We start from the raw sequence: 57,275 nt of genomic DNA on the forward strand, positions 1-57,275 counted from the left end.
GGGTCTTCATGCTTGCCGACTTTCCCTTTCTGAAGGGTTTTGCCGGTTTCAGACCTGCCTGGCTGCGCAGCGACATCACCGCCGGCCTTGCCATAGCCACCGTCGCCATTCCGAGCGCGATCGCTTATCCGGCGCTGGCCGGGCTTCCGCCGGAGGTCGGCATCTATTCGAGCCTGTTCCCGCTGATCGCCTACGCCCTGTTCGGTCCTTCGCGACAGCTCATCGTCGGCCCGGACGCCGCGACGATGACGGTGCTGGCGGCGGTGCTGACCAGCATGTCCGCCGCGACCACGGCGGATCGCGTCGTTGCCGCCTCGCTGTTGGCGCTCGCGGTGGGCGCGCTGTGCCTCATTGCCGGCAGGCTTCGCTTCGGCGTGGTCGCGACCTTCCTCTCGAAGCCGATCCTGATCGGGTTCATCAGCGGCATTTCGCTGTCCATCCTGATCGGCCAGATCGGTCGCTTCACCGGTCTGCGGATCGAAGCGGAGGGGTTTCTGGCGCCCATTCTGGAGCTTGCCCGGAGGGCGGACCAGATCCACTGGCCCTCGGTCACGCTTGGCGGCGGGCTGCTTGTCCTGCAACTGCTGCTTGGACGGTGGAAATTTCCCGTTCCCGGTCCGCTCGTCGTCATCGTTGTCGCCGGCGCGGCATCCGTGCTGTTCGACTTTCAGGCCATGGGCATCAAGGTCGTGGGGGCGGTGCCGGAGAGTTTTCCGCGTCTTTCCCTGCCGCTCGACCCGCACTTCTCCATCCGCGAGACGCTGCTCGGCGCGGCCGCCGTCTGGCTCGTCAGCTTCAGTTCCGGCATCGTCGCCGCGCGCAGCTTCGGCGCGCGCGGCAAGTTCGAGGTCGACGCCAATGCCGAACTCGGAGGGCTGGGCGCGGCCAATATCGCGTCGGGGCTATTCAGCGGCTTTCCGGTCACGGTTTCGGACTCGCGCACGGCGGTCAACCTGTCGGTCGGCGGGCGCTCGCAGCTCGCGGGTCTGGTGGCGGCGCTGACGCTGGCCCTGATGCTGCTCTATCTCAACGACGCGCTTCGCATTCTCCCGGTGCCGGCGCTCGGGGCGATCCTCGCAGCCGCGGCGCTGAGCCTCATCGATCCGAAGAGCTTTCGCGAGCTCTGGCGCATCAGCAAGATGGAGTTCGGCTTCGCGCTGATCAGCCTGTGGGGGGCGCTGTCGCTTGGTGTGCTGAACGGCGTGATGGTCGCGGTCGCCGCCACGCTGGCCTACATCCTGCTCAAGGAGATGCGCCCGCGCGATGCCTTGCTCGGCCGCATCCCCGGCCGGCCGGGCTTCTACAAGCTGCATCGCACGCCGGCGGCGCGGCCCGTGCCCGGGCTCGCCGTCTGCATGATCCAGGGCAGCCTGCTGTTCTTCAACGTCGACTATGTGCGTGAGCGGCTCACAAGCCTGGCGGGGGAGCAGCCTGAGGGGACCCGTTGGTTCGTGCTCGATGCCAGTGCCGTCGCTCAGGTCGATTCCACCGCAGCGGCGATGCTGGACGAGGTGCGGGCCGATCTTGCCGAGCGTGGCATGACCCTGGGCATTGCCGAACTGCACAAGGAGCCCATGACCATATTGGAGCGGGCCGGCGTGCTGCAGAAGATCGGTCCCTCCATGGTGTTCGATGATCTCGAGGACATGGCATCGGCCTTTGCCCGCGGCGAAAGGCGGGTCTGACGGCGCATCCGTCGGCCATCCCCCGCCATTCCTTCCCGGTGGTGTGATCGGGCCTTTCGGAGAGCCGGGCGTCGGCGGTAGCATCGGCCATCTCAAATCACTGCGTCGCGGGCGGTGCGTCGAACTGCGACGCCCGCATCCCGACAGCCGGAGCCTGACATGGCCAATTACGAGAAGATCAGCGGTTTTCTGGGCGCCTGCATCACCGGAACGGTGCATCTGCTCACCGATCTACGCAAGGCGCCCGCGCTCAATGAGGAAGCCGGATACGGCACGCTGCCGAAGCTGCCCAAGCCGAAGCCCACGCTCATCCCGATCATGAAGATCGCCCCGGCGGTCGGTTGGGGGCCGGGGCAGAAGCCGAGGCCGGCCGCGGGCTTCACTGTCGGGGCATTCGCCGAGAATCTCGACCATCCGCGCTGGGTCTACGAGCTGCCGAATGGCGACATCCTGGTCGCCGAGACGGCCGGGCCGCCCTGGCCGGCGGGTATCTTCAGTCTGCGGTGGTGGGCCATGGGCTTCGTGATGGTGCGCGCCGGCTCCGGGGTGAAGAGCGCCAACCGCATCACGCTGCTGCGCGACGCCGATGGCGACGGCATTGCCGAGATCAAGGTGCCCTTCCTGGAGAACCTGTACTCGCCGTTCGGCATGGCGCTGGTCGGCGACCAGCTCTATGTCGCCAACGCGGATGCTCTGGTCCGCTTCCCCTATGTGCCGGGTGCGACCCGCATTGACGCGGCGCCGGTGAAGGTCTGCGACCTGCCGGCCGGGCGCAACCACCACTGGACCAAGAGCCTGGTCGCCAACAAGGCCGGCACCAAGCTCTATGTCGGCGTCGGCTCCAACTCCAACGTCGCCGAGTACGGCATGGAGGAGGAGGTCAACCGCGCGAATATCCTCGAAGTGGACATTGCGACCGGCGCGGTGCGGGTGTTCGCCGGGGGGCTGCGCAACCCGGTCGGCATGGACTGGAACCCGGTTACGGGCGAACTCTGGACCAGCGTCAATGAGCGCGACGAGATCGGCGACGACCTCGTTCCCGACTACATGACCTCGGTGAAGGACGGCGCCTTCTATGGCTGGCCCTACTGCTATTACGACAAGATCGTCGATGATCGGGTGAAGCCGCAGCGGCCGGATCTGGTGGCCGCCTCGCTGAAGCCGGACTATGCGCTGGGCTCGCATACGGCGTCACTGGGGCTCACCTTCGTCGACGACGAGCGCTTCGGCGCGCGCTTCAAGGACGGCGTCTTCATCGGCCAACACGGCTCGTGGAACCGCAACCCGCCCTCGGGTTACCGGGTGATCTTCATTCCCTTCACCGACGGCAAGCCCTCCGGCCAACCCGAGGAAATCCTTGGCAGTTTCCGTGTGAACGGCAAGGCGCTCGGCCGGCCGGTCGGTGTGCTGGTGGACCAGCGCGGCGGGCTGCTGGTGGTCGACGATGTCGGCGACTGCATCTGGCGCGTCACGCCTTCGGCGTAGGGACTTCGATGGGGACATCGACGGGGGCGTGCGGTGGCGTCGGGCTGGCCCGCTCGTCGAGCGCCGCCGGCGCTCCCTGCGGCCAGCGCGCCAGCGCCTCGTGTCCCGCCGGGGTGAGCGCATAGACCCCGCGCTCGGCGCGGGCGAACCAGCCATAGACATTGGCTAGTAGGATCTTGCCCGCATCCGGCGCCACGGGGCGCAGGTCGCGCGGGCGCATCGATCCCGCCGCCATGGCGGCGGCGCAGGCGAGGGCCTGCTGGCGATAGGCGGTCATGATCGGCGCGCGCGAGCCCCCGCCCACGGCGGGATCGCCGACCCGGCGCCGATGTTCCTCTACCAGCCTTGAGCGGCGGCGCGGGTCCTTGCGCGGCATCGGCGAGACCGGGCTGACGAGGATCGTCACCTCGCCGGCCGGCGAGACCGAGAGCATGCCGAAGCCGAGCCGGCGGCAGAGATTGCGGAAGCGCGAGTCGCTCTCCCTGCCATTGCCGCGCAGCGAGGCGCGCGCCGCCAGCCAGACCTCGTCGCAGGCGCCGGCGCGATCGACCGCCTGTAGCACCAGCTCCAGATTGAAGCTGAGCTTCAGTTCGCCGATCACGACGAGGGGCGTGTCGTCCGCCGAGATGGCCAGCAGGTCGCAGCCGCCGACTTCCCCCTTCACGGAGAAGCCGAGCCCTTCGAGGAAGCGTTTGACCGGCAGGTAAAGCGAGGTCTCCATCGGCTCTCCGCGAGGTGAGGGCAGGGGGCGTCAGTTCTTCGCGCGTGCCCGCGTCGGCCGGGCGGCGCCGGCCTTGGCGGCGAGCCAGATGACGTGGCGCGCGCCGCTCTTGCCATGGGCGCGCACGCGCACCTCGTCGACGGTGAAGCCGGTCCGGCGCAGGCGCTGGGTGAAGTCCCGGTCCGGCGCGGAGGACCACACGGCCAGAATGCCGCCGGGCCGCAGCGCCTTGTGGGCGGCGGCGAGGCCGGTGGCGGTGTAGAGCCCGTCATTGGCGGCGCGGGTCAGCCCGCCCGGCCCGTTGTCGACATCGAGCAGGATCGCGTCATAGGCCGCAGGCGCGGAGCGGATCAGCGGGCCGACATCGCCCTCGAACAGGCTGACGCGCGGATCGGAAAGGCTGGTGCCGAAGATTTCCGCCATCGGCCCGCGCGCCCAGGCAATGACAGCCGGCACCAGTTCGGCGACCACGATCTCCGCCTCGGGCCCCAGTTCGGCCAGCGCCGCGCGCAGGGTGAAGCCCATGCCGAGGCCGCCGATGAGCAGGCACGGCCGCGCACGCGGGCCGAGCCGCTCGCAGACCAGCGTCGCCAGCGCCTTCTCGGAGCCGCTGAGACGGCTGTTCATCAGCTCGGTGGAGCCGGACATGATGGAGAATTCGGTGCCCCGCTGCATCAGGCGCAGGTCTCCGAAACCGTCGGGCACCTTGGCAGTATCGAGCAGGGTCCAGGGAATCATGCGGCAACTCGTCGGGCGATGTGATCCCCTGCGTATCGCCCTTCATGGCGGCGAGAACAAGGGCCGCCCTCCACGCGCTCATGAACGCGGAGGGCGGCATCGCTCATTCGGCCGGCGCGGCGGCCGCGATGTCCGACACGTCTTCCGGCAGGCGGCCGCCAAGCGCCGCCTTCAGCTGCGCCGTGTCGAGTTCGCCTTCCCAGCGGGCGACGACAATGGTGGCGACGGCATTGCCGATGAAGTTCGTCACCGCCCGGCATTCCGACATGAAGCGGTCGATGCCGAGGATCAGCGCCATGCCGGCGACCGGCACGGCGGGCACCACGGACAGCGTCGCCGCCAGCGTGATGAACCCGGCGCCGGTGATGCCGGCGGCGCCCTTGGAGGAGAGCATGGCGACGAGGAGCAGGAGGATCTGGTCGGTCAGCGGCAGGTCGATATCCATCGCCTGGGCGATGAACAGCGCGGCCAGCGTCATATAGATGTTGGTGCCGTCGAGATTGAAGGAATAGCCGGTGGGCACCACCAGTCCGACCACCGAGCGCTTGCAGCCGGCGACCTCCAGCTTCTCCATCAGGCTCGGCAGTGCCGCCTCGGAGGACGAGGTGCCGACGACCAGCAGGATCTCTTCCTTGATGTAGCGGATGAGCGCGAGGATGGAGAAGCCGTTATAGCGGCAGACCGCGCCGAGCACGCCGAGGATGAACACCGCCGCCGTGAGGTAGAAGGTGGCGATCAGCATGGCAAGATTGGCCACAGAGCCGATGCCGTATTTGCCGATGGTGAAGGCCATCGCGCCGAAGGCGCCGATGGGCGCCGCCTTCATCAGCACCGCGACCAGCTTGAAGATCGGCGCGGACAGTGCCTGCATGAAGTCCAGCACCGGCTTGCCGCGCTCGCCCACCATGGAGAGCGAGAGGCCGAACAGCACGGAGAAGAACAGCACCTGCAGGATGTCGCCGGAGGCGAAGGCGCCGACGATGGTATCGGGGATGATGTTTTGCAGGAAGCCGACGACGCTCGCATCATGCGCCTTGGCGGCATAGGTCTGCACTGCCTTGGCGTCGAGGCTCGCCGGGTCGATGTGCAGGCCGGCGCCAGGCTGCACCACATTGCCGATGATCAGGCCGACGATGAGGGCAAGCGTGGAGAAGGCGAGGAAATAGATCATCGCCTTGCCGGCGACACGGCCGACCTTCTGCATGTCGCTCATGCCGGCGATGCCGGTGGCGACGGTGAGGAAGATGACCGGAGCGATGATCATCTTCACCAGCTTGATGAAGGCATCGCCGAGCGGCTTCAACTGCGCGCCGGTCTCCGGCCAGAAATGGCCGATCAGGATGCCGGCAAGGATCGCCGCCAGAACCTGGACGTAGAGCTGCTGGTAGAGCTTCTTCGGGCGAGCGGGCGTGGCCAGCGTGGGCTGGAGAGTGGTGGCCATGGGTTCCTCCGAGGGACGGATCGGCTTGTTGGTCTTGGCGGAAATGCGCCCGCCTCACCGCAAGCCATGTGCCAGCCCGCTTTCGGACAAATAAATCGTTTTCAGGCAACGACTTGAATGGCAGCTATGCCGTTGCCTGCTCGCCAATTTGTGCGAAAAATCGCACGGATGTCCGTTGTCTTGTGTGAGATTTCGCGCAATATGCAGCATGGCTCTTTCGAACCTTTCAGCCAAAGATGACGCGCCCGACGTGTCCGGGCGTCGGCTCTGGCTCACCTTTGTGCTGGTCGCGGTGCTGGCGAGCGTGGCCGCCTTCGCGGTGGCGGCTGATCTCGGGCGCAGCCGGGCGGTCGCCACGGTGCGCGCGGCGGCGGCCAATGCCTCGACGCTCGCCATCGCCGTGCTGCGCGGGGAGTTGGAGAAGCAGCGCGCCCTGCCGCTGATCCTGGTGCGCGATCCCGATGTGCGCAGCGTGCTCGCCGGCGCCGATCCGCAGGGCCTCGATATCAAGCTGGAGGACATCGCGCGCGAGACCCGCACGGCGGTGATCTACCTGCTCGACCGGTCCGGCGTGACGATCGCCGCCAGCAACTGGCGCGAGCCGACCAGCTTCGTCGGCAGCGGCTACGCCTTCCGCGACTACTTCACACAGGCCATGGCGCAGGGCGGCGCCGAGCAGTTCGCACTCGGCACGGTGAGCAATCGGCCGGGCCTCTACATCACGCGGCGCGTCGACGGGGCGGACGGGCCGGTGGGGGTCGTCGTGGTCAAGGTCGAGTTCGACCGGGTGGAGGCGGACTGGCGCGCGCTCGGCGGTGAAACCTATGTCACGGATGCGCGCGGCGTGGTGCTGCTCTCCACCGTCGTCGACTGGCGTTTCCATGTCGAGGCGCCGCTCGCGCCCGACGCCGCGCAGGAGATCCGCCGCACGCTGCAATTCGGCGCCGCGCCGCTGGAACCGCTGCCCTTCACGGCGGAGGGCGACATGGTCGCCGTCACCGGCGCGGCGGCCGGGCGCTACCTCGCCACCCGCACGCCGGTGCCGACCACGCAGTGGCAGCTCGAACTGCTGCTGCCGGTCGAGCACGCCGTCCGCAGCGCGCGCGGCCAGTTTCAGGCCATCGCGGCACTGCTGCTGATGCCGGGCCTCGCGCTCGCCGCGCTGCTGCTGCGGCGCCGCCAGCGGGCCTTTGCGCGCCACCGCCGCGAGGCGCGGATCAAGGCGGAGCTGGAGACGCGGGTGCAGGAGCGCACCGCCGCGCTGGCCGGCGCCAATGCCCGGCTGACGCAGGAGATTACCGAGCGAGCCCGCGCGCAGGAGCGCTTGTCCGATGCGCGGGAGGAACTGGCCAAGGCCAACCGGCTGGCGACGCTCGGCCAGGTGACGGCCGGCGTGGCGCACGAGATCAACCAGCCGCTGGCGGCGATCCGCACCTATGCCGAGAATGCCCGCGCCTTGCTGAAGCGCCGGGACGGCGAGGCGGCGGCGGGGGCGCTCGACAAGGTGGTCGCGCTGACCGAGCGGATCGGCGCCATCACCGAGACGCTGCGCGGCTTCGCCCGGCGCGGCAATGGCGCACTGGAGCCGGTGCCGCTCGCCGAGGCCATCGCCGGCGCGCTGATGATCCTCGATGTGCCCCTGCGGCAGGCGGGGATCGCGCCGTTGGTCGAGGCGGTGCCGCCGGATCTGAGGGTGATGGGGCGCCGGGTCGAATTGGAGCAGGTGCTGGTCAACCTGATGCGCAACGCCATCGAGGCGCTCGGCACCCTGCCGCAGCCGGCGCAGGAGCCGCCGCTGGCGCTCGGCATCGGCGTGGCGGGGGAAAGCGTCACCCTCACCGTGGCCGACCGCGGGCCGGGGATGACGGGCGAGGAGGTGGCGGCGCTGTTCATCCCGTTCCGCTCGTCGAAATCGAAGGGGCTCGGGCTCGGCCTCGTCATCTGCCACGACATCGTCGCCCGCTTCGGCGGCACGCTCACCGCCGCCTGCCGGCCGGGCGAGGGCTGCGTCTTCACCATTGTGCTCAAGAGGGCCGTATGAGCCGCACCGGGAATGACCTCGCCGCGCTCGACGTCGCCTTCGTCGATGACGATGCGGATCTGCGCGACGCCAATGTGCAGGCGCTGCAACTCGCCGGCTTCCGCGCCGTGCCCTTCGCCTCGGCGGCCGCCGTGCTGGAGCGGATCGGCCCGGATTTCCCCGGCATCGTCGTCAGCGATGTCCGCATGCCCGGCATGGACGGCATCGAGCTGTTCCGCCGGTTGAAGGCGATCGACCCCGACATTCCCGTGGTGCTGATCTCCGGCCATGCCGATATCGCCATGGCGGTGGAGGCGATGAGCGAGGGGGCCTACGATTTCATCGCCAAGCCCTATGCCGGCGAGCGGCTGGTGGAGACCCTGCGGCGTGCCAGCGAGAAGCGGGCGCTGGTGCTGGAGAACCGTAGGTTGCGGGCGCTGGCGACCGCTTCGGACGCGGAGAGCGCGCTGATCGGCGAGACGCCGGCCATGGTGCGGCTGCGCCAGACCATCCGCGACCTCGCCGACATCGACGTCGACGTGCTCGTGCTGGGCGAGACCGGGACCGGCAAGGAGGTGGTCGCCAGCCTGCTGCACCGGCTCGGGCGGCGGCGGGCCAGGCCCTTCGTCGCGCTCAATTGCGGCGCGCTGCCGGACAGCGTGATCGAGAGCGAGCTGTTCGGTTACGAGCCGGGCGCCTTCACTGGCGCCCAGAAGAAGCGCGTGGGGCAGGTCGAACATTCGAGCGGGGGGACGCTGTTCCTCGACGAGCTGGAGAGTATGCCGCTGAGCGCGCAGGTGAAGCTCCTGCGAGTGCTGGAGACCCGCGAGGTCACGCCGCTGGGCTCCAACGACCGGCGGCGGGTCGATCTGCGGGTCGTCGCCGCGACCAAGGTCGATCTCGGCGATCCCGCCCGGCGCCGCGACTTCCGCGAGGACCTGTATTACCGGCTGAACGTCGTGACGCTGCGCATACCCCCGCTCCGGGAGCGGCGGCGCGACATTCCTCTGCTGTTCGCGCAATTCCTCGCCCGTGCGGCACAAAAGCACGGGCGCCCGAGCCCCAGGCTCGGACGCGCCGTCGAGCGCCATCTGGTCGAGAACGACTGGGCGGGAAATGTGCGCGAGCTGCTGCATTTCGCCGAGCGGGTCGCCCTCGGCCTGCCGGAGCCGACGCCGGTGCATGCCTCGGTTTCCGGGCGCGCACCCGCCAACCTGCCGGAGCGGCTGGGCGCCATCGAGGCCAATCTCATCCGCGAGGCATTGGAAATGCACGGCGGCGATGTCCGTGCGACGCTGCTGGCGCTGGGCATTCCCCGCAAGACATTCTACGACAAGCTCGCGCGCTATGGCATCGAGCGCGCTGCTTATGAGCGTGACAAATAGCCGGGGAAAGGTCGAACACGGGCGGGTCGCCTGAGCAAGTTGTTCACACTGAACGGTGAAAGCTCACCTTTCTACGTCGCTATCCGTGTTACCCTATCTCCGAGAGCTTTCTGTGTGTCCGGTGGCGCAAGCGCTGATGTCTACAATACTGATCATCGATGACAGCTCGACCAATCGGCGCATCTACTCGAAGTTGTCCCGGCAGCTGGAGACGAATGTCAACGTCCGCACTTTCGAGAACCCGCGGAAGGCGCTCGACTGGATGGCCGAGAACACGGCCGACCTGATCATCACCGACTACAAGATGCCGATGATGTCCGGTGCCGAACTGACGGCGGCGGTGCGCGCCGACGGGCGTGATCGCGATGTGCCGATCATTGTGATCACGGCCTATAACGACCACCAGTACCGGCTCGCCTCGCTTCTCGCGGGGGCGACGGATTTCCTGCTCAGCCCGGTGGACCATGTCGAGTTCCTGGCGCGGGCGCGAAACCTGCTGAAGCTCAGGAGCCAGCAACTCGTCATCGCCCGGCGGGCCGACCTGCTGGAGATGAGCCTCAACGCCAACGAGCAGTTGCTGCGCGAAAGCCGCGTGGCCCTCGCGCAGGTCATCGACACCGTGCCCGCCATGATCAACGCGACCGACCCCGATGGCCGGTGCGTCTTCGTCAATGCCCAGCAGGCCGCCTTCGTCGGCAAGGCGCCGGGAGATCTTGTCGGCCAACCCATCGAGGCGCTTCTGGGCGAGGAGAGGGGACATATCAGCCGGCGGCTCGACCAGCTGGTGCTGAAGACCGGCCGCGCGCTTCCCTCCCGCGAGGAGGAGGTGGCGGGACCCGATGGCGAGAACCGCATCTATCTCACCAGCAAGGCGCCGCTCAATGACGGGGCGGGTGAGATCGTCAGCATCCTCACCACCTCGATCGATATCACCGAGCGGCGCCATGCCGAGCGACGCCTGCAGCACATCGCCAACCACGATTCGCTTACCGGCCTGCCAAACCGCATGATGCTGCGCGACCATTTGCGGCGCGAGCTGGCGCGCGGCCGGCGTGGCGACCAGCATTTCGCGCTGCATTTCATCGACCTGGACCGCTTCAAGGCCATCAACGATGCGCAGGGCCATCACCGCGGCGACGAACTGCTTCAGCGCGTCGCCGAAGCCCTGTCGGGGCTGGTCGATTCCAACCACACGGTGGCGCGCCTCGGCGGCGATGAATTTGCCATTCTGCAACCCGACATCGACGGGCCCGAGGATGCCGGCCGCCTGGCCCAGTCGATTCTCGCCCTGCTGAACAGCGAGGACCAGCCGGACTCGCTCAAGATCGGCGCCAGCATCGGCGTCACCCTCGCGCCGCTGGACGGCACCGACCCGGACGAACTGCTGAAGAACTCGGACCAGGCGATGTATCTGGCCAAGTCGCTGGGCGGAAGCACCTGGCGGTTCTTTGCCGCCGACATGCGCCCGCGCGCGAGCGAGACCGCCCAGCTGGAAGCCGAGCTGCGCGGCGCGCTGACGCGCCGGGAATTCGTGCTGTATTACCAGCCGCAGGTCGACCTGCGCAGCGGCAAGGTGGTCGGCGCCGAGGCGCTGCTGCGCTGGCGGCATCCCCAGCACGGCCTGCTGGCCCCCGATGCCTTCCTCGGGCTGGCCGAGGAGACCGGCCTGATCGTGCCGATCAACGAATGGGTGCTGAAGGAGGCGTGCCAGCAGGGCGCGGCGTGGCAGGCCGCCGGCCTCGGCGACCTGCGTATCGCCGTCAATCTCTCGCCCATCCAGTTCCGGCGACTGGGGGTGGAGCACCTGATCGCCGACGCGTTGCGCACCAGCGGCATGCGGCCGAAATCGCTGGAGCTGGAACTGACGGAAGGCATCCTGCTGGGTTTCGACGAGCAGATCGTCGCGCAGATGCAGGCGCTGCGCTCGCTCGGGGTGACGCTGTCGCTGGACGATTTCGGCACCGGCTATTCCTCGCTGAGCTACATTCGCAGCTTTCCGCTGGACCGGCTGAAGATCGATCGCTCCTTCGTGCAGGATCTGGGCAGCGACCCCAGCGCGCTGGCCATCGTGCGCACCATCATCGACCTCGGCCACATCCTGCATCTCCAGGTCCTGGCCGAGGGCGTGGAGGAGGAGCCGCAGCTCGCGCTGCTGCGCGCGGAGGGGTGTGACGAGGTGCAGGGGTATTATTTCAGCCGCCCGATCCCCGCCGACGCCTTCGTCGCCTGGCTGGAAGAAAAGGACCGGGCAAGTCTCGGCTCCCCGGCGGGCGGCGGAGAATGACCATGCGGGCTCCGGCTGGGGTGTTCCGCGCTCTGGCTGCGCCGTTCCGCTGGATGGCGGGACGGTTGCGCAACCGTCCCGACAGCGAGCACGAGATGAGCTTCAACCGGCTCGTCTTCTCCCTCATCATCGTCATCGTGCTGCTGGTGAACCGCAGCAGCAGCGACCTCGGCAGCGCGCTCGACGTGATGGCGCTCTACATTCCGCTCGCGCTCGGGGTGCTCGGCCACATCCTGCTGTTTCCCGGCGTTTCGCGCGGCCGGCGCCTCTTTGCCCTGCTGCTGGACTGCGGCTTCCTCTCCTGGCAGCTGCATCTGGGTGGCGAGGTGGCGGCGCTGTTCTTTCCGATCTATCTCTGGGTCATCTTCGGCAACGGCTTCCGCTTCGGCCTGACCTCGCTGGCGATCGCCATCCCCGTCGCCACCATCTGCTTCGGCATCGTCGTGCTGACGACGCCGTTCTGGTATGAGCGCTGGCATCTCTCTGTGGGGCTGCTGATCGGCCTCGTCATCCTGCCCGCCTATGCCGGCACGCTGATCCGCAAGCTGTCCCAGGCCACGCAGGCCGCCGAGGAGGCCAGCCAGGCCAAGAGCCTGTTCCTCGCCAGCGTCAGCCACGAGCTGCGCACGCCGCTCACCGCCATTGTCGGCATGACCGGCCTGCTGCGCGCCTCGCCGCTCGTCGCCGAGCAGCGCGAAATGGTCGAGACGGTGGACCTCGCCACCCGCTCGCTGCAATCGCTGATCAACAGCCTGCTCGATCTCTCGCGCATCGAGGCCGGGCGCATGCCGGTGTCGAACGAGGCGTTCGACCTGATGGCCCTGTTGATCGATGCGCGGCGGCTGGTCGAGAGCCAGGTGCGCCAGCGCGGGCTTTCCTTCGACATTCACGTCACCCCGCGCACGCCGCTGCGGCTTTCCGGCAGCCGGCAGCATCTGCACGAGATCCTGGTCAATCTGGTCGGCAATGCGGTGAAGTTCACCCGCGAGGGCAGCGTGACTATCGCCGTGGATGGCCAGCCGGAGGAGGACGGCACCCTGCGGCTGGCCGTGGAGGTCACCGATACCGGCATCGGCATCGCGCCGGGTGACCAGGAACGCATCTTCGAGGATTTCACCCAGGCCGATTCCAGCATCCTGAACCGTTTCGGTGGCACCGGCCTGGGCCTTGCCATCGCGCGGCGGCTGGTGGAGCTGCTGGGCGGCGCGATCTCGGTGACGAGCGCACCGGGGGAAGGCAGCACTTTCCGCTTTCACGTCAGCGTTGCGGGGCTCGCCGATGAAGGGCTGGAGGACGAGCCCTGGCGCGAGGGCGGCGTCGTGCTTGTGTGCCGCGATACCGCGCCGCTGGCGGGGCTGCTGAGCACGCTTTCCTCGCTGCGCGTCATCGCGATGATCGCCGATCCGCGCCAGGGGCCGGCGCGCATGTTCCCACCGGCGGCGGCCGGCGCGGTGCGCCTGCTGTTCGAGCCGGACAGCCGCAATCTGGCGCTGCTGTCGGCGGAGGCGGCGGGGCCGGCGCGCAAGGTCGTGCTGGTCGAGCCGCAGGCCGCGCCGGGCCTGCCGGACATCGAGACGCGGCAGCGCTGCTCCAGCGTGCTGTCGGAGCGCCCGACCGTGGCGGAGCTGCGCCGGGCGTTGACCATCGCCTGCCGGCTGGCCGCGCCGACGGTGTCCCCGCAGGTCGCGCCGCCGCAGCCGGTGCGGCCGGGCCGGGCACGCCGCGTGCTGCTGGCCGACGACAACCGCATCAACCAGCGGGTGTTCTCCCGCATCCTGGAAGGCGCCGGCCACGCCGTGCTGCTGGCGGAGAGCGGCGACCAGGCGCTCGACCTGCTGGAGGAGCGGGCGGGACAGATCGATATCGTGTTGATGGACTTCAACATGCCCGACACCGACGGGCTGGAGGCCACCAAGCTCTACCGCATGATGGCGAGCGGCGAGCCGCGGCTTCCCATCGTCGGCCTCACCGCCGATGCGACGGCGCTGACCGACAATCGCTGGCGCGACGCCGGCATGGATGACTGCCTCATCAAGCCGGTCGAGCCCGCCGCATTGCTGGCGGCCGTCGACCGCCTCGCCCGCGACGAGCCGGGCCATCCGGCGCCGATCCTCGCGCGGCCGACGCTGGTGCCGGCCGAAGGGCCGCCAAGCCTCGACGAGAAGGCGATCGAGAACCTGCGCAAGCTCGGCGGAGCGGAGTTCGTCGCCGAACTGATGGAGGACTATCTGGTCGATGCCGAGGCCATGCTGGATCGGCTGGTCCACGCCGCGACCCAGGGCGACCTGAAGGAGTTCCGCAGCGATTCCCATGCGCTGCAGAGCAGTTCGGCGAATATCGGCGCGGTCGCTCTCGGCCGTGTCTGCGCGCCGTTCCGCGACCTGCGTGGTGAAGAGTTGCGGGCCAGCGCGCCGGAGTTCATGCGGCAGGCGAGGGCGGAGTTGCGACGCACGCAGGAAGCCATGCGCGCCTATTCGGCGCGCGCGGCGGGCCTCGGCTGAAGGCTTTCGGCCGAGGCGTTCTGTTGACACATTCGGCGGCAGGCGATGCACCCGGACCGGGCGCATCGCCGTTCCACGTCATTCCGCCGCCATGAGGACGGGAGCCTCGGGGCGCAGGCCCGCGAGCCGCCGGTTCTGGGCGGCGCAGAGCCGGTCCATCTTCCGCAGGTCCGCTTCCGTAAGGTTCACCGCGGCCTCGGCCCAGATGTCGACGACGTCGATCAGTTCGGCGAGCGTCACCGGATTGACGCGGCGCCGCGCCCGATAGACGGCGTGGTGGGCGTTATGCTTGCGGTTGTGCCGGCCGATATAGTCCAGCACGGCGCGCTGGCCTTCGCCGTCCTCCGCCAGAACATCCACCACGCCCATCTCGTGCAGTTCCTCGGCAGTGTGCACGCGGCCCGACAGGATGAGCGCCTCCGCGCTCCTGCGGTCCATGCGCCGCGACAGGAAGCTGTAGGCGCCCATGCCGGGGAACATGTTGAACAGGATTTCGGGCAGGCCCATCTTGGCGCTGCGCTCGGCCACGATCAGGTCGAAGGACAGAGCGTGCTCGAAGCCGCCACCCAGCGCGTCGCCCTGCACAAGCGCCATGGTCACGATCGGCGAATCGAAGGCGACGGCGTTGCGGTGGATCGCCTCGACGGCGACATGGCCGTAATGCTTCATCGCCGCGAGGTCGCCGCTGCGGATGCGCTGGGCGAAATGACCGAGGTCGCCGCCCAGATTGTAGATGCCCGGCACGGCGGAGGCCATGACGAACCAGGAGAAGGGGGCGGCCACCGGCGAGGGCAGGCTCCCGAAAGTCCGGGTGATGGCTGCCTGCATGCGGCCGATGTCGTGCATCAGCTCATGCGTATAGGAGGGCTTGCCGACCGGCTCCATGAAGCACCAGCAGGTGTCGTTGATGGTATCGATGTCGAGCCGGATGTTGTCGTAGCCGATATCGCTGATGGACCGGGCGGCCTGTATCTTCGCAAGATTGCTAGGGGCGGGCGGGATATCCGCATAGGCGGTGGAAACGTCCTTCATGCCAGTCGAAGTCATCTGTTCTCTCCATTTACCGGGAAGTCGTAGGACTGCCGCGCGGAGGATTTCCGAGCGGGCAGCCGCCGTCCCATTTGGCTCGGGACATGCGACGAGAACTAGAAGGTAACGGCGCTGCGAAGGAGATGGCTGCAAAATCGATGCACATTGCCGTCACAGTGCGGCGATGCAGCAATATGTCGGGGGCGATGGAATGCTGCGCGAAGGCCGCGCCCGGCCGGGCGGTACCGTGCAAGGCGGAGAATGCGAAATCTCAGGTTGCGTCGAGAGATAGGGCAACGAATCGCGGCCTGCCGCGGGGCGCGCCCATCATCGGCCGGCAGCGGCGATGCTAGATGATATGCCGACGGGTGACCAAAGGACTGCCGGAAGGTTCGGCGCGGAACGCACATGCAGCATGGGTCGTTTGCCGCCCCTGCCGTGGGGGCGGGGAAGGTGTTCCCCGCCGCGATCGCTCAGGGGCGGCGCGGCTTCTTTCCCGCCGGCTTGTCGTCGAAGCGCTCCGTGCGGCTGCGGCTGGGCGGGTGCCCGGCGCCTGCCTTTCCGCCCGGCTTCGGCGCGTAGGGTTTCTCGTGAACAGGCTTGCCATGCGCCGGCTTGTCGTAAGGGGGCTTGTCCTGCGCCGCCTTGCGATAGGCCGGCTTGGCGTAAGCCTCCTTACCCTGCGCGGGTTTGTCGAAAGCCGGTTTGCCGCGCACGGGCCGTTCCGCAACGGACCGGTCCTGTGGGGCGCGCTCCTGCACCGACCTGTCGCCGAAGTTCTTTTCACGGAACGGCTTCGGATGGGCGGGCTTCTCATTGGCGGGCTTGTCGCGGAACGGCTTTTCCCGGAACGGTCTTTCCGGTGCGGGCCGGTCCGATGCCGGGCGGTCCGGCGCGGGCCTGTCCAGCGGCGTCCATCCCGGCGCGGGTGCCTCGTGCCGCCTCTCCTCGTGCCGCCGCTCGTCCTGCGGCTTGTTCCAGCGCGGCTCCTTGGCGCGCGGCGCACGTTCGGGCCGGCCGGCGGGAGCGCCGCCGGGCAGCAGCTCGATCACCACATCGGCGCCTTCCGACTTGCGAACCGCCTTGCTGAAGCGGTCGAGCGCGGCGGCACCGACCTCGAAGGCGGTCTCCTCGTCGAAGATCCGGATCACGCCGATATCCTTGCGGGTGACGTTGCCGCGCCGGCAGATCAGCGGCAGCAGCCATTTCGGATCGGCATTGTTGCGGCGCCCGACATTGAGCCGGAACCAGGTGCTGCCGGCGCCCGGCCCCTCGAATCCGCGCTGGGCGGGACGGTCGCGCACATGGCGCGGCTCGCCGGGATCGGCGACTTCCTCGGGTGCCGGCAGGCCGGCGCGATAGAGCCGCACCAGCGCGGCCGCCAGATGCTCGGCCGCATGCGCCGCGAGCAGGGTTTGGCCGGCGGCGAGGTCTTCCTCGTTTGGTACCTCGGTCAGCAGGGGATCGCGCAGCATGCGCTCATGATCGAGCTTGCGGATTTCCTCGACGGTCGGCGGGCCGGACCATTCCGGCGCGATGCCGAGGCCGCGCATCAGGTCTTCCACGCGGCGACGGCGGAACGGCGGCACCAGCAGCACGCTCACGCCCTTGCGCCCGGCGCGGCCGGTGCGTCCGCTGCGGTGCTGCAGGCTTTCGGCGTCGTTGGGCAGGTCGGCATGGATGACGAGGCCGAGATTCGGCAGGTCGATGCCGCGCGCGGCGACGTCGGTGGCGACGCATACCCGCGCCCGGCCATCGCGCAGCGCCTGCAGCGCGTGGTTGCGCTCGCTCTGGCTGAGTTCGCCCGACAGCGCGACGGCCGAGAACTGCCGCTCCTGCAAGGTCGCATGCAGATGGCGCACCGCCTCGCGGGTGTTGCAGAACACGATGGCGCTCGGCGTATCGTAGAAGCGCAGCAGGTTGACGACGGCGTGCTCCATCTCGGTCGGGGCGATGCGGATCGTGCGGTACTCGATGTCGGCATGGCCGCCCTCGGCGCTTGCCACCTCGATGCGCAGCGCGTCGCGCTGGTAGCGCTTGGCGAGCGCGGCGATGCCGCGCGGCATGGTGGCGGAGAACAAAAGGCTGCGGCGCTCCGGCGGGGTGGCGTCGAGGATGAATTCGAGGTCCTCGCGGAAGCCGAGGTCGAGCATCTCGTCGGCCTCGTCGAGCACGACGACGCGCAGGGCGGAGATGTCGAGCCGGCCGCGCTCCAGATGGTCGCGCAGGCGTCCGGGCGTGCCGACGACGATGTGGGCGCCCTGATTGAGCAGGCGCTGCTCCTGTCGCGGGTCCATGCCGCCGACGCAGGAGATGATGCGCGCCCCCGTCGCCGCATAGAGCCAGGCGAATTCGCGCTGCACCTGCAAGGCGAGCTCGCGCGTGGGGGCGACGACCAGCGCCTGCGGCGCGCCGGCGGGGCCGAAGCGCTCCTCGGTGCCGAGCAGCGTCTCGGCGGCGGCGAGGCCATAGGCCACCGTCTTGCCCGAGCCGGTCTGCGCGGAAACCAGTAGGTCGCGTCCCGCCGCCTCGGGCGCCAGCACGGCGCGCTGTACCGGCGTCGGGTCGTTATAGTCTCGCTCGGCGAGGGCGCGGGCGAGCGCCGGATTGGTGGTGAGGAAGGGCACGGGCTGGTTCCGCCTATTTCGCAATGTCGTCAGGCGTCGAGCGGAAGCCATCGGAAGGGGTGAAGGACGTCACCTTTTACCCGAGGCGGGCCGCCGATGCCACGCCCGCGGCCTTCGTCGTCGGGATAAGGGAGCGCCCCCGGTGGGCGGGCCGCCGGTCGCACCTGCCGGCATCGAAGACGCATGGTATATCGGTCCCGATTTCTACTGCCCGAGGTGCTGGTGCGCCTGCGCACGCTGGTCGGGCCGGGCGGCACGCTGGCCTTCATCGAGCCGAACCTGCTGAACCCGTTCTGCGCGTTCATCTTCGGGACGCCGCCCGGTCGCCGCTGGGCGCGGCTCGATCCGGACGAGATGGCGTTCTCCGCGGGGCATATCCGCCGGCTGCTGGCGGAGGCGGGCTGGCACGACATCTCGGTGTCGACCCGCGATTTCCTCATTCCGGGCCTGCCGGCGTCGTGGTCCGGGCCGATCAAGCGGGTCGAGCCGACGCTGGAGGCGACACGGCTCACCTCCTGGCTTGCGCAATCGAATTTCATCGTGGCGCGGGCCTGAGAGCGGGGCAGGGCGCTCACGCCGACGCAGGATCGTTCAGGGACACAACACGCGGGCTGACATGAAGAAAATCTCGATCATCTCGCCGTGCTTCAACGAGGAGGAGAACGTCCGCGCGTGCCACGAGGCGGTGCGGGCGCTGTTCGAGGGCGGCGAACTCGCCGGCTACGAGCGGGAGCACATCTTCTCCGACAATTGCTCGGAGGATCGCACGCCGGCCATCCTGCGCGAGATCGCCAGCAAGGATCCGTGCGTCAAGGTGATCCTGAATGCGCGCAATTTTGGGCCGTTCCGCTCCAATTTCAACGCGCTGCGCTACGCGACCGGCGACGCGATCCTGGTGTTCCTGCCGGTGGATTTACAGGATCCGCCCGAGCTGATTCCGCAATTCGTCCGCCACTGGGAGAACGGCATCGACGTGGTGGCCGGCGCCCGCGCCAATCGCGAGGAGAGCCTGTCGCTGCGTATCTGCCGGGGCATTTTCTACCGCATCGTCAACGGCCTGTCGGATTTCGAGATCCCGATGAATGTCGGCGAGTTCCAGCTCATCGACCGCAAGGTGTGGGAGGTGGTCGTCGCGCATAACAACCAATATCCCTATATACGCGGCATCATCGCGTCCTGCGGGTTCAACCGGCTGATCGTTCCCTACACGTGGAAGGCGCGCCGCCGCGGCATTTCCAAGAACAACCTGATGCGCCTGATCGATCAGGCGCTGAACGGGATCTTCTCATTCACCAACGCGCCGATGCGGCTGTGCACCTTTGCCGGGTTCGGCCTGGCGATTCTCTGCATCGCCTACGCGCTCGTCGGAATCCTGTCCTATTTCATCCTCCCCGACTATGCCCCGCGCGGCACGATGACGATCATCATTGCGCTGTTCTTCTTCTCCGGCGTCCAGTTGGCCTTCATCGGCATGCTCGGGGAATATGTCACGGCCATCCATGCCCAGGTTCGCCATGGGCCCATGGTGGTGGAGCGCGAGAAGATCAATTTCGGTACCGAGGGTAGCGACAAGCGCCGTGATGCGCCTGTCGCCGCATCGGACAGCAGCCCGGCCTGAGCCTGCGCGGCCGAACCTCATCTGCCCCGGCCGTCGCACGTGTCGATCGAGGAACCGGCTGCCCGGCGGGTCGCGGGGGTCAGCCCGGCGTCGGCGTCGCCACCCCGCCCAGAAACACCCTGATGCACTCGCGCACATAGCTGCGCCGCCGCTCACTGCCGGGCCACGTCGGGGGGCCGTAGCACATGGGCGCAACCGAGCCGACGACCATGTCCATCAGCATGCGGGCGGCATCGCGCGTGTCCGGCACCTTGATCCGGCCGAGCGCGCACTGATGGGCAATCCATTCCTCAAGCAACTTCAGCGTCGCGTCGCGTCCGTATTTTCCGGAGATCGCTTCGAGTTCGGGATGCACCGCCGCTTCCACGAAGAGAAACTGCAGGAAGGCAAAGCGCTGCCGATCGGCCTCGTCGTCGATGTCGTTGAAGAAGATGCGGTCCAGAGCCTGCGTCAATGAGAGGTGATCATAGTCGCCGGGGAGGGCGATCATGCTCTCGCGATGAGTTTCGATGATCGCCGCGATGAGATCGGTCTTGCTGGCGAACAGCCGGTAAAGCGTCCGCTTGGATATCTGGCATCGGGCCGCGACCGCATCGGTCGTCAGCCGCGCATAGCCGAGCTCGCGGAAAATATGCAGCGCCTGCGCCACGATTTCCTTTCGGCGCGTGGCATCGGGAGCCGTCCGGGGACGGCCCCGCGAGCGGCGCGGCGGCGCCCGCATATCGATTGCTTCCTGTGACATGGAGCCTGCCCTCTCCTGGCTACAGCGAACTTCCCGAGCGTCAGAATTGACAGAACGGCACGATGGATAATATGGATACTTATGGGTTTTATAAATAGGAATTTCACAGTGGTGTCACACCGCCCGGCGCGTCCGGCACTCCTCACCACCTCGGCCTTGCTGCTTCTCGCACTGGTGGGATGCGATGGGCGCGATGCTACCTCGCAGCAGGGGCCCGGCGCCCAGGGCCGTCCACAGGTCGGTGTGGTGACGGTGAGTCCGCAATCGGTGGCGATCACCGCCGAGATGCCGGGCCGCACCACCGCGTCCCTCGTTGCCGAGGTGCGCCCCCAGGTCGGCGGCATCATCAAGAGCCGGCTGTTCGAGGAAGGCTCGGAGGTGAAGGCGGGCGACGCGCTCTACCAGATCGACCCGGCGAGCTATCAGGCGGCCTATGACAGCTCCGTCGCCAGCCTGCAGAAGGCCGAGGCCGCAGTGCCGAGCGCACAGTCCAAGGTCGAGCGCTACCAGGGGCTGATCAAGCAGAATGCGGTGAGCAAGCAGGACTATGACGATGCCGTCGCCTCGCTGGCGCAGGCCAAGGCGGAGGTCGCCGGGGCCAAGGCCGACGTCGATACCGCCCGCATCAATCTCGACTACACCCGCATCATCGCGCCGATCGGCGGACGCATCGACAAGTCGACGCTCACCCCCGGCGCGCTGGTGACGGCCAGCCAGGATACGGCGCTGACGACCATCCGCACGCTCGACCCGATCAATGTCGATGTCACCCAGTCGAGCACCAACCTGCTGAACCTGCAGCAGGCGATCCGCGACGGGCGCATCAAGATCTCCGGCGACAATGTGCAGGTGCGGCTGAAGCTCGACAATGGCGAGATGTATCCGCATCCGGGCACGCTGGAGTTCGCCTCCGCCTATGTCGACACGACCACCGGCACCTATGGCGTGCGCGCCCGCTTCCCCAATCCGGATCGGCTGCTGCTGCCGGGCATGTATGTGCGCGCCCTCATCGAGGAGGGCGTGGCGCCTGACAGCTACCTCGTTCCCCAGCGCGGCGTGACGCGCAACACCAAGGGCGAGCCGGTGTCGCTCGTCGTCAATGCCGATAACAAGGTCGAGCAGCGCGTGCTCACGGTGTCGCGCAGCGTCGGCAATAGCTGGCTGGTCGATACCGGAATCAAGGATGGCGACCGGGTCATCGTCGAGGGCAGCCAGTTCGCCCGGCCCGGACAGGACGTCACCCCCGTCGACGTGGTGGTGGACGACACGACGGGCGAGGTGCGCGAGCGCGGCCAGCAGAGCACGGCGCCGGCATCGTCGGTCAACCAGGCGGCCGCTCCCGCCGGCACCTCGACCAGCACGTCGAACTGAGGCACGTCCATGTCCCGCTTCTTTATCGACCGCCCGGTCTTCGCCTGGGTTATCGCCCTTCTCATCATGCTTGGCGGTGTGCTGGCGCTGAACAGCCTGCCCATCGCGCAATACCCGCAGATCGCGCCGCCGACGGTCACCGTCACCGCCTCCTATCCCGGCGCCGACGCCCAGACCGTGGAGAACTCGGTGACCAAGGTCATCGAGCAGGGCCTGACCGGCATCGACAATCTCGACTACATGTCGGCCACCTCGACCTCGACCGGCCAGGCCACGATCACGCTCACCTTCACCAATGCGGCCGATCCCGACATCGCGCAGATGCAGGTGCAGAACAAGCTGCAACTCGTGACCCCGCAGCTGCCGAGCGTGGTGCAGACCAACGGCATCTCCGTCGACAAGGCCTCCGACGGCTTCCTGATGGTGATCGCCTTCGTCTCGACCGACGGCCGCATGTCCTCGACCGACGTGTCCGACTATGTCGATTCGACGCTCAACGACACGCTGCGGCGCATCGAGGGCGTCGGCTCGACCACGCTGTTCGGCTCCTCCTACGCCATGCGCGTCTGGCTCGACCCGGAAAAGCTCTCCAAGTACCAGCTCATGCCGAGCGACGTGGCGAGCGCGATCGAAGCGCAGAACACGCAGGTTTCCGCCGGCCAGCTCGGCGGCCTGCCGGTGCGGCCGGGCCAGCAGCTCAACGCCACGGTGACGGCGCGCTCGCGCCTGCAGACGCCGGAGCAGTTCCGCAACATCATCCTCAAGAGCACGACGGACGGCTCGCTGGTGCGCATCAACGATGTCGCGACGGTGGAGCTCGCCGCGGAGACCTACACCACCTCTTCGCGTTACAACGGCAAGCCGGCGGGCGGCCTCGCCATCAATCTGGCGACCGGCGCCAACGCCATCAGCACGGCGGAGAAGGTCAAGTCCGCCATCGAGCGGATGAAGCCGACCTTCCCCGAGGGGGTCGAGGTCTTCTACCCCTATGACACCACGCCTTTCGTCCTGCTCTCCATCGAGGAGGTGGTGCGCACGCTGCTGGAGGCCATCGCCCTCGTCTTCGTGGTGATGTTCGTCTTCCTGCAGAACATCCGCGCGACGCTCATCCCCTCGCTCGCCGTTCCCGTCGTGCTGCTCGGAACGTTCGGTGTGCTGGCGCTGTTCGGCTACTCCATCAACACGCTGACCATGTTCGCCATGGTGCTCGCCATCGGCCTCCTGGTCGACGACGCCATCGTCGTGGTCGAGAATGTCGAGCGCGTGATGGAGGAGGAGGGGCTCCCGCCGAAGGAGGCGACCCGCAAGTCCATGGGCGAGATTACCGGCGCGCTGATCGGTATCGCCACCGTGCTCTCCGCCGTGTTCATCCCCATGGCGTTCTTCGGCGGTTCGGTTGGCGTGATCTATCGCCAGTTCTCCGTCACCATCGTCTCCGCGATGGCGCTCTCGGTGCTGGTCGCGCTGGTCCTTACCCCCGCGCTATGCGCCACCATCCTCAAGCCTCCGAGGGAGCACGCCAAGAGCCGCGGTTTCTTCGGCTGGTTCAACCGGAATTTCGACCGCACCGCCCATGCCTACCGCACCGGAACCGCCGGGATGCTGGCGCGCTCGGGACGCTTCCTCGTGGTCTTCCTCGCCATCGGTGTCAGCATGGCCTGGATGTTCGTGCGGCTGCCCTCGTCCTTCCTCCCGGAGGAAGACCAGGGCATCCTCATCACCATGGTGCAGCTGCCCGTCGGCGCCACCGCCGACCGCACTGAAAAGGTGCTCGACGCAGTCCGTACCCATTTCCTTGTCGACGAGAAGGACGCGGTGGAGGGGGTCTTCACCGTCAACGGCTTCGGCTTCAGTGGGCAGGGGCAGAATCTCGGCATCGCCTTCGTGCAGTTGAAGCCCTTCGACGACCGCAAGTCCGCCGCCGTCTCCGCCAGTGCGGTTGCGGGCCGGGCGATGGCGGCGCTGCACATGCGCGACGCCATGGTCTTCACCCTCAGCCCGCCCGCGATCCAGGGCATGGGCAATTCAGGCGGCTTCAGCTTCTATCTGCAGGACATTACGGGTGCCGGCCACGAGAAGCTGATGGCGACCCGCAACCAGCTGCTCGGCATGGCGGGGCAGGACAATCGCCTGATCGCCACCCGCCCGAATGGGCTGGAGGACGAGCCGCAATTCGTCGTCGACATCGACCAGGAGAAGGCGAGCGCGCTCGGCGTGTCGCTCGCCGACATCAACGATACGCTCTCCACGGCCTGGGGCAGCGACTATGTGAACGACTTCCTCGACCGCGGGCGGGTGAAGAAGGTCTATCTCCAGTCAGCGGCGGATTTCCGCATGCAGCCGGAGGATCTCGCCACCTGGGAGGTGCGCAATTCCTCCGGAACAATGGTGCCCTTCGCGTCCTTCGCCTCGACCCGCTGGACCTATGGCTCGCCGCGGCTGGAGCGCTTCAACGGCTCCTCGGCGGTGGAGATCCAGGGACAGGCGGCGCCGGGCGTATCTTCCGGCGTGGCAATGGATGCGATCGACGCGATCGTGGCCAAGCTGCCGCCAGGCTTCGCCCATGAATGGACCGGCCTGTCGCATCAGGAACGGCTCTCGTCCAACCAGGCGGCGGCGCTCTACGCCATCTCGGTACTCGTCATCTTCCTCTGCCTTGCCGCGCTCTATGAGAGCTGGCCGATTCCCTTCGCCGTGCTGCTGTCGGTGCCGATCGGCATCTTCGGTGCGCTGCTCGCCGCGCAGCTGTTCGGCCAGAGCAACGACGTCTATTTCAAGGTCGGCCTGCTCACCACCATCGGCCTGGCCGCGAAAAACGCGATCCTCATCGTCGAGTTCGCCATCGAGCGGCAGGCGCACGGGGCGAGCCTCGTCGAGGCGACATTGGACGCGGCGCGCCAGCGGCTGCGCCCGATCCTGATGACCTCCTTCGCCTTCATCCTCGGCGTGACGCCGCTCGCCATCGCCAGCGGTGCCGGCTCAGGGGCGCAGAACGCCATCGGCATCGGCGTCATGGGCGGCATGATCGCGGCCACCGTGCTCGGCGTGTTCTTCGTGCCGCTGCTCTTCGTCGCCGTGCGCCGCATCTTCCCCGGCAAGGCTCCCGAACCGTCGTCCGCCAGCGGGGCGACCCCGGCCGGGGAGGCGGGCGATGCCCATGCCGGCTGATCTCCCTCTCTACCCCGCGATCTTCTCTCTCCCTTCAGGTGAGCCGATGCCGATCCCGACCGCCTCTCGCTCCCTGCGCGCCCCGCACCTGACATGCGCGCTCTTCGCCGCCATGCTGCTCGGCGGCTGCGCGGTCGGGCCCGACTACAGCGCGCCGGCCCTGCAACTGCCCGCCAAATGGGGCGCGGCCGCACCGGCCGTCACGGTGAATGGCGAGGAGGCGGACAACCGCCCGCCGGAACTCGCCCGCTGGTGGGAGCGGCTCGGCGACAGGACGCTGAACCGGCTGGTCGACGAGGCGGTGGCCGGCAATCTCGACGTCGCCACCGCCAAGGCGCGCGTGCGGCAGGCTCGCGCCACCCGGCAGCAGGCGATCGGTGCCCTGGCTCCCTCGGTCACCGGTTCGGGCAGCTACACCCGTGCCGACGATGGCAGCAATGTCTCCAGTAGCGGCGACGTGACGGTGGCAGGTCCGTATGACTCGTTCTCCCTCGGCGCCAATGCGAGCTGGGAACTCGACCTGTTCGGCGAGAACCGCCGCGCCGCTGAGGCTGCGACCTACGGACTCGACGCCTCCGAGGAGACGCTGCGCAACACGCTGCTCACCCTGATCGGCGACGTCGCGACCTATTATGTCGAGGCGCGTGGCTATCAGGCCCGCGCCGCGCTCGCCCGCCGCACCGCCGCCTCCCAGCGCGAGACCGCCGCGCTCACCCGCACCAAGCTGCAGGTCGGCTCGGCCTCCGCCGTCGATGTCGCCAATGCGGAAGGGCAGGCGGCCAGCACCGAGGCCAATATTCCCGAGCTCGAATCGAACTACCAGCAGACGGTGCACCAACTTGCCATCCTGCTCGGACAGCCGCCGAGCGCGCTGAATGACGAGATGAAGCGCAGCGCGCCCATTCCCACGCCGGTCAAGGCGATCCCGCGTGGCGTGCCGGCGAATGTGCTGCTCTCGCGCCCCGATGTGCGGCTCGCCGAGCGCCAATACGCGCAGTACACCGCCAAGATCGGCGAGGCGGAAGCCGCGCGCTATCCCGATGTCAGCCTGGTCGGCGACGTCTCTACCTCGGCCACCAAGGTCGGTGACCTCGGCAAGAGCTCGAGCATCAGCTGGAGCTTCGGGCCGAGCGTGAGCATCCCGATCTTCAATGCCGGCCAGCTGAAGGCCGCGGTGGACTACGCGCAGGCCCAGCGCGACGAATATTTCCTGACCTATCGCGCCGCCGTGCTGACAGCTTTGCAGGACGTGGAGAACGCCAGCGTCTCCCTGCAGCAGGAGCGCATCAAGTACCGCAGCCTCGATGCCTCCGCCGCTTCCTACCGGCAGGCCGCCTCGCTCGCCCGCACGCTCTATCAGAGCGGCTCGTCGAGCTTCCTCGACGTGCTGGACGCCGAACGCTCGGCCTATTCCGCCGACGACTCGCTGCTCACCAGCCGGGTTGCCATCGCCACCGACTATGTCGCGCTCAACAAGGCGCTGGGCGGCGGCTGGACCGGCACGGTGGACGACCGCACGCCCGCGGTGGTGGATACGCAGATGGCGCCGCGCCTCGTCTCGCTCGAGAAGACCGGCCTGAAGCCGCGCGATCCCGACAACCAGGGCATCGGCGAGGCCTTCGCGCACTGATGGCGCGAGGGAAACCAGGGGCGACTGAGCCTCTAAATCACGCTTTGGATTCTCCTGTGAACCAGAGGAGAATGAGGGCTTGGCCGGATAATGCCGTTTGGTACGGGATTGAAAGAGAACATATTGCGAACATCGAACAAAACAAGTACGGTGTGCGCAATCACCGCTGATGTCCCTTTCCCCCTTGCGTGCAACCCGGAGCCCGGCAATGACTCAAGCGACGTTGCGACTCGTCGAAGGATCGTCCATGGACAAGGCCAAGGCGCTGGACGCCGCACTTACTCAGATCGAGCGCCATTTCGGCAAGGGCTCGATCATGCGGCTCGGCAAGAACGAGAAGATCATGGAGATCGACACGGTCTCCACGGGGTCGCTTGGCCTCGACATCGCGCTCGGCATTGGCGGGCTGCCGCGCGGGCGCATAGTCGAGATCTTCGGGCCGGAATCGTCGGGCAAGACCACGCTGGCGCTCCACACGGTGGCGGAAGCGCAGAAGAAGGGCGGCGTCTGCGCCTTCATCGACGCCGAGCATGCGCTCGACCCGATCTATGCCCGCAAGCTGGGCGTCGAGCTGGATAATCTGCTGATCTCCCAGCCCGACGCCGGCGAACAGGCGCTGGAGATCGCCGACACGCTGGTGCGTTCGGGCGCGGTCGACGTGCTCGTGGTGGATTCGGTCGCGGCGCTGACCCCGCGTGCCGAACTCGACGGCGAGATGGGCGACAACCAGCCGGGCATGCAAGCGCGGCTGATGAGCCAGGCGCTGCGCAAGCTCACCGCCTCGATCAACCGGTCGCAGACCATGGTGATCTTCATCAACCAGATCCGCATGAAGATCGGCGTCATGTATGGCAGCCCGGAGACCACGACGGGCGGCAATGCGCTGAAGTTCTATTCCTCGGTGCGCCTCGACATTCGCCGTATCGGCGCGATCAAGGAGCGCGACGAGGTGGTCGGCAACCAGACCCGCGTCAAGGTGGTGAAGAACAAGCTGGCCCCGCCTTTCAAGCAGGTGGAGTTCGACATCATGTATGGCGAAGGCGTCTCGAAGATGGGCGAACTCATCGACCTCGGCGTCAAGGCCGGCGTGGTCGACAAGTCGGGCGCCTGGTTCTCGCATGACAGCCAGCGCCTCGGCCAGGGCCGCGAGAACGCCAAGAGCTTCCTGCGCCAGAATCCGGACCTGGCGGGCCGCATCGAGAGCGCCATCCGCCAGAATGCCGGCCTCATCGCCGAGCAGATCCTCGCCGGTCCCGCCGAGGAAAGCGACGACGACGCCGAGGGCTGATCCCATTTCGGGAAACGGCGCCGGCAACGGGGCTCTTCGGCCTTGAGGTTGAGCGGTGTCGGGCGGCATCGGTGCGGCAGCTCCCGCCTTCACCGACGCTGCCTCCATGGCGCGCCCCAAGTTTTCGACAGGCGCTGCGAGCGGGGTGGGGCCTTTCTGGACAAGCCCTTGGTGCGTCGCTAGAACCGTGCTCTCGCGCCGCGCGGCGCGGGCCGGTGGCTGCCCAGCGCCGGTTGTCTGGTTATTCGGCGGACCTGTTTCGATGAGCGGCGTTAACGAGATACGATCGACCTTCCTCGACTATTTCGCGAAGAACGGTCACCAGGTGGTCGAGTCCTCGCCGCTCGTCCCGCGCAACGATCCGACATTGATGTTCACCAATGCCGGCATGGTGCAGTTCAAGAACGTCTTCACCGGCATCGAGAAGCGCCCCTATTCGCGCGCGGCGACCTCGCAGAAATGCGTCCGCGCCGGCGGCAAGCACAACGATCTCGACAATGTCGGCTACACCGCGCGGCACCACACCTTCTTCGAGATGCTCGGCAATTTCTCCTTCGGCGACTATTTCAAGGAGAACGCCATCGAGTTCGCGTGGAATCTGATCACCCGCGAATTCGAGTTGCCGGTCGAGAAGCTGCTCGTCACCGTCTATTCCGAGGACGACGAGGCGTTCGGCCTGTGGAAGCGCATTGCCGGGTTGCCCGATTCCAAGATCATCCGCATCCCGACCTCGGACAATTTCTGGCAGATGGGCGACACCGGGCCGTGCGGCCCGTGCTCGGAGATCTTCTACGACCACGGCGCGCATATTCCCGGTGGCCCGCCCGGCTCGCCGGACGCCGATGGCGACCGCTTCATCGAGATCTGGAACCTCGTCTTCATGCAGTTCGAGCAGCTGCCGGGCGGCGAGCGCATCGCCCTGCCGCGGCCCTCGATCGACACCGGCATGGGGTTGGAGCGCATCTCCGCCGTGTTGCAGGGCACGCATGACAATTACCAGATCGACCTGATGCGGGCGCTGACCGGCGCGGTCGAGGAACTGACCGACATTCCCGCGGACGGGCCGCAAAAGGCCAGCCACCGCGTCATCGCCGACCATCTGCGGGCGGCGACTTTCCTGGTGGCGGACGGGGTTCTGCCCTCGAATGAGGGGCGCGGCTACGTGTTGCGCCGCATCATGCGCCGCGCCATGCGCCACGCCCAGCTGCTCGGCGCGCGCGACCCGCTGATGCACCGGCTGGTGCCGGTGCTGGTGCGCGAGATGGGCCGCGCCTACCCCGAGATCGTGCGGGCCGAGGCGCTGGTCAGCGAGACGCTGCGGCTGGAAGAGACGCGATTCCGCAAGACGCTGGAGCGCGGCCTCGCCATTCTCGAGAGCGAGAGCGAGGGGCTCGGCAGCGGCGCCAAGTTCTCCGGCGAGACCGCCTTCAAGCTCTACGACACCTATGGTTTCCCGCTCGACCTGACCGAGGACGCGCTGCGCGCGCGCGGCATCTCGGTGGATGTCGACAGCTTCGGCGCGGCGATGGAACGCCAGCGCGCGGAGGCGAGAGCCTCCTGGGCGGGGTCCGGCGAGGCGGCGACCGACGCGGTCTGGTTCGGCGTGCGCGACGATGTCGGCGTCACCGAGTTCCTCGGCTACGAGACCGAGAGCGCCGAGGGCGCGATCACCGCGCTGATCGCCGACGGGCGCCGGGTCGACGAATTGCGGGCCGGCACGCGCGGCCTCGCCGTGCTGAACCAGACGCCGTTCTATGCCGAGTCCGGCGGGCAGGTGGGCGACACCGGCCGGCTGACCGGTGAGGGCGGTCTGGCCGCGCGGATCATCGGCACGCAGAAGAAGCTCGGCGAGATCTTCGCCCATGAGGTCGAGGTCGAGAGCGGCACGCTCGCCGTCGGCGCGCCGGTGGTGCTGAGCGTCGACCGCGAGCGCCGCGGCGCCATCCGCGCCAATCATTCGGCGACGCATCTGCTGCACGAGGCGCTGCGCCGCGTGCTGGGCGATCATGTGGCGCAGAAGGGCTCGCTGGTCGCGCCGGACCGGCTGCGCTTCGACTTCAGCCATCCCAAGCCGCTCGAGGAGAGCGAGCTCAAGGCGGTGGAGGACATCGCCAACCGCATCGTGCTGCGCAACGAGCCGGTGGTGACGCGGCTGATGGCGGTGGACGACGCCATCACCTCGGGCGCGCGGGCGCTGTTCGGCGAGAAATATGGCGAGGAGGTGCGCGTCGTGTCGATGGGCACCGATCCCGGCAATGGCGCGCCCTATTCAGTCGAATTGTGCGGCGGCACCCATGTCGCGCGCACCGGCGACATCGGCATCGTCTCGGTGCTCGGGGAGAGCGCGGTCGCGGCCGGCGTGCGCCGTATCGAGGCGATGACCGCCGATGTGGCGCGTCATCACCTCAACGAGCAGGCGCGCGCGCTGCGCGGAGCGGCCGGCCTGCTCAAGGCGCCGGTGGTCGAGATCGAGGCGCGGGTTGCCCAGCTGGTCGAGGAACGGCGCAAGCTGGAGCGCGAGCTCGGCGAGGCGCGCCGCAAGCTCGCCATGGGCGGCGCGGAAGCCGGCGAGGAGCCGACCCGCACGGTCGGTTCGGTCAAGCTGCTGGCGCGCCAGGTTTCCGGCATCGACCTCAAGGATCTCAAGGCCCTGGCCGATGAGGGCAAGAAGCGGCTGGGCTCCGGCGTGGTGGCCATCGTCGGCGTGACCGATGAAGGGCGCGCGGGCCTCGTCGTCGGTGTGACCGACGACCTGACCGGCACCTATGACGCCGTGGCGCTGGTGCGCCGCGGCGCGGAGGCGCTCGGCGGCAAGGGCGGCGGCGGCCGGCCGGACATGGCGCAGGCCGGCGGCCCTGACGGCGCGCGCGCGGGCGAGGCGCTGGCGGCCATCGAAGCCGCGTTGGCGGGCTGAGCGCAGGCGGCGGCGCGCCGCGGGGGGCGACCGCCATGGCGGGCCGGAACAGTTCAGGTTGGCTCTCTGCCGCGTGGCGCCGCGACCGGCGCCGGCGCTGCTATGAAGTGCTGGAGCGCGATGCCGCGCATGACCGGCTGGCCGAGCAGGTCAATCTCGGCCTCGTCGTGCTGATCATCGTCAATGTCCTCGCCGCCGTGCTGGAGACCGTGCCCAGCCTCTTGCTGCGCGACCAGGTGCTGTTTCGCGCCTTCGAGGCGTTCTCTCTGGTGATCTTTGCGCTCGAATACGGGCTCAGGGTGTGGGCCGCGCCGGAAGATCCCCGCTACCGTGGCCTCTCGGGCATGCGGGCGCGGCTGCGCTACATCGCGACGCCGACGGCGATCATCGATCTCCTCGCCTGGCTTCCCTTCGTGGTGTCGGCCTTCGCCGGCGTCAATCTGCGCACGCTGGCCATCTTGCGGCTGCTGCGTTTCGTCAAGCTGGCGCGCTATTCGCCGGGCATGCAGTCGCTGCTGGAAGTGCTGCGCAGCGAGCGGCAGTCGCTCGTCGCCTGCTTCTGGCTGCTGACGGCGGCGGTGCTGATTTCCGCTTCCGCCATGTACGTCGCCGAAGGCGCGGTCCAGCCCGAGCACATGGGCTCCATCCCGGCCGCCATGTGGTGGGCGATGGCGACGGTGACGACGGTGGGCTATGGCGACGTCTATCCGGTGACGACGCCGGGCCGCATCATCGCCGGCATGACCATGATCACCGGCATCATCATGATCGCGCTGCCGGTCGGCATCATCGCCACCGCCTTCGTCGACGTCATCAAGCGGCGAGACTTCATCATCACCTGGGGCATGGTGGCGCGCGTGCCGCTGTTCGCCGATCTCGATGCGGCGGGCATCGGCGAAATCCACAAGGCGCTTTCCGCGCATATGGCGCACCCCGGGGAAATCATCGTGCGGCGCGGCGAGGCGGCGCGCTCGATGTATTTCATCGCCTCGGGCGAGGTGGCGCTGGAATTCGCCGACCGGACCATCGTGCTCAGCGAGGGGCAGTTCTTCGGCGAGATGGCGCTGCTGCAATCCACCAAGCGCGCGGCGACGGCGCGCGCGCGGGTGCGGTCCATGCTGCTGATGCTCAATGCGGACGATCTGGCCGATGTGATCCGGCGCCATCCGCAGATCGGCGAGCGCATTCTCGCCATGGCGAAGGACGCCGAGGGGCCGCACGCGCTGCGGCGCAGTGCCGATATCGCCGACGATGAATTGTCGGCCAAGGACGACGACGGCTGACGCGCGACGATCTGGCCAGCGCGCTGGCGCGGGTGGTTCCGGAGCGCAGCGGCGCCGCGCCCCGGAGTGTCGATCAGGCGAGCGCCTTCTGCAGGTTCTCGGAGATCTTGTCGAGGAAGCCGGTGGTGGAGAGCCACTTCTGGTCCGCGCCGACGAGCAGGGCGAGGTCCTTGGTCATGTAGCCGCTCTCGACCGTGTCGATGCACACCTTCTCCAGCGTCGCAGCGAAGTTGGCGAGTGCGGCGTTGTCGTCGAGCTTGGCGCGATGGGAAAGGCCACGGGTCCAGGCGAAGATCGAGGCAATGGAGTTGGTGGAGGTCTCCTTGCCCTTCTGGTGCTCGCGATAGTGGCGGGTGACGGTGCCGTGCGCGGCCTCGGCCTCGACGGTGTTGCCATCCGGGGTCATCAGCACGGAGGTCATCAGGCCGAGCGAGCCGAAGCCCTGGGCGACGATGTCGGACTGCACGTCGCCGTCATAGTTCTTGCAGGCCCAGACATAGCCGCCGGACCACTTGAGCGCGGAAGCGACCATGTCGTCGATCAGGCGGTGCTCGTACCAGATCTTCCGCTTCTCGAATTCAGCCTTGAATTCGGTCTCGTAGATGTTCTGGAAGATCTCCTTGAACCGACCATCATACTGCTTGAGGATCGTGTTCTTGGTCGAGAGATAGACCGGGTAGTTCCGCATCAGGCCGTAGTTCAGCGAGGCGCGGGCGAATTCGACGATGGACTCGTCGATATTGTACATCGCCATGGCGACGCCGGAGCCCGGGTAGTCGTAGACGTCGTGCTCGATGGTGGTGCCGTCCTCGCCGACGAACTTGATGCTCAGCTTGCCCTTGCCCGGCACCTTGAAGTCGGTCGCGCGGTACTGGTCGCCGAAGGCGTGGCGGCCGACGATGATCGGCTGGGTCCAGCCCGGCACGAGGCGCGGCACGTTCTTGCAGATGATCGGCTCGCGGAAGATCACGCCGCCGAGGATGTTGCGGATCGTGCCGTTCGGCGAGCGCCACATCTTCTTGAGGCCGAATTCCTTCACGCGGCCTTCGTCGGCGGTGATGGTGGCGCACTTCACGCCGACGCCGACCCGCTTGATCGCCTCGGCCGCGTCGACGGTGACCTGATCCTCGGTCGCGTCGCGGTTCTCGATGCTCAGGTCGTAATACTCAAGGTCGATGTCCAGGTAGGGATGGATCAGCTTGTCCTTGATGTACTGCCAGATGATGCGCGTCATCTCGTCGCCGTCGAGCTCGACGACCGGATTCGCGACCTTGATTTTCGCCATGGGGTTCCACCTTCGCGCGGATTGCAGATCGTAATGGGGCCTCGGCGTCCGTCCGCGCGGCGGGCACCGGCGAAGGCGTGATAGCGCGCCGCAAGGTCAAGCGGAAGCAGTTACGGTGCCAACTTTCGGGCAAGGGTGAATAAGGGCGCCGCGGAGCGGGCTTTGTCGCGTGCGGAGGAGCCGGGCCTGTCGCGGCAGGTTCATCCGGTGCTGCTATCGCCGCGCCGTCTCAACCTTCCCGGAGCCGTCCGTATCGGCGCCGACTGGAGTCGCCCATGTCCTTCCTTTCCATTCCCGCGATCGCCCGCCGCTCGTCGCTTGCCTGCGCGGTGCTGCCGCTCGCGCTCGGCCTTTCCGTCCTCGGTGCGCAGGCGCAGGAACAGCGCCCGGCCGCGCAGACGATCAACCGATTCGACGTGCCGGAGGCCCGGCAGGCTGTCGCGGTCTCGGATCGCTATTTCTATGCCATCGACAACCGCACGCTGGTGAAGCTGGACAAGGCGAACGGCCAGGCGCTGGCCAAGTGGGAAGGGCCGAAAGCCGGTCCGATCCTGCATCTCGACAGCGGCGTGGTCCGCGACGGCAAGCTCTACACGGCCCATTCCAACTATCCCGACTGGCCAATGGTCTCGTCGGTCGAGGTGTGGGACGCCGAGACGCTGAAGCATGTGGAGACGCACAGCTTCGGCATCGAGCGCGGCTCGCTCACCTGGATCGACCGCGACCCGCAGGGTCGCTGGTGGGGCGCGTTCGCCAATTACAACCGGGTATTCGACAAGAGCCCGCTGGCCTATGGCAACAAGTACGCGACGCAGATCGTGCGCTTCAATCCGGATTGGAGCGTTGCCGAAGCCTGGGTCTATCCCGATGCGCTGGTGGCGAAGTTCCAGGACATGAGCAATTCCGGCGGCGCTTTCGGCCCGGATGGCCGGCTCTATATCAGCGGCCATGACAATCCCGAGCTCTATGTCGTCGCCCCGCCGGAGATGGGCTCGGTGATGCAGTGGCAGGAGACCATCCCGCTCGAGATCGGCGGGCAGGGCTTCGCCTTCGATCCGGTGCAGCCGGGCGTGGTGTGGGGCATCATTCGCGGCAAGGCCGGCGGTCCCAGCCAGGTGACGGTCAGCCGCCTGCCGGACGCCAAGTAGCGCGGGGAGACGCCGGCGGGCGCGCGGTGCGTCCGGCGGCGGGGGCGGGAGCCGTCGTCGAGCCGCAAGACGGCGGTTCAGTTTTGCCGGGACTTGCTTTAGGACGACGGCATGTTCGCGCTGATGCCTCGTCCTTCCGCCCGCCGGAGTGCCGCCTGATGTCGGGCGCCGGCACAGATTCGACCCGTCCCTGGCCCGAGGGCGGGCCGGTGGTCATTCTCGTCGAGCCGCAGCTCGGCGAGAATATCGGCTCGGCCGTGCGGGCGATGGGCAATTTCGGCCTGTCGCGCCTGCGCCTGGTCAATCCGCGCGAGGGCTGGCCGAACCCGAAGGCGGTGACCTTCGCCTCCGGCGCCGACCGCATCCTTGAGGATGCCGAGCTGTTCCCGGACCTGCGCTCGGCGATTGCCGACCTCAATTTCGTCGCCGCCGCCACGGCGCGCGAGCGCGGCATGCAGAAAACCGTGCTCGGGGCGGACCAGGTGGCGGCCGAGACGGCCGGGCGCATCGCGCTGGGCGAGAATGTCGGGCTGCTGTTCGGGCGCGAGCGCACGGGGCTCTATACGGAAGAGGTCTCGCTCGCCGACGTGATCCTCACTCTGCCGGTGAACCCGGCCTTCGCCTCGCTCAATCTCGGCATGGCGGTGGCGGTGGTCGGCTATGAGTGGTTCAAGCTCGCCTCGGGCGGAGCGCTGCCGTTCCAGCCGCCGGACCGCTACGCCCTTGCCGACAAGGCGGACCTGCTGGCCTTCTTCGATCATGTCGAGCATGAACTCGACGAGGCGCTGTTCTTCCGCTCGCCGGAGAAGAAGCCGGTCACTACGCGCAACATTCGCAACATCTTCCACCGCATCGGCCTGACGCGGCAGGACGTCGCCACGCTGCACGGCATGGTCACGGCGCTGGTCGAGGGGCGTACCAAGCGCGAGGCGCGCACCGCCGCCCGGCTTGGCGGCAAGGCTGGCGGCAAAGCTGCGGGCAACGGGAAGACGCCGGCCGGGGAGGGGACGGCAGACGACTGAGGCGGCGTGCAACGATCGATTCATCTCGATGCGTCACAATCCTGCCGGGGATGGAGGACATCAGATGCGCATCGAGGCTTCACCCGCTTCCGCGTCGCAGGCGCCCGGTCCGACCGGGCATGGCGTTCCGCGTGGCACCCCCTTTCCAGGTTCAACCGGACCGCTCTCCGTGTCGTCGCTGCCTCCGCTCTCTGCCGCGCTGCGTGCGCCCACCATCCTCGTCTTCGATTCGGGGCTGGGCGGCCTGTCGGTATTCCGCGAGCTGACCCGCGTGCGGCCGGACGCGCATTTCATCTATGCCGCCGACGATGCCGGCTTTCCCTATGGTCCGCGCGACGAGCAGGACCTGATCGGCCGGGTGACGGCGGTGATGGATGCGCTGATCGCGCGCCTCGCGCCGGATGCGGTGGTGATCGCCTGCAATACCGCCTCGACGCTGGTGCTGCCGGTGCTGCGCGCGCGCTACGCCATTCCGTTCGTCGGCACGGTGCCGGCGATCAAGCCGGCCTGCGAGGGCTCGCTGACCAAGCAGGTGAGCGTGCTGGCGACGCCGGGAACGGTGAAGCGCGACTACACGCAGGCGCTGATCCGCGATTTTGCCGGCAATTGCCACGTCACGCTGGTCGGTGCCACCCGGCTCGCGCCGCTATCGGAAGCCGCCATGGCGGGCGCGCCGGTCGCGGATGAGGACTTCGCCGCCGAGATCGCGCCGGCCTTCGTGCGCGAGGGCAGGGACCGCACCGACACGGTGGTATTGGCCTGCACGCATTACCCGCTCGTGCTGGACCGGCTGGAGAAGGTGGCGCCCTGGCCGGTGCGCTGGGTCGATCCGGCCGCCGCCATCGCCCGCCGGCTGAGTTCGCTCATCGGCCCGGTGGCTTTCGCGGCGAGCCCGATGCCGCTGCGCCTGTTCTCCACCGGGCGGCCACTCGACGCGGCGCTGGTGGAGCGCATCGTCGGGCGGCGCTCGCGCCGGGGCGAACTGGTGCCGCTGGACGTCGTCGCGATGTGAGCGCGGGCTACGACGCGCACGCCTTGCGCACGACACGTTCCCCGCCCAGCATGCCGCACCGGCAGAATTGCCGCGGGAGATTCGCTCGTGACGTCCGCTGACGGTAAACGCGCTTTCGAACCTACGCGCCGCGCGCTGCTGCTCGGCGCCGGGGTGATGGCGATCGCCGGTGGGCGCGCGTCGGCCCAGTCGGCCAGCAAGTCGTTCGAGGCGTGGATCGCGGACTTTCGCGGACGGGCGAGGGCCAGGGGCATCTCCGACGCCGTCTATGACCGGGTGACGCGCGGGCTCGAGCCCGACATGTCGGTCTATGCCAAGGACAGCGCGCAGCCCGAATTCCGCGAACAGCTCTGGCAATATCTCAACCGGCGCATTTCCGAGTGGCGGCTGGTGACGGGGCAGGCGGCGGCGAAGCAGAACGCCGCGCTGCTCAAGCGGCTGCATGGCGATTTTGGCGTCGAGCCGGACGTGCTGCTCGGCCTGTGGGGCATGGAGAGCGCATTCGGCGAGCTGGTCGACGACCCCGACCACATGAAGCCGGTCTTCCCCTCGCTCGGTGCGCTGGCCTGGGGCGAGCCGCGGCGGCGCAAATATTGGGAGACCGAGTTCCTCAACGCGCTCGCCGTCGTCCAGCGCGGCTGGGGCGAGCCGGACGGCATGCACGGCTCCTGGGCCGGCGCCATGGGCCACACGCAGTGGATGCCCGAGGTGTGGCTCAATCTCGGCGTCGACTATGATGGCGACGGCCATCCCTCGCCCTATTCGGTGCCGGACGCGCTGGCGGGCTCGTCGCGCTATCTGATCAAGCGTGGAAGCTACCAGCGCGGCGTTCCCTGGGGTTTCGAGGTGCGGATGGACGGCCTGCCCGAGGCCGCCGCCGACGCCAAGACCTGGCGCACGGTCGAGGATTGGGCGAAACGCGGCGTGACGCCGGCCGGCGGCGGGCGCTTCGCGTTTCCCAAGGCGCGCACGCGGCTGTGGGCGCCGGTGGGCCCCGAGGGGCCGTGCTTCCTGCTGACGCAGAATTTTTTTGCCGTGCGCAGCTACAACCCGTCGATGAACTATGCCCTCGCGGTCTGCCATCTCGGCGACCGGGTGCTGGGCGGCGCGCCCTTCGTCACGGCTTTCCCCGGCGGCGAGCGCCCGCTGACGCTGGCGGAGATCCAGGAGGTCCAGCGCCGCCTCACGCGGGCAGGGTTCGACACGGGCGGGGTCGACGGGCGCGTGGGCAATATGACGATGCGCGCGGTGGCCGGTTTCCAGCGCAAGATCGGGCTGGAGCCTGACGGCTATGCCAGCCTCGACGTGCTGGCGTCGCTGCGCAAGGGGCGGTGAGGGCAGGCCCTCAGCCGAACCAGACCCGGCTGATGCGCCGGCCTGGGCCGTGCCTGATGTTGGCGCGGCCCGAGCGCAGGTCGAAGGTGAGGGGATCGCCGGTATTGTAGACGCGCAGTGCCTTGCCGATGAGGCTCTCCGTCGTGCCGGCGCCTCCCGTCTTCGCCTGCTCTGGAGCAGGTGTCAGCGCATCGGGCGGTATGGGATGCTCCGCGAGGCTCGCTTCGATCGAATCGCCGCGCGCGTGCACCCTGACGCCGCACAGCGGCCGGCCCGGCCCCCAATAGTCATCCGCGTTGATCACGCCGCGGGCTTCGGCGATGATCGGAAGGACGACGGTGAACGCGGTTCCAACAGGCGGCTGCGCGACGAAGTCGAAATCCTGCACGCCATCCTCGGGTGGCAGGACGTAACGCCAGGGCTCCAGTGAGGGATCGGTCCAGTTGCTGCTGGGAACGCTGCCGGAGGCGACGATGACGAGCGTCGGCGGGGCCGACTTCTGCAGTTGCACATCGACCTGAGTGACGGCCAGGACACGACGTCTGCTCATGGAATCCCCCAGCCTTCGCGCGGTTGCAAGGATGTGCAACTTTAACGAGTGTTCTGGTGTCGCGCAATCCGATATCGTCCCTCCTGGGCGCGCACCGTCCGCCGCTTGACCTTTCGGCCTTTTCCGACTATCCACCCGCCCACGCACGGGGTCGGCAACGGCCCCGTGCAACGTTTCACGCACCCATGGCTGTCTTCGGCGCGTTCGAAGACGACCTGTCGGCTCCCGAAAAAGGGGCAGAGGAGGGGGCGCGATCCAACCCGCAACTTGCGAGAGGACCAGCGCATGAGCAAGCGCGTTTCGGCCAAGCACAAGCTTGACCGCCGTATGGGCGAGAATATCTGGGGTCGCCCGAAGAGCCCCATCAACAAGCGTGAGTACGGCCCCGGCCAGCACGGCCAGCGCCGCAAGGGCAAGCTTTCCGACTTCGGCGTGCAGCTGCGCGCCAAGCAGAAGCTCAAGGGCTATTACGGCTCGATCGGCGAGAAGCAGTTCTACGCCGTCTATGTCGAAGCCTCGCGCCTCAAGGGCGATACCGGCGCCAACCTGATCGGCCTCCTGGAGCGCCGTCTGGATGCCGTGATCTACCGCGCCAAGTTCGTCCCCACCGTGTTCGCCGCCCGCCAGTTCGTAAGCCACGGCCACATCAAGGTGAACGGCCGTCGCGTCAACATCCCGTCCTACCAGGTGAAGGTCGGTGACGTGATCGAGGTGAAGGAAGCCTCCAAGCAGCTCGCGCTGGTCATGGAAGCGGCCGCCTCGGGCGAGCGCGACGTGCCGGACTATCTCGAAGTCGACGGCAACAAGGTGACGGCCAAGTTCGTCCGCGTGCCTGAGCTCAACGAGGTGCCCTATCCGGTCGTGATGGAGCCGAACCTCGTGGTCGAGTATTACTCGCGCTGATCCGGTCTTCCGACCGAACGAAAGAGCCGCCCGCGAGGGCGGCTTTTTTATTGCTCGGCAATCAGATGAGGGAAGAACTGAAGACGCAGCTTCCAGTCGATGAGGCCGAGGCTGCCGTGCTCCATGGCGCCGCCCATCACGAAGCGCACGCCCTCCGTCGCCGGTGAGTTCCGCGCCAGCAATCCGCACACGATGTCGACGAAAAGCAGCTTGAGCGCGCCGCGCGGCAGATGGTCGGCATGCGCCATGATGCTGACCATGCGCACGGCATTGCCGATGCGGCGCAGCACCACGCTGCCGACCAGCCGCTCGCGTCCCGTCGCCGCGTCGGTGACGAAGACGCCCCAGTCCTGCGTCCAGTAGAGCAGTGATGTCGAGCCGAGCCAGGGGTCGTGGCCGACGCCGGCATCCGCGAAGCCCAGCCGGCGCGCAATCGCCTTGAGGACCGGGCCGCCGGTGCGGAACAGCTTGGAGGTCTCGATATCGTAGAGGTCTTCGCCATGGGCGAAGCGGTCGAAGGTGCGGCAGGCATAGCCGTGCTCGCGCGCCACCTTCAGCTCGCGGGTGATGCCGCGGCGGGTCGCCTTCTTGATGGTGCGGATATAGGCGTCCGGGTCGGCGAAGCGGTCGAGGTCGATGACGCTGGCGCTGCCGCGCCATCGGCTCGGCGGGCGCCCGTCATTCCGCATGAACTTCGAGATGAAGTGTCGCTGATTTTCGACCATCTGCCGGTCGAGCAGGGCTCTCGGAGTGCCGAGCTGGAGTGTGGCGACGGGCAGCTCGCCAATATCGGCTATGCCGGCCCGCCGGAGCCGATCCGCCTTCTTGAGCCGGAACTGCACCGGCTCGATAAAGGCGAAATAGCCGCGCATGAGAAGTCGCTCCAGCGACACGCGGTCTCCTTCGGTTTCTCCCCCTCCCCGTCGGGGAGAGGGACCAACTGCAAGCTCAGGCCGTGGCGCGGCCCATCATCGGCACGCCTTTCTCTTCCAGCAGGGCCTGCAGCTCGCCCGCCTGGTACATCTCGCGCACGATGTCACAGCCGCCGACGAACTCGCCCTTCACGAAGACCTGCGGGATGGTCGGCCAGTTGGTGTATTCCTTGATGCCCTGACGCATCTCGTCGGAATCGAGGACGTTGACACCCTTATAGTCCACGCCGAGCAGCCCGAAGATCTGGGCGACCTGGCCGGAGAAGCCGCACATCGGGAATTGCGGCGTGCCCTTCATGAAGACGACGACGTCGTTGCTCTTCACCTGGCTGTCGATGAAATCGTGGATGCTCATGGCATTGCCCTTTGCCCTTGCGGGCCTTGCGAGTGGTGGTGGCGCGCCCTGGGGCCGCTTTCAGTCGGGTACATTGGTCTGAAGTGCCAATGCATGCAATATGCCGCCCATCGGCGCGCCGATGGCGGCATAGACCATCTGGTGCTGCTGAACGCGCGACTTGCCGCGGAAGCTCTCGCTCACAACGGTGGCGTGCCAGTGATTGTTGTCACCGGCCAGATCGCGCATCGTGACCGTGGCGTCCGGCAGCCCTTCCCTGATCAGGCGTTCGATCTCGGTGGCTTCCATGGCCATGCGTCGTGCTCCCTCACATCAGGCCCGCGCCCATATAGATGGGCAGCCAGGCTTCGTTACGCTCCCGCAGCGCGTCCACTACAAGTGGGCGCTCGCCCGGAATGTTCAACTTGTCGCCGCCGGTGACGCCGACCTTGGCGAGGCTGACGCCGGCGAGCTCGGCCTCGCGGATCACCTGCGCCTTGTCGCCCGAGGCGACGGTGATGACGTAGCGCGCCTGATCCTCGCCGAACCAGTAGGCATAGGGGTTGACGTCTTCCGGGGCCACAAGGCTGGCGCCGATGCCGGACGCCATCGCCATCTCGGTGAGCGCGACCAGCAGGCCGCCGTCGGAGATATCGTGCACCGCGGTGACGAGCCCGGCCGCGATCAGCGAGCGGATGAAGTCGCCGTTCCTGCGTTCGAGTTCCAGGTCGACCGGGGGCGGGGCGCCTTCCTCGCGGTCGAGGATCTCGTAGAGGAAGGCGGACTGGCCGAGCCAGCCGGCGGTCTCGCCGACCACGAAGACGATCTCGCCGCTGGCCTTGAACGGGACGGTCGCCGTCTTCGCGATGTCGTCGACCACGCCGACGCCGCCGATGGTCGGGGTCGGCAGGATGCCGCGCCCGTTGGTCTCGTTGTAGAGGCTGACATTGCCGGAGACGACGGGGAAGTCGAGCGCCAGCGCGGCCGCGCCGATGCCGCGCAGGCAGCCGACCAACTGGCCCATGATCTCCGGCTTCTCGGGATTGCCGAAGTTCAGATTGTCAGTGATCGCCAGCGGGCGCCCGCCGACGGCGGTGATATTGCGCCAGGCTTCCGCCACCGCCTGCTTGCCGCCCTCGAACGGGTCGGCCTCGCAATAGCGCGGAGTGACGTCGCAGCTCATGGCGAGGCCCTTGGGGCCGTCGCCGACGCGCACCACGGCGGCGTCGCCGCCCGGGCGCTGCACGGTGTTGTTGAGGATCAGGTGGTCGTACTGCTCCCAGATCCAGCGCTTGGAGGCGAAGTCCGGCGAACCGATCAGCCGTTCCAGCGCGCCGGGAATGGTCGCGGTGATCTCCAGCGAGGCCGGGTCGATGCGCTGCTGCTTGGGCGTCTCAACCCAGGGACGATCGTAGAGCGGGGCCTCGTCGCCCAGTTCCTTGATCGGCAGGTCAGCCTTGATCTCGCCCTTGTGCTTGACGACGAAGCGGAGCGTGTCGGTGGTGTAGCCGACGATGGCGAAGTCCAGGCCCCATTTGAGGAAGATCGCCTCGGCCTGCTCTTCCTTGCCCGGCGCGATGACCATGAGCATGCGCTCCTGGCTCTCGGAGAGCATCATCTCATAGGCGCTCATGCCCTCCTCGCGGCAGGGCAGCTTGTCGAGGTCGAGCTCGATGCCGAGGTCGCCCTTGGCGCCCATCTCGACCGCCGAGCAGGTCAGGCCCGCCGCGCCCATGTCCTGGATCGCGACGACGCAGCCTGCTTCCATGATCTCGAGGCAGGCTTCCAGCAGCAGCTTCTCGGCGAAGGGGTCGCCGACCTGCACGGTCGGGCGCTTCTCCTCCGCGCCCTCGCCGAATTCGGCCGAGGCCATGGTGGCGCCGTGGATGCCGTCGCGGCCGGTCTTGGAGCCGAGATAGACCACCGGCAGGCCGACGCCGGTCGCCTTGGCGTAGAAGATCTTGTCCGCATCGGCGAGGCCGACCGCCATGGCGTTGACGAGGTTGTTGCCGTCATAGCGGGTGTGGAAGCCGACCAAGCCTCCCACCGTGGGCACGCCGAAGGAATTGCCGTAGCCGCCGATGCCGGCGACGACGCCGGCCAGGAGATGACGGGTGCGCGGGTGCTTGGGGTCGCCGAAGCGCAGCGCGTTCAGCGCCGCGATGGGGCGCGCGCCCATGGTGAACACGTCGCGCAGAATGCCGCCGACCCCGGTGCCCGCGCCCTGATAGGGCTCGATATAGGAGGGGTGATTGTGGCTCTCCATCTTGAAGACGGCGGCCTGCCCGTCGCCGATGTCGATGACGCCGGCATTCTCGCCGGGCCCCTGGATCACCCATGGCGCCTTGGTCGGCAGCCCGCGCAGATGCAGGCGCGAGGACTTGTACGAGCAGTGCTCGTTCCACATGGCCGAGAAGATGCCCAGCTCGGTGAAGCTCGGCTCGCGGCCGATGAGCTTCAGGATGCGCTCATACTCGTCCAGCTTGAGGCCGTGTTCGGCGACGAGTTGCGGAGTGATCTTCGGTTCGGAGGAGGTCATGCGGGGGCCATTGCGTTACGCGGGCGCGGCGGGTGAGCCAGGCGATCTGCGGACAGGGGCGGGAGCAAGGCTCACGCCCGCTCCAGCACGCCGGCGATGCTCTCGAAGAGAGCACGTCCGTCGGTCGATCCGAGCAGCGGGTCGACATGGTTCTCGGGATGCGGCATCAGGCCGAGCACGTTGAGCTTCTCGGAGACGATGCCGGCGATGGAGTTGGCGGCGCCGTTCAGCACCTGGGTATCGTCGCGCCTGCCGTCGGAGGTGACATAGCGGAACACCACGCGGCCCTCGCCCTCGAGGCGCTTCAGCGTCTCGGCGTCGGCGGTGTAGTTGCCCTCGCCATGCGCGACGGGGAAACGCACGATGGCGCCCTTGGCGTAGCGGCGGGTGAAGGGGGTGTCGTTGCGCTCGACCTTGAGCAGCGCCTCGCGGCAGATGAAGCGCAGGCGCGCATTGCGCACCAGCACGCCGGGCAGCAGCCCGCTTTCGCATAGGATCTGGAAACCGTTGCAGATGCCGAGCACCAGCCCGCCGCGCGCGGCATGCGCGCCGACCGCGTCCATGATGGCGGCGCGGGCGGCGATGGCGCCGCAGCGCAGATAGTCGCCGTAAGAGAAACCGCCGGGCAGCACGACGAGGTCGGTGCCGGCGGGCAGCTCGGTCTCGGCATGCCAGACAATGCTGGGCGTGACGCCGGTGACCTGTTTCAGGGCGTGCGCGACATCGCCCTCGCGGTTCGAACCGGGGAAGAGGATTACGGCGGCTTTCATCGTGCTCAGCCCACGAACTCGATGCGGTAGGATTCGATCACCGTATTGGCGAGCAGCTTCTCGCAGGCGTCCTTCAGGGTCGACTCGGCCTTGGCCGGGTCGCTGCCGTCGAGCTCGACATCGAACACCTTGCCCTGGCGGACACTGGCGATGCCCGGCACGCCGAGCGAGCGCAGGGCGCCCTCGATGGCCTTGCCCTGAGGGTCGAGCACGGCGGATTTCAGGGTGACGAGAACGCGCGCCTTCATGGGATAACTCTCGAGGACGTTCTTGAGAAAAAACAGAAACGGGGGCTTTGCGGCCCCCGCCTATCATCTGGCCGCGAACGGCTCAACTTTCGAATGTGGATGGCAGCCCCGTCCGCGACGCAGCCGGGGCGCCGTTCTCACGTCTCGGGCTGTTCGGTCGGCTCGGATTTCACCAGAACCGGGCCGCCTTGCACCCGCTCGTTCTCGGCGATGATGCCGAGACGGCGCGCGACCTCGGAATAGGCCTCGACGAGGCCGCCCATGTCGCGGCGGAAGCGGTCCTTGTCGAGCTTGTCGTTCGACTTGATGTCCCACAGCCGGCAGGAATCGGGGCTGATCTCGTCGGCGACGACGATCCGCATCAGATCGTTCTCCCACAGCCGGCCGCATTCCATCTTGAAGTCGACGAGGCGGATGCCGACGCCGAGGAAGAGACCGGAGAGGAAGTCGTTCACGCGGATAGCCAGCGCGATGATGTCGTCGATTTCCTGGGTGGTGGCCCAGCCGAACGCCGTAATGTGCTCTTCCGACACCATCGGGTCGTTGAGCTGGTCGTTCTTGTAATAGAACTCGATGATCGAACGCGGCAGCTGCGTGCCTTCCTCGATGCCGAGGCGGGTCGACAGCGAGCCGGCGGCGACATTTCGCACGACGACTTCGAGCGGAATGATCTCGACTTCGCGGATGAGCTGCTCGCGCATGTTCAGCCGCTTGATGAAGTGCGTGGGGACGCCGATCTCGTTCAGCTTCAGGAAGATGTATTCCGAGATTCGGTTGTTCAGCACGCCTTTGCCGTCGATGACATCGTGCTTTTTGTTGTTGAAGGCGGTCGCGTCGTCCTTGAAGTGCTGGATCAGCGTGCCGGGCTCAGGGCCTTCGTAAAGGACCTTCGCCTTACCTTCGTAAATGCGGCGGCGGCGGCTCATGGGTGGGTACCGTCGGTTGAGGAAGTCCATTAGGGTGCCGAGGCTCCGGTTCCGGGTTCACGGCTTGGGCGCCGGACTTGTATGCGACCTGACGCGCTGTGGCGATTCGTATCGCTTGGAACCAGCGCCCACGGGCGGACACTAGCCGATCGGGGGACGGGATACAAACGCGACGGCGTGCAAGTTTCGTGCACGAGCCCTGACTCAATCACATGCGCCGATGCCGACCCCGCGCCGAGCGTCACATTGACCTAGGTGACAATACCGGGCTGTCGACGCCGTTGATTTGGGGACGGGGGCAGGATAATCAAGCCCGCGACTGACCTAGAGACAGGGGGGCGAGGCCATGAGCACGTTCGATAAGCGCGAAGATGGGTTCGAAGCCAAATACGCCCACGACGAGAACCTCAAGTTCAAGGCTCATGCGCGCCGAAACCGCGCGCTCGGGGTGTGGGCAGCCGGCAAGCTGGGCCTGACCGGCGACGAGGCGGATGCCTATGCGCGCTCGCTGATCGAGGCCGATCTCGAGGAAGCCGGTGACGAGGACGTCTACCGCAAGATCAAGGCCGACTTCGATGCGAAGTCCGTCGACATTTCCGAGCACCGCATCCGCCGCACCATGGATGAACTGCTCGAAGAGGCGATCAAGTCGCTGAAGACCACCGGCTGATTTTCCCGCGATTTCGGGGCGCATTCCGCCCGGCCGCGTGCCGGCGGGGCGCCCCGTAATGCCGTGCGCGAAACGCGGTGCCGGGCCTCGCATGGTAGGCGATTCGTATCGGATCGATGGGCGGTGGCCCACAATGGTTGCAGCTTGGCAACCATCTTCTCGCCATTTCGTTGCGAAGGACGTGGATTCCGGGCAAGCCTGAGCCTGGCCGTTGCCGCTCGTGAGGAGCGGTCGCGGCGTGGGAGGGCCCGATGCGGTTCACGACATCCTTCGCGCTGGCTTCCGGCATGCTCGTTGCCGGCTCGCTTGCGGCTGCGGCGTGGCCGGCGGTCACCCGAAGCAACACCAATGTCCGTGGCGGTCCGGGCGTTGGCTACAACGTGCTGGGCACGCTGCCGGCCGGGGCGCCGGTCGAGGTGGTTTCCTGCGCCGGGGCGTGGTGCCAGACGCAGTACGGCTATGTGAGCACCAGCCTGCTGGCGCAGGCGACGGCGGGCTCGCCGCTGGCCTACCGCTCGGGGGCGGTGCCGGGGCTTGCGGCGGGTGTCGGCCAGCCGACCTATGGCGCGGCGGCGCTGGGCTATGGCGGGGCAACCGGCACGAATTACCGGCTGCCCTACAACACGAGCGGCGTGGTCGCGCCGAGTTACGCGGCGCCGGCGGTGGCCGCGCCGCAGGCACACGGGCTGGAAGATTACAACGCGCTGTCCGCCGCCGGCGGCACCGGCGCGGTGGCGAGCGCGATGGCGGGCGAGGCGGGGACGGCGCATCCCGGCGAGAACACCACCATGGCCGGCTCGCGCACCACGATCGGCACCACCAATGTGCGCTCGGGACCGGGCACCGAATACAATGTGGTGAAGACGCTGCCGGACTTCACCAAGGTCGAGGTGTCGGGCTGCAATAATGGCTGGTGCCAGACCAACGAGGGCTACATCAGCATCTACCTATTGTCGCGCGGGCCGGTGCAGCAGGTGCTGACGCCGCAGGCGGAGCCTCGGGTTCCGGGCTCGCAGACGCGCGATTCGCTGAACTACAACCTCGCGAACCAGGCCGCGATGGGTTATGGCGCGGCCGGCAACTATGCGGGGACGGCGGGCCTGCCCTACAGCGCGGCGGGCGCGCTGCCCTATGCGTCGGGGGGGACCAATTACCGGCTCGCCACGGCGGCAGCGCAGCCCACGCGCTACGGCGCGGCCTATGGCGGCGCGGTCGCAGGTGGCGGCACCACGACGGCGGCGGTGAATGTGCGCTCGGGTCCGGGCGTGCGTTATGGGGTGCTGGGCACGCTGCCGGCGGGCTCGCCGGTGAATATCGTCTCCTGTTCCGGCGCCTGGTGCCAGACGCAATATGGCTATGTCAGCGCCCGCCATGTCACCCAGGGCGCCTTCGCCGCCCCGGCTGCCTACCGCTCGGCGGCGGTGCCGGGGCTTGCGGCGGGCGTCGGCCAGCCGGCCTATGGCGCGGCGGCGCTGGGCTATGGCGGGGCGACGGGGACGAATTACCGGCTGCCCTACAACACGAGCGGCGTGGTCGCGCCGAGTTACGCGGCGCCGGCGGTGGCCGCGCCGCAGGCACACGGGCTGGAAGATTACAACGCGCTGTCCGCCGCCGGCGGCACCGGCGCGGTGGCGAGCGCGATGGCGGGCGAGGCGGGGACGGCGCATCCCGGCGAGAACACCACCATGGCCGGCTCGCGCACCACGATCGGCACCACCAATGTGCGCTCGGGACCGGGCACCGAATACGATGTGGTGAAGACGCTGCCGGACTTCACGAAGGTCGAGGTGTCGGGCTGCAATAATGGCTGGTGCCAGACCAACGAGGGCTACATCAGCATCTACCTATTGTCGCGCGGGCCGGTGCAGCAGGTGCTGACGCCGCAGGCGGAGCCTCGGGTTCCGGGCTCGCAGACGCGCGATTCGCTGAACTACAACCTCGCGAACCAGGCGGCGATGGGTTATGGCGCGGCCGGCAACTATGCGGGGACGGCGAGCCTGCCCTACAGCGCGGCGGGCGCGCTGCCCTATGCGTCGGCGGGGACCAATTACCGGCTCGCCACGGCGGCAGCGCAGCCCACGCGCTACGGCGCGGCCTATGGCGGCGCGGTCGCAGGTGGCGGCACCACGATGGCGGCGGTGAATGTGCGCTCGGGTCCGGGCGTGCGCTATGGCGTGCTGGGCACGCTGCCGGCGGGATCGCCGGTGACTATCGTCTCCTGCGCCGGCGCCTGGTGCCAGACGCAATATGGCTATGTCAGCGCCCGTCATGTCACCCAGGGCGCCTTCGCCGCCCCGGCGCTGCCGTTGACCGGCGTTCCGCTGAGCAGCGCCGTGCCGGTCGCGGCCACGGTGCCGGGCATCGCCGTCACGCCGGGCATCGCCGGGGCGGCGGCGCTGGGCTATGGCGCCACCGGGACCAATTATCGCCAGCCGGTCAACACGGCCGGCGTCTCCACCCAGCCCGTCGCGCAGATCCCGTCGACCGCCCGCGCCTATGCGCCGGTCCTCGCCACGGCGGCGGCACCCGGCATCGCTCCCGCCGGTGCGGCGGTCGCCTCGGCGGCGGGCTACTCGGCGACGACCACGGCGGCGGTGAATGTCCGCAACGGTCCCGGCACCGGCTATGAGGTGCTCGGCACCGTGCCGGCGGGAACGCCAGTGAATATCGTCTCCTGCGCCGGTGCCTGGTGCCAGACGCAATATGGCTATGTTAGCGCCCGGCATCTCTCGACCGGGCAGGGGATGGTGGCGGCGGCTGGCCGCCCTGCCTCGACGCGCGTCACAGTGCGCCCGGCCCGCGTCTCGTCCGGCAGCTATTCCAACGTGGCCTATGTCGATCCGGCCTACGCCGCCTATCCCGAGGCCTACGGCACCGGCTACGCCGTCTCCGATCCCGGTTACGCCGGCTATGGCGGTTACGGCGGTGTGGGCTACGCTCCGGCACCCAATCTCGGCGGGGCCGTGCTTGCCACGCTGGCGGCCCCGATCGTCGGCGTCGCGGCGGCGGTCGACACGGTGGTCAATGGCTGGAGCGGCGGCTATGGCGGCGGGGGCTGGTACGGGTCGTCGTCCTATGGTTACGGCTATGGTGCCGGCAATGTCTGGCGGGCCAGCTGGGGACCCGGCTACTGGGGCCCGGGCGTCACCGGGCCGAACCGTCCGTCCTATTGGGGCGCGCGCCCGAGCTATTGGGGCGGCCGTCCGACCTATTGGAACATGCACCCCGGCTATACCAACTACCCCCGCTTCGGCGACCGCTACGGCGACACCTACTGGTCGCGGCGCGGCGAGGGCCGCCTGCCGCAGCGGGCGAACTACTACGGCTATTCCGGGCTCGGGCCACGCTGGCAGGGGCCTTACGATGCCGGCCCCTGGTACAATGGCCGGCCGGTGTCGTGGCGTCCGCGGGCCGCGCGCTGGTGAGGCGATGACAGTGGCGTGAAGGGCAGGGCGGATAGGTAGTGCAACCAATTCCTCCCAATTCAGTTGCTACTCCACATTGAGTGCGCCTGCTGGCAACAGCGGTGAGGGGACGTCTCGACGGCGTCCTGCAATGAGGAGAGTCTCATGCGAGTGCCAAGAAGCCTTCTATTGGCTGTCGGCCTGCTGATCGCCGGAAGCGTTGCAGCTTCGGCACGCCCAGCGACCGTGACGACCGATCTCAATGTCCGCTCGGGGCCGGGAACGCGCTACGCCGTCGTCGGCTCGCTGCCGGCCGGTGCGCGGGTCGATGTCGGCGGATGTACCGGCAACTGGTGCCGCGTCGGCGGCGGCTATGCGAATGCCAGCTATCTCGCATTCGGTGGCGGAACCAGCGTCGTGGTGCAGCCGGATTATTACGACAATGACGTCGCCCTCGGCGTTGGTGCCCTCGCGGTCGGTGCGGCGATCGGCTCCGGCTGGGGCTACTGGAACGGTCCCGGTTACTGGGGTGGTCCCGGCTATTGGGGCGGCCCCGGTTACTGGGGTGGGCCGGGCTATTGGCGCGGTCCCGGCTATTGGCGCGGTCCCGGCTATTGGCGTGGCGGCCCGCCTCCCGGCTGGCGTGGCCGGCCTGTCTACTGGCGCGGCGGTCCGCCTCCCGGCTGGCGTGGCAATCCGGGCTGGCGCGGGCCGCGTCAGGCCCAGTGGCGTGGTTATCCCGGTCCGGCCTTCCGCGGCGCCCCGGTCTATCGCGGACGCCCGGTCTACCGCGGGCGCGTTGCCGGCCCGCGTCCGGTCATGTACCGCCCGATGCGCGGTGGCTATGGCGGGATGGGTCGGTTCCGCGGCCATTAGGCTAGGCGGAACCCGAAAAAAGAAAAGGGCGGCGCTGGGCGCCGCCCTTTTTCATTGTCAGGCGTGACCGAACACGCGGGTGAAGATCGTGTCGACGTGCTTGAGGTGATAGCCGAGGTCGAATTTCTCGGCGATTTCCTCAGGCGTGAGATACTTGCGCACATCAGCATCGTTGGTCAGCAGCGTCTGGAAGTCGCCTTCACCGCGCCAGACCGGCATGGCGTTGCGCTGCACCAGACGATAGGCGTCCTCGCGCGAAGCACCCTTCTGGGTGAGTGCGAGCAGCACGCGCTGGGAGTGGACCAGCCCGCCGAGGCGGTCGAGGTTCTTCTGCATGGTCTCGGGATAGACGAGCAGCTTCTCGACGACGCCGGCCAGGCGGTTCAGCGCGAAGTCCAGCGTCACCGTGGCATCAGGGCCGATGCCACGCTCCACCGAGGAGTGCGAAATGTCGCGCTCATGCCAGAGGGCGACGTTCTCCAGCGCCGGCGTGACCATGCCGCGCACCAGGCGGGCGAGGCCGGTCACGTTCTCGGTCAGCACCGGGTTGCGCTTGTGCGGCATCGCCGAGGAGCCCTTCTGGCCGGCGGAGAAGAACTCCTCGGCCTCCAGCACCTCGGTGCGCTGCAGATGGCGGATCTCGATGGCGACGCGCTCCATCGACGAGGCAACGACGCCGAGCGCGGCGAAATAGGCGGCATGGCGGTCGCGCGGGATAACCTGCGTCGACACCGGCTCGACCCTCAGTCCCATCTTCGCCGCGACATATTCCTCAACCCGCGGATCGATCTGCGCGAAGGTGCCGACCGCACCGGAAATGGCGCAGGTCGCCACTTCCTCGCGTGCCGCGACCAGGCGGGCGCGGTTGCGCTGGAACTCGGCATGCGCCTGCGCCAGCTTGAGGCCGAAGGTGGTCGGCTCGGCATGGATGCCGTGCGAGCGGCCGATGGTCGGGGTGAGCTTGTGCTCGAAGGCGCGGGTCTCGAGGGCCGCGAGCAGCCGGTCGACATCCCTGATCAGGATGTCGGCGGCGCGCACCAACTGCACGTTGAGGCAGGTGTCGAGCACGTCCGACGAGGTCATGCCCTGATGGACGAAGCGCGCCTCCGGCCCGACGATTTCGGCGAGATGGGTGAGGAAGGCGATGACATCGTGCTTGGTCACCGCTTCGATCTCGTCGATGCGCTCGACATCGAAGGTGGCGTCCTTCGCCATCTCCCAGATCTTCGCCGCGGCCTCCTTCGGCACCACGCCCAGCTCGGCCAGCGCGTCGGTCGCGTGCGCCTCGATCTCGAACCAGATGCGGAAGCGGGTCTGCGGCTCCCAGATGGCAGCCATTTCGGGGCGGGTATAGCGCGGGATCACGGGCGGGGCCTCTTAGCAGACAGTTCAGCCTGCGCTCTACCAGTCACGACGCGATGTCGCAAATGGGTGCATGCTAGGGTTGTATTATATCTTGGAATATGATCGCATAAGTTGCGTTCATGGCGGGAGCTGCGATGACCGACGACAATCCCAAACAAGATCCGACTGCGGCGCAGAGCGTAAAGGACGTGAATGCGCTGGCGAAGATCGCCAAGGCCGCTGATCCGGCCGACAACGTTCGCTCGGCAGACCAGATGGCGGACCGGCTCATAGACAACCTGGCGTCGGATCCCCGGCTTGCCAAGGACCTACAGAAATCGCCGGAACTGGTCCGCGAATATGCCGACGTCGCCAAGGTGGAAACCGACGCGGCAACGTTGCGCAATTATGATCTGGAGATCATCAAGAGCAACGGCAACCTGTATCTGACAGTCGTCGGTTGCATCGGCGGAATGCTGATCCTCGTCGTGCTGTCGATCGCCATTCTCTCGCTCTATCAGCTGACGATGATGGGAGCGCCGATCAACGGCTCGATCACGATTTTCATCCCCGACAGCCTCATCGCCCTTGGCTCTGCCGCCATTGGTGCACTGGCCGGGTTACTGACGCCCCTTACGGGCCGCCGCTGAGCGTTCAGACCAGCTCGCCGCGCGTGCGCGCCGCCGCCGTGCGGATGGCGTCGATGTTGCCGGCATAGGCCGAGGCGCCGCCCTTGAACACGGCGGAGCCGGCGACCAGCGCATTGGCGCCGGCCGCGACACAGGCGGAGGCGGTATCCTTCGTCACGCCGCCGTCGATCTCGATGTCGATGGGGCGGTCGCCGATCATCGCGGAAATCTGCCGCACCTTGTCCATGACGGGGGCGATGAAGGCCTGGCCGCCAAAGCCGGGGTTCACCGTCATGACGATGACGAGGTCGATGATGTCGAGCACGTGCTCGATGGTGCTGGCCGGTGTTGCCGGATTGAGCGCGACGCCCGCCTTCTTGCCGAGGGCGCGGATTGCCTGCAGCGAGCGGTGCAGATGCGGGCCCGCCTCGGCATGCACGGTGATGTGGTCGGCGCCGGCCTTGGCGAAGGCTTCGAGATAGGGATCGACCGGCGCGATCATCAGATGCACGTCGAACGGCTTGGCCGAGAGCGGGCGGATCGCCTTCACCACGTCCGGGCCGAACGAGATGTTCGGCACGAAATGCCCGTCCATCACGTCGATATGGATCCAGTCGGCCCCGGCGGCGTCGACGGCCTTCACCTCCTCGCCGAAGCGGACGAAGTCGCAGGCGAGGATAGACGGGGCGATAATGAGCGGGCGCGTGGTCATTGAGGTCTCTCCCCGGCGGGCGCTTTCCGGACGGCCGGGCCGTAGCATGGCGCCGGCGGAGCCGCAATAAACGCCGAGCCCGGCGCGCATCTGGCAGATCTGCGGATGCGCGGTATCGGGCGCTGGGCTAGGCTCGATTCGTTCCGCTCGGGCATGTCCTGCCCGGGACATCATTTGAGGGGGATCAGCCTGATGAATAAACTGCGATATCTGGCGGCGGTGGCCGGCCTCGCATCCGTTGGCCTGATGGCGGCGGTGCCGGAGGCAAGCGCCTGGCGCGCCGGCGCCTGCGGTCCGCGCGGCTGCGTGGCCGCTGGCAATCCCGGACATTATTACGGTGCCGGCCGCTATTACGGCCCGGTGCCGCGTGGCGGCGGTGTGGTGGTCGTCAATCCGCGTCGCTACTGGCCGCCGGGTGGCGCGGTCGCCGCGGGCGCTGCTCTCGGCTTCCTGACCGGCGTCGCCGCGGCCAACCTCGTCGGCCCGCCGCCGCAGCCGAACTATTGCTGGTACTACACCAATCCGCAGCGCACGCAGGGCTTCTGGGAGCCGTGTCCGTGAGAGCAGGCGGCGCGGGAAGCGGCCGGGCGTCCGGCTAGCTTCCCGCGCCAGCGGCCCATTTGTCGCGCCACGCCGGCATGGCGCCGGGTTGGGACAGGGCGGTGGCCTCGTAGACGGCGCGAGCGCAGGCGCGGGCAAGCGTGCGCACCACGGCATCGCCGATCAGCGCGAGATCGAAGATCGGGTCGTTGAGCGGGCGTCTGCCCGTCGCGGCGGCGAAGATGGTGTCGCCGTCGAGGGGCGTATGAACCGGCCAGATGGCGTGGGCGTAGCCGTCATGCGCCATCACCGCCAGGCGCTTGCACTGGGCCTTGGTGAGCACGGCGTCGGTGGCGACGAGTGCGATGGTGGTGTTGGCGCCCGGCGGCAACCCCTTTAGCGGCGGGCGTTCGGGTAGCGCGGGCAGGGGGCTCGGCAGGCCAAGGCCACCGAACTCGGCGCCGCGCTCGAAGGGCGCGGCCCAGAAATGCGGCCCCTCGCCCAGCGTGACGGCGCCGCAGGCATTCACCGCGACGATGGCGCCGACGGTGTGGCCGGAGGCCGCGACCATCGAGGCCGAGCCGAGCCCGCCCTTGAGGTTCACCGTGGTCGCGCCGGTGCCGGCGCCAATGGTGCCGAGCGGAAAGTCGAGGCCGGCTTCATTGGCGGCGGCATAGCCGAGGTCGCGATAGGGGGCGAAGCGGCCCCAGTTTTTGTCGCCGCCATTTATCAGGTCGAACAGCACCGCGCCGGGCACGATCGGCACGCGCGCATTGCCGACGGGAAAGCCGATGCCGCGCTCGGCGAGTGCCGCCATCACCCCGCCCGCAGCATCCAGCCCGAAGGCAGAGCCGCCGGAAAGAGTGATCGCGTGAATGGCGCCCACCGTCTCATCCGGCGCCAGCAGATCGGTCTCGCGGGTGCCGGGCCCGCCGCCGCGCACGTCGACCGAGGCGACCGTCGGCTCGTCGAAGACGATGGCGGTGGTGCCGGAGGCGAGGGCGAGGTCGGTGGCGTGGCCGACCTTCAGGCCGGCGACATCGGTGATCAGGTTGCGCATGGGAACGGCTCTCGATCCATCACTTCACCGGGAGAGGCTACCGGCCGCATTGCTTATGGCCGGCCGGCCGTGCATTGGGAAGCACTCGGAACGACCAAGGTTACCCAGTTCATGGCCGACGTCACCCTTCCGGCTGCGTTTGCCGCCGGCATTGCCAGCTTCGTCTCGCCCTGCGTGCTGCCACTGGTGCCGCCCTATCTGTGCTATCTCGCGGGCACCAGCCTAGACCAGATCACCCACAAGGCTCCGACCGACGCGGCGGCGCGGCGCACGCTCGGCGCGGCGGTGCTGTTCGTCGCCGGCTTCTCCACCGTGTTCGTGGCGCTCGGTGCCGGCGCTTCCGTGGTCGGCGGCTATCTCAGGCTCTACTCGCAGGAACTCGCTATCATCGCCGGCCTAGCCATTCTGCTGATGGGGCTGCATTTCCTCGGCATTTTGCGCCTGCGCTGGATGACCCATACCAAGCGGGTGCATGTCGACGCGCCCTCGACGCTCGCGGGTGCCTATGTGATGGGGCTCGCCTTCGCCTTCGGCTGGACGCCCTGCATCGGGCCGGTGCTGGCGGCCATTCTCGCGGTGGCCGCGAGCGAGCAGACGCTGATGCGCGGCGCCGGCCTTCTGGCGGTCTATTCCGCCGGGCTCGGTGTGCCGTTCCTGCTGGTGGCGGCGATGGCTCGGCCGGCGCTCGGCCTGCTGGTGCATGCGCGGCGCTATCTGCCGGTGGTGGAGAAGACCATGGGCGCTCTGCTGGTGCTCACAGGCATCGGCTTCCTCTCCGGCTGGATGGCGACCTTCAGCTACTGGATGCTGGAGACGTTTCCGGCGCTCGGAAGCTTCGGCTGAGCGAGGCGGGCCGCAGAGGAAATTCCACCGTACAAAGCAAAACCCGCCGGATCGCTCCGGCGGGTTTCGTAATTCAGCCTGTGGCAGGGCGCCAGGGGGACAACCGCCCGGATGCGCCGCCTCAGAGCTCGGTGTAGCCGCCGTCCTTCCAGACGTAGACGACGTAGTCGAGGTTGGTGCGGTCACCCTTCTTGTCGAAGGTGAGCTTGCCGAGGACGGTGTCGAACGCCTTGCCGGAGTGGATGTACTCGGCGACCTTCTTGGTATCGAGCGACTTGGTCGCCTCGACAGCCTGCTGGATCACCTGGCCGGCGGCGTAGGAATAGAGCACGTAACCTTCCGGATCGATGCCCTTCTTCTTGAACTCCTCGACGACCTTGGCCGCGGCGGGGTTCTTGCGCGGATCCGGGCCGAAGGTCATGAGGGTGCCGGCGGCGCCCGGACCGGCGATGGTCCAGAACTCCTTGTCGGTGATGCCGTCACCCGAGAACAGCACGGTCTTCAGGCCCTGGTCGCGCATCTGACGCACGAGCAGGCCGGCTTCGGTGTGCAGGCCGCCATAGTACAGGACGTCGACATTCGCACCCTTGAGCTTGGAGACGAGAGCCGAATAGTCCTTCTCGCCGGGGTTGATGCCCTCGTAGATGACTTCCTTGATGCCGGCCTTGTTCATCGACTTCTGGGTCTCGTCCGCCAGACCCTTGCCGTACGGGGTCTTGTCGTGGACGATGGCAATCTTCTTGCCCTTCAGGTTCTTCTCGATGTACTCGGCCGCCACGAGGCCCTGCTGGTCGTCACGGCCGCAGGTGCGGAACACGTTGGCGAGGCCACGCTCGGTCAGCTTCGGGTTGGTCGAGGCCGGGGAAATGGCGAGCACGCCGGCTTCGGCATACTGCTCGGAGGCGGGGATCGACACGCCAGAGTTGAAGTGGCCGATCACGAACTTCACGCCGTCGGCGATGAACTTGTTCGCCACCGAGACGCCCTGCTCGGGCTTGGAAGCGTCGTCGCCGACGACGATCTCGACCTTCTGGCCGAGGAGGCCGCCCGCGGCGTTGACGTCCACGGCCCACTGTTCGGCACCGTTCTTCAACTGGGCGCCGAAGGTCGCGTTCGCGCCGGTGATGGGACCGCCGACGCCGACCTTGACCTGCGCGGACGCCGGGACGGCGAGGGCCGCCATAGCGCCGAGCGCAATGCCGGCAAACAGAAGCTTCTTCATGAACTTCTCTCCTGGTACTGGAAGGGTGTTAGTTGCAGCCTGAGCGGCTCGGCGGCAGTCGCCCCGAGCCGTTATCATGCTCTTTTCCGCGCTCTTGTCGACGAGCAAGCGAAACATGGTGAAAGGGCTCACACGCTATCGCCGGGCGCCTTGCCGGCACCACCGGCGAGCCAGCCGAACGGCCCCGACTGACGGTAGATCCAACCATAGCGTGTAGCCATCTGTCTGGCACGCTCCGCCCTGAACCCCAGCGTGGAGACGGCCGCGAGGAAGGCGGTGTCGGTCACGAAGTAATGCAGGGAGAGCAGCGTGCCCTCGAACAGCGCAAAGTGGAAGAAGCGCACCACGCAGCCCAGCAGCAGGGCGTAGACCAGCACCTGCCGGTAGGAGCGCCAGGTGCTGGCGATCGAGCGGCCCGTGAGCCATGCGGCGCCACCGCCGAGGAACACGGTGACGAGCGCGAAGTCGCCGCGCGAGACCTCGATGACCAGATCGGGCGCGATGACCGCGCTGGCGAGCACGGCGGCGACGACGAGGGCCGGCACCACCACGGCGATGCTGGCCGGCGCGCCCTGGGAGATGAGGGTTCCGCTGGTTGCCATCTCAGTGCTTCCCGCCTTCGAGATACGCCGCCCGCACTTCCGGGCGTTCGAGCAATTCGCGGCCCTGGCCGGACATGGTGACGACGCCATTGACCAGCACATAGCCGCGATGGGCGAGCTTGAGCGCGTGGAACGCGTTCTGCTCCACCAGGAAGACGGTCAGTCCTTCCGTGCGGTTCAGCTCGCGGATGGCGTCGAAGATCTGCTTCACGATCAGCGGGGCGAGGCCGAGCGAGGGTTCGTCCAGCATCAGGAGGCGAGGCCGGCTCATCAGCGCGCGGCCGATGGCGAGCATCTGCTGCTCGCCACCCGACAGCGTGCCGCCGCGCTGGTTGATGCGCTCCTTGAGGCGGGGGAACAGCTCGAACACCTTGAGCAGGTCAGCGTCGAAATGCTTGAAGCCGTCGACCGAGGCGCCCATTTGCAGGTTTTCGAACAC

At 67.8% G+C, this 57,275-nt stretch carries 46 protein-coding genes (1 of these 46 cut by a window edge); 25 read left to right on the top strand and 21 right to left on the bottom strand.

The window, feature by feature from the left end:
- Positions 1–8: 8 nt before the first annotated feature.
- Together ACO2RV_RS07605 and ACO2RV_RS07610 are read left to right on the top strand one after the other, a co-directional pair.
- Complete coding sequence (locus tag ACO2RV_RS07605; RefSeq protein ID WP_423291458.1) at positions 9–1,685, top strand: SulP family inorganic anion transporter; 1,677 nt, start codon at positions 9–11, stop codon at positions 1,683–1,685.
- Positions 1,686–1,844: 159 nt separating this feature from the next.
- A complete protein-coding gene (locus tag ACO2RV_RS07610; protein WP_423291460.1) occupies positions 1,845–3,170 on the top strand; it encodes a PQQ-dependent sugar dehydrogenase in 1,326 nt (441 codons plus the stop codon).
- Here ACO2RV_RS07610 and ACO2RV_RS07615 read toward each other — a convergent pair.
- The 3 genes from ACO2RV_RS07615 to ACO2RV_RS07625 all read right to left on the bottom strand — a co-directional run bounded on the left by ACO2RV_RS07615 (position 3,154) and on the right by ACO2RV_RS07625 (position 6,070).
- Complete coding sequence (locus ACO2RV_RS07615) at positions 3,154–3,891, bottom strand: DUF2161 domain-containing phosphodiesterase (RefSeq protein ID WP_423291462.1); 738 nt, start codon at positions 3,889–3,891, stop codon at positions 3,154–3,156. The two genes, ACO2RV_RS07610 and ACO2RV_RS07615, sit on opposite strands and share 17 nt — an antisense overlap.
- Before the next feature lie 30 nt (positions 3,892–3,921).
- Positions 3,922–4,629 (bottom strand): spermidine synthase, encoded by a 708-nt coding sequence (locus tag ACO2RV_RS07620; RefSeq protein WP_423291464.1) that lies wholly within the window; start codon positions 4,627–4,629, stop codon positions 3,922–3,924.
- A gap of 103 nt (positions 4,630–4,732) precedes the next feature.
- Positions 4,733–6,070, bottom strand: a complete 1,338-nt coding sequence (locus ACO2RV_RS07625; RefSeq protein ID WP_423291466.1) for a dicarboxylate/amino acid:cation symporter — start codon at positions 6,068–6,070, stop codon at positions 4,733–4,735.
- A 250-nt stretch (positions 6,071–6,320) separates the two neighbouring features.
- Here ACO2RV_RS07625 and ACO2RV_RS07630 point away from each other — a divergent pair, with 250 nt between their 5' ends.
- The 4 genes from ACO2RV_RS07630 to ACO2RV_RS07645 all read left to right on the top strand — a co-directional run bounded on the left by ACO2RV_RS07630 (position 6,321) and on the right by ACO2RV_RS07645 (position 14,260).
- Positions 6,321–8,111: a sensor histidine kinase gene (locus ACO2RV_RS07630; RefSeq protein ID WP_423291468.1), complete on the top strand. Its 1,791-nt coding sequence runs from the start codon at positions 6,321–6,323 to the stop codon at positions 8,109–8,111.
- The gene (locus ACO2RV_RS07635; RefSeq protein ID WP_423291470.1) at positions 8,108–9,475 is read left to right on the top strand and encodes a sigma-54-dependent transcriptional regulator; all 1,368 of its coding nucleotides are present in this window, start codon (positions 8,108–8,110) and stop codon (positions 9,473–9,475) included. Before ACO2RV_RS07630 ends, ACO2RV_RS07635 begins: the two co-directional genes overlap by 4 nt.
- A 136-nt stretch (positions 9,476–9,611) precedes the next feature.
- Positions 9,612–11,759 carry an EAL domain-containing response regulator gene (locus ACO2RV_RS07640; RefSeq protein WP_423291472.1) on the top strand — a complete coding sequence of 716 codons (2,148 nt, stop codon included), beginning with the start codon at positions 9,612–9,614 and terminating at the stop codon, positions 11,757–11,759.
- A gap of 2 nt (positions 11,760–11,761) precedes the next feature.
- Positions 11,762–14,260: an ATP-binding protein gene (locus tag ACO2RV_RS07645; RefSeq protein ID WP_423291474.1), complete on the top strand. Its 2,499-nt coding sequence runs from the start codon at positions 11,762–11,764 to the stop codon at positions 14,258–14,260.
- A gap of 78 nt (positions 14,261–14,338) precedes the next feature.
- Here the strand turns inward: ACO2RV_RS07645 and ACO2RV_RS07650 are convergent, their stop codons facing one another.
- Positions 14,339–15,307, bottom strand: coding sequence for a crotonase/enoyl-CoA hydratase family protein (locus ACO2RV_RS07650; RefSeq protein ID WP_423291476.1), 969 nt, complete (start codon positions 15,305–15,307; stop codon positions 14,339–14,341).
- Positions 15,308–15,762: 455 nt separating this feature from the next.
- Positions 15,763–17,916 carry a DEAD/DEAH box helicase gene (locus ACO2RV_RS07655; RefSeq protein WP_423291478.1) on the bottom strand — a complete coding sequence of 718 codons (2,154 nt, stop codon included), beginning with the start codon at positions 17,914–17,916 and terminating at the stop codon, positions 15,763–15,765.
- Between the two features lie 183 nt (positions 17,917–18,099).
- On the opposite strand from ACO2RV_RS07655, the gene ACO2RV_RS07660 reads away from it, so the two are divergent.
- Positions 18,100–18,471 carry a hypothetical protein gene (locus tag ACO2RV_RS07660; RefSeq protein ID WP_423291480.1) on the top strand — a complete coding sequence of 124 codons (372 nt, stop codon included), beginning with the start codon at positions 18,100–18,102 and terminating at the stop codon, positions 18,469–18,471.
- Positions 18,472–18,532: 61 nt separating this feature from the next.
- Complete coding sequence (locus tag ACO2RV_RS07665; protein ID WP_423291482.1) at positions 18,533–19,534, top strand: glycosyltransferase family 2 protein; 1,002 nt, start codon at positions 18,533–18,535, stop codon at positions 19,532–19,534.
- Positions 19,535–19,613: 79 nt separating this feature from the next.
- Here the strand turns inward: ACO2RV_RS07665 and ACO2RV_RS07670 are convergent, their stop codons facing one another.
- Positions 19,614–20,183 (bottom strand): TetR/AcrR family transcriptional regulator, encoded by a 570-nt coding sequence (locus tag ACO2RV_RS07670; RefSeq protein WP_423291484.1) that lies wholly within the window; start codon positions 20,181–20,183, stop codon positions 19,614–19,616.
- A 201-nt stretch (positions 20,184–20,384) separates the two neighbouring features.
- On the opposite strand from ACO2RV_RS07670, the gene ACO2RV_RS07675 reads away from it, so the two are divergent.
- From ACO2RV_RS07675 to ACO2RV_RS07700, 6 genes are all read left to right on the top strand, one after another.
- Positions 20,385–21,647 carry an efflux RND transporter periplasmic adaptor subunit gene (locus ACO2RV_RS07675; RefSeq protein ID WP_423291486.1) on the top strand — a complete coding sequence of 421 codons (1,263 nt, stop codon included), beginning with the start codon at positions 20,385–20,387 and terminating at the stop codon, positions 21,645–21,647.
- A 9-nt stretch (positions 21,648–21,656) separates the two neighbouring features.
- Complete coding sequence (locus tag ACO2RV_RS07680; protein ID WP_423291488.1) at positions 21,657–24,815, top strand: efflux RND transporter permease subunit; 3,159 nt, start codon at positions 21,657–21,659, stop codon at positions 24,813–24,815.
- Positions 24,799–26,445, top strand: a complete 1,647-nt coding sequence (locus ACO2RV_RS07685; protein WP_423291490.1) for an efflux transporter outer membrane subunit — start codon at positions 24,799–24,801, stop codon at positions 26,443–26,445. The genes ACO2RV_RS07680 and ACO2RV_RS07685 overlap by 17 nt, the downstream gene beginning before the upstream one ends.
- A 208-nt stretch (positions 26,446–26,653) precedes the next feature.
- Positions 26,654–27,733 (top strand): recombinase RecA, encoded by a 1,080-nt coding sequence (recA, locus tag ACO2RV_RS07690; RefSeq protein ID WP_423291492.1) that lies wholly within the window; start codon positions 26,654–26,656, stop codon positions 27,731–27,733.
- Positions 27,734–27,995: 262 nt separating this feature from the next.
- On the top strand, positions 27,996–30,647 hold the full coding sequence (alaS, locus tag ACO2RV_RS07695; RefSeq protein WP_423291494.1) for an alanine--tRNA ligase: 2,652 nt from the start codon (positions 27,996–27,998) through the stop codon (positions 30,645–30,647).
- Between the two features lie 35 nt (positions 30,648–30,682).
- Positions 30,683–31,930: a cyclic nucleotide-gated ion channel gene (locus ACO2RV_RS07700; RefSeq protein ID WP_423291496.1), complete on the top strand. Its 1,248-nt coding sequence runs from the start codon at positions 30,683–30,685 to the stop codon at positions 31,928–31,930.
- A 73-nt stretch (positions 31,931–32,003) separates the two neighbouring features.
- Here the strand turns inward: ACO2RV_RS07700 and ACO2RV_RS07705 are convergent, their stop codons facing one another.
- A complete protein-coding gene (locus tag ACO2RV_RS07705) occupies positions 32,004–33,215 on the bottom strand; it encodes an NADP-dependent isocitrate dehydrogenase (RefSeq protein WP_423291498.1) in 1,212 nt (403 codons plus the stop codon).
- 275 nt (positions 33,216–33,490) lie between these two features.
- On the opposite strand from ACO2RV_RS07705, the gene ACO2RV_RS07710 reads away from it, so the two are divergent.
- The 4 genes from ACO2RV_RS07710 (at position 33,491) to ACO2RV_RS07725 (ending at position 37,732) form a co-directional block, all read left to right on the top strand.
- Positions 33,491–34,363, top strand: a complete 873-nt coding sequence (locus ACO2RV_RS07710; protein ID WP_423291500.1) for a cycloisomerase — start codon at positions 33,491–33,493, stop codon at positions 34,361–34,363.
- 158 nt (positions 34,364–34,521) lie between these two features.
- The gene (locus ACO2RV_RS07715; RefSeq protein WP_423291502.1) at positions 34,522–35,385 is read left to right on the top strand and encodes an RNA methyltransferase; all 864 of its coding nucleotides are present in this window, start codon (positions 34,522–34,524) and stop codon (positions 35,383–35,385) included.
- Positions 35,386–35,554: 169 nt separating this feature from the next.
- Positions 35,555–36,397 carry a glutamate racemase gene (murI, locus tag ACO2RV_RS07720; RefSeq protein WP_423291504.1) on the top strand — a complete coding sequence of 281 codons (843 nt, stop codon included), beginning with the start codon at positions 35,555–35,557 and terminating at the stop codon, positions 36,395–36,397.
- Between the two features lie 156 nt (positions 36,398–36,553).
- Positions 36,554–37,732 (top strand): lytic murein transglycosylase, encoded by a 1,179-nt coding sequence (locus ACO2RV_RS07725; RefSeq protein ID WP_423291567.1) that lies wholly within the window; start codon positions 36,554–36,556, stop codon positions 37,730–37,732.
- A gap of 10 nt (positions 37,733–37,742) precedes the next feature.
- Here ACO2RV_RS07725 and ACO2RV_RS07730 read toward each other — a convergent pair whose 3' ends face one another.
- Positions 37,743–38,282: a hypothetical protein gene (locus ACO2RV_RS07730; RefSeq protein WP_423291506.1), complete on the bottom strand. Its 540-nt coding sequence runs from the start codon at positions 38,280–38,282 to the stop codon at positions 37,743–37,745.
- Positions 38,283–38,567: 285 nt separating this feature from the next.
- Here ACO2RV_RS07730 and rpsD point away from each other — a divergent pair, with 285 nt between their 5' ends.
- Positions 38,568–39,185 (top strand): 30S ribosomal protein S4, encoded by a 618-nt coding sequence (rpsD, locus tag ACO2RV_RS07735; RefSeq protein WP_423291508.1) that lies wholly within the window; start codon positions 38,568–38,570, stop codon positions 39,183–39,185.
- A 47-nt stretch (positions 39,186–39,232) separates the two neighbouring features.
- Here the strand turns inward: rpsD and ACO2RV_RS07740 are convergent, their stop codons facing one another.
- The 7 genes from ACO2RV_RS07740 to purC all read right to left on the bottom strand — a co-directional run bounded on the left by ACO2RV_RS07740 (position 39,233) and on the right by purC (position 44,964).
- Positions 39,233–40,078 (bottom strand): hypothetical protein, encoded by an 846-nt coding sequence (locus ACO2RV_RS07740; protein WP_423291510.1) that lies wholly within the window; start codon positions 40,076–40,078, stop codon positions 39,233–39,235.
- A gap of 55 nt (positions 40,079–40,133) precedes the next feature.
- Positions 40,134–40,472, bottom strand: coding sequence for a Grx4 family monothiol glutaredoxin (gene grxD / locus ACO2RV_RS07745; RefSeq protein WP_423291512.1), 339 nt, complete (start codon positions 40,470–40,472; stop codon positions 40,134–40,136).
- Between the two features lie 60 nt (positions 40,473–40,532).
- Positions 40,533–40,766 carry a BolA family protein gene (locus ACO2RV_RS07750; protein WP_423291514.1) on the bottom strand — a complete coding sequence of 78 codons (234 nt, stop codon included), beginning with the start codon at positions 40,764–40,766 and terminating at the stop codon, positions 40,533–40,535.
- Positions 40,767–40,779: 13 nt separating this feature from the next.
- The gene (gene purL / locus ACO2RV_RS07755) at positions 40,780–42,990 is read right to left on the bottom strand and encodes a phosphoribosylformylglycinamidine synthase subunit PurL (protein ID WP_423291516.1); all 2,211 of its coding nucleotides are present in this window, start codon (positions 42,988–42,990) and stop codon (positions 40,780–40,782) included.
- Between the two features lie 71 nt (positions 42,991–43,061).
- Positions 43,062–43,760: a phosphoribosylformylglycinamidine synthase subunit PurQ gene (gene purQ, locus ACO2RV_RS07760; protein ID WP_423291518.1), complete on the bottom strand. Its 699-nt coding sequence runs from the start codon at positions 43,758–43,760 to the stop codon at positions 43,062–43,064.
- 5 nt (positions 43,761–43,765) lie between these two features.
- The gene (purS, locus tag ACO2RV_RS07765) at positions 43,766–44,008 is read right to left on the bottom strand and encodes a phosphoribosylformylglycinamidine synthase subunit PurS (protein ID WP_423291520.1); all 243 of its coding nucleotides are present in this window, start codon (positions 44,006–44,008) and stop codon (positions 43,766–43,768) included.
- Positions 44,009–44,145: 137 nt separating this feature from the next.
- A complete protein-coding gene (gene purC / locus ACO2RV_RS07770) occupies positions 44,146–44,964 on the bottom strand; it encodes a phosphoribosylaminoimidazolesuccinocarboxamide synthase (RefSeq protein WP_423291522.1) in 819 nt (272 codons plus the stop codon).
- Positions 44,965–45,280: 316 nt separating this feature from the next.
- Here purC and ACO2RV_RS07775 point away from each other — a divergent pair, with 316 nt between their 5' ends.
- The 3 genes from ACO2RV_RS07775 (at position 45,281) to ACO2RV_RS07785 (ending at position 49,884) form a co-directional block, all read left to right on the top strand.
- Positions 45,281–45,604: a DUF1476 domain-containing protein gene (locus ACO2RV_RS07775; protein ID WP_423291524.1), complete on the top strand. Its 324-nt coding sequence runs from the start codon at positions 45,281–45,283 to the stop codon at positions 45,602–45,604.
- 251 nt (positions 45,605–45,855) lie between these two features.
- Entirely contained in the window at positions 45,856–49,029 is a 3,174-nt protein-coding gene (locus ACO2RV_RS07780) for an SH3 domain-containing protein (protein ID WP_423291526.1), read from the top strand.
- A gap of 144 nt (positions 49,030–49,173) precedes the next feature.
- On the top strand, positions 49,174–49,884 hold the full coding sequence (locus ACO2RV_RS07785; protein ID WP_423291528.1) for an SH3 domain-containing protein: 711 nt from the start codon (positions 49,174–49,176) through the stop codon (positions 49,882–49,884).
- Positions 49,885–49,941: 57 nt separating this feature from the next.
- Here the strand turns inward: ACO2RV_RS07785 and purB are convergent, their stop codons facing one another.
- A complete protein-coding gene (gene purB, locus ACO2RV_RS07790) occupies positions 49,942–51,249 on the bottom strand; it encodes an adenylosuccinate lyase (protein ID WP_423291530.1) in 1,308 nt (435 codons plus the stop codon).
- Between the two features lie 134 nt (positions 51,250–51,383).
- Between purB and ACO2RV_RS07795 the strand changes: the two genes are divergently transcribed.
- Entirely contained in the window at positions 51,384–51,878 is a 495-nt protein-coding gene (locus ACO2RV_RS07795; RefSeq protein ID WP_423291532.1) for a hypothetical protein, read from the top strand.
- A 4-nt stretch (positions 51,879–51,882) separates the two neighbouring features.
- Here the strand turns inward: ACO2RV_RS07795 and rpe are convergent, their stop codons facing one another.
- The gene (rpe, locus tag ACO2RV_RS07800; protein ID WP_423291534.1) at positions 51,883–52,569 is read right to left on the bottom strand and encodes a ribulose-phosphate 3-epimerase; all 687 of its coding nucleotides are present in this window, start codon (positions 52,567–52,569) and stop codon (positions 51,883–51,885) included.
- A 192-nt stretch (positions 52,570–52,761) separates the two neighbouring features.
- On the opposite strand from rpe, the gene ACO2RV_RS07805 reads away from it, so the two are divergent.
- Positions 52,762–53,130, top strand: a complete 369-nt coding sequence (locus ACO2RV_RS07805; protein WP_423291536.1) for a hypothetical protein — start codon at positions 52,762–52,764, stop codon at positions 53,128–53,130.
- Between the two features lie 34 nt (positions 53,131–53,164).
- On the opposite strand, the gene ACO2RV_RS07810 is transcribed toward ACO2RV_RS07805, so the two are convergent.
- Entirely contained in the window at positions 53,165–54,169 is a 1,005-nt protein-coding gene (locus tag ACO2RV_RS07810) for a P1 family peptidase (protein WP_423291538.1), read from the bottom strand.
- Between the two features lie 111 nt (positions 54,170–54,280).
- Between ACO2RV_RS07810 and ACO2RV_RS07815 the strand changes: the two genes are divergently transcribed.
- Positions 54,281–55,012 (top strand): cytochrome c biogenesis CcdA family protein, encoded by a 732-nt coding sequence (locus ACO2RV_RS07815; RefSeq protein WP_423291540.1) that lies wholly within the window; start codon positions 54,281–54,283, stop codon positions 55,010–55,012.
- 121 nt (positions 55,013–55,133) lie between these two features.
- Here the strand turns inward: ACO2RV_RS07815 and ACO2RV_RS07820 are convergent, their stop codons facing one another.
- From ACO2RV_RS07820 to ACO2RV_RS07830, 3 genes are all read right to left on the bottom strand, one after another.
- Positions 55,134–56,234 carry a branched-chain amino acid ABC transporter substrate-binding protein gene (locus ACO2RV_RS07820; protein ID WP_423291542.1) on the bottom strand — a complete coding sequence of 367 codons (1,101 nt, stop codon included), beginning with the start codon at positions 56,232–56,234 and terminating at the stop codon, positions 55,134–55,136.
- Positions 56,235–56,362: 128 nt separating this feature from the next.
- Positions 56,363–56,737 carry a DUF6867 family protein gene (locus tag ACO2RV_RS07825; RefSeq protein ID WP_423291569.1) on the bottom strand — a complete coding sequence of 125 codons (375 nt, stop codon included), beginning with the start codon at positions 56,735–56,737 and terminating at the stop codon, positions 56,363–56,365.
- A 100-nt stretch (positions 56,738–56,837) separates the two neighbouring features.
- Positions 56,838–57,275: the 3' portion of an ABC transporter ATP-binding protein gene (locus tag ACO2RV_RS07830; RefSeq protein ID WP_423291544.1), read on the bottom strand. The gene runs 339 nt beyond the window's last position; only the last 438 of its 777 coding nucleotides appear in the window; its start codon lies beyond the right edge, outside the window; it ends in the stop codon at positions 56,838–56,840.

Origin of the sequence: Ancylobacter sp. VNQ12 (genome assembly GCF_049445835.1) — a bacterium.
Lineage (GTDB): Bacteria > Pseudomonadota > Alphaproteobacteria > Rhizobiales > Xanthobacteraceae > Ancylobacter.

Excerpts from the sequence above, each read along its gene's own strand:
- ACO2RV_RS07705 (WP_423291498.1), bottom strand. The coding sequence starts at position 33,215 with ATGGCGAAAATCAAGGTCGCGAATCCGGTCGTCGAGCTCGACGGCGAC.
- recA (WP_423291492.1), top strand. The coding sequence starts at position 26,654 with ATGACTCAAGCGACGTTGCGACTCGTCGAAGGATCGTCCATGGACAAG.
- ACO2RV_RS07660 (WP_423291480.1), top strand. The coding sequence starts at position 18,100 with ATGGTATATCGGTCCCGATTTCTACTGCCCGAGGTGCTGGTGCGCCTG.
- ACO2RV_RS07685 (WP_423291490.1), top strand. The coding sequence starts at position 24,799 with ATGCCCATGCCGGCTGATCTCCCTCTCTACCCCGCGATCTTCTCTCTC.
- ACO2RV_RS07810 (WP_423291538.1), bottom strand. The coding sequence starts at position 54,169 with ATGCGCAACCTGATCACCGATGTCGCCGGCCTGAAGGTCGGCCACGCC.
- rpe (WP_423291534.1), bottom strand. The coding sequence starts at position 52,569 with ATGACCACGCGCCCGCTCATTATCGCCCCGTCTATCCTCGCCTGCGAC.
- ACO2RV_RS07640 (WP_423291472.1), top strand. The coding sequence starts at position 9,612 with ATGTCTACAATACTGATCATCGATGACAGCTCGACCAATCGGCGCATC.
- ACO2RV_RS07700 (WP_423291496.1), top strand. The coding sequence starts at position 30,683 with ATGGCGGGCCGGAACAGTTCAGGTTGGCTCTCTGCCGCGTGGCGCCGC.
- grxD (WP_423291512.1), bottom strand. The coding sequence starts at position 40,472 with ATGAGCATCCACGATTTCATCGACAGCCAGGTGAAGAGCAACGACGTC.
- ACO2RV_RS07730 (WP_423291506.1), bottom strand. The coding sequence starts at position 38,282 with ATGAGCAGACGTCGTGTCCTGGCCGTCACTCAGGTCGATGTGCAACTG.
- ACO2RV_RS07635 (WP_423291470.1), top strand. The coding sequence starts at position 8,108 with ATGAGCCGCACCGGGAATGACCTCGCCGCGCTCGACGTCGCCTTCGTC.
- ACO2RV_RS07820 (WP_423291542.1), bottom strand. The coding sequence starts at position 56,234 with ATGAAGAAGCTTCTGTTTGCCGGCATTGCGCTCGGCGCTATGGCGGCC.
- alaS (WP_423291494.1), top strand. The coding sequence starts at position 27,996 with ATGAGCGGCGTTAACGAGATACGATCGACCTTCCTCGACTATTTCGCG.
- ACO2RV_RS07785 (WP_423291528.1), top strand. The coding sequence starts at position 49,174 with ATGCGAGTGCCAAGAAGCCTTCTATTGGCTGTCGGCCTGCTGATCGCC.
- ACO2RV_RS07715 (WP_423291502.1), top strand. The coding sequence starts at position 34,522 with ATGTCGGGCGCCGGCACAGATTCGACCCGTCCCTGGCCCGAGGGCGGG.
- ACO2RV_RS07625 (WP_423291466.1), bottom strand. The coding sequence starts at position 6,070 with ATGGCCACCACTCTCCAGCCCACGCTGGCCACGCCCGCTCGCCCGAAG.
- purQ (WP_423291518.1), bottom strand. The coding sequence starts at position 43,760 with ATGAAAGCCGCCGTAATCCTCTTCCCCGGTTCGAACCGCGAGGGCGAT.
- ACO2RV_RS07775 (WP_423291524.1), top strand. The coding sequence starts at position 45,281 with ATGAGCACGTTCGATAAGCGCGAAGATGGGTTCGAAGCCAAATACGCC.
- ACO2RV_RS07620 (WP_423291464.1), bottom strand. The coding sequence starts at position 4,629 with ATGATTCCCTGGACCCTGCTCGATACTGCCAAGGTGCCCGACGGTTTC.
- ACO2RV_RS07815 (WP_423291540.1), top strand. The coding sequence starts at position 54,281 with ATGGCCGACGTCACCCTTCCGGCTGCGTTTGCCGCCGGCATTGCCAGC.
- rpsD (WP_423291508.1), top strand. The coding sequence starts at position 38,568 with ATGAGCAAGCGCGTTTCGGCCAAGCACAAGCTTGACCGCCGTATGGGC.
- ACO2RV_RS07710 (WP_423291500.1), top strand. The coding sequence starts at position 33,491 with ATGTCCTTCCTTTCCATTCCCGCGATCGCCCGCCGCTCGTCGCTTGCC.
- ACO2RV_RS07805 (WP_423291536.1), top strand. The coding sequence starts at position 52,762 with ATGAATAAACTGCGATATCTGGCGGCGGTGGCCGGCCTCGCATCCGTT.
- ACO2RV_RS07650 (WP_423291476.1), bottom strand. The coding sequence starts at position 15,307 with ATGACTTCGACTGGCATGAAGGACGTTTCCACCGCCTATGCGGATATC.
- ACO2RV_RS07780 (WP_423291526.1), top strand. The coding sequence starts at position 45,856 with ATGCGGTTCACGACATCCTTCGCGCTGGCTTCCGGCATGCTCGTTGCC.
- ACO2RV_RS07610 (WP_423291460.1), top strand. The coding sequence starts at position 1,845 with ATGGCCAATTACGAGAAGATCAGCGGTTTTCTGGGCGCCTGCATCACC.
- ACO2RV_RS07680 (WP_423291488.1), top strand. The coding sequence starts at position 21,657 with ATGTCCCGCTTCTTTATCGACCGCCCGGTCTTCGCCTGGGTTATCGCC.
- ACO2RV_RS07645 (WP_423291474.1), top strand. The coding sequence starts at position 11,762 with ATGCGGGCTCCGGCTGGGGTGTTCCGCGCTCTGGCTGCGCCGTTCCGC.
- purC (WP_423291522.1), bottom strand. The coding sequence starts at position 44,964 with ATGGACTTCCTCAACCGACGGTACCCACCCATGAGCCGCCGCCGCCGC.
- ACO2RV_RS07725 (WP_423291567.1), top strand. The coding sequence starts at position 36,554 with ATGGCGATCGCCGGTGGGCGCGCGTCGGCCCAGTCGGCCAGCAAGTCG.
- ACO2RV_RS07665 (WP_423291482.1), top strand. The coding sequence starts at position 18,533 with ATGAAGAAAATCTCGATCATCTCGCCGTGCTTCAACGAGGAGGAGAAC.
- ACO2RV_RS07795 (WP_423291532.1), top strand. The coding sequence starts at position 51,384 with ATGACCGACGACAATCCCAAACAAGATCCGACTGCGGCGCAGAGCGTA.
- purL (WP_423291516.1), bottom strand. The coding sequence starts at position 42,990 with ATGACCTCCTCCGAACCGAAGATCACTCCGCAACTCGTCGCCGAACAC.
- purS (WP_423291520.1), bottom strand. The coding sequence starts at position 44,008 with ATGAAGGCGCGCGTTCTCGTCACCCTGAAATCCGCCGTGCTCGACCCT.
- ACO2RV_RS07605 (WP_423291458.1), top strand. The coding sequence starts at position 9 with ATGCTTGCCGACTTTCCCTTTCTGAAGGGTTTTGCCGGTTTCAGACCT.
- ACO2RV_RS07615 (WP_423291462.1), bottom strand. The coding sequence starts at position 3,891 with ATGGAGACCTCGCTTTACCTGCCGGTCAAACGCTTCCTCGAAGGGCTC.
- ACO2RV_RS07750 (WP_423291514.1), bottom strand. The coding sequence starts at position 40,766 with ATGGCCATGGAAGCCACCGAGATCGAACGCCTGATCAGGGAAGGGCTG.